Origin of the sequence: Planococcus sp. NCCP-2050, assembly GCF_023708025.1 — a bacterium.
Lineage (GTDB): Bacteria > Bacillota > Bacilli > Bacillales_A > Planococcaceae > Planococcus.
In genome coordinates this window covers 514,462-572,132 of sequence record NZ_BRCX01000001.1, presented here as the reverse complement: position 1 = coordinate 572,132, position 57,671 = coordinate 514,462, and the positions used below count along the sequence as shown (strand labels likewise).

Below are 57,671 nucleotides of genomic sequence, written 5' to 3'. Positions count from 1 at the left end.
TCAGGAAAAGATGCAGCCTTTCCTTAAAGAACATGAGCGTCTGGAAATCATCCATTGTGAAGAAGTGATCGAAGGGACGGATGACCCGGTTCGTGCGGTTCGAAGAAAAAAAGACTCTTCAATGGTGAAGATGGCGCAAGCAGTCAAAGAGCAGCGGGCAGATGCATGTGTCAGCGCAGGAAATACAGGTGCTTTAATGGCCGCTGGATTATTTGTAGTCGGACGCATTGACGGAGTAGACCGGCCGGCATTAGCGCCGACGCTTCCGACGATAGACGGGCAGGGTTTTGTCATGCTGGATATGGGAGCGAATGCGGAAGCGCGTCCGGAACATTTAGTGCAGTATGCTGTCATGGGCAGCATCTACGCTGAAAAAGTGAGAGGAATCCAAAATCCACGGGTCGGCTTGTTGAATATCGGCACGGAAGAGAAAAAAGGAAATGACTTGACGAAAGCGGCATTTCCGCTTCTAAAAGAAGCGCCGATCAATTTCATTGGAAACGTTGAATCGCGCGATTTGCTGAACGGTGCAGCGGACGTGGTGGTGACGGATGGATTTACCGGGAATATGGTATTGAAAACGATTGAAGGCACAGCGATGAACGTCTTCTCGATGATAAAAAAGGTCTTTATGTCATCTGCCAAAACAAAAGTGGCGGCATTTCTCGTAAAAGAAGAAATTGGTGGTCTTAAAGGAATGTTGGACTATAGCGAATACGGCGGTGCCGGTTTGTTTGGCTTGAAAGCACCGGTGATTAAAGCACATGGTTCTTCCAATTCCACGGCATTATTCAACGCGATTCGCCAAACCCGCACTATGGTGGAATTTGATGTAACGGGAACGATATACAGTACACTGAAAAAGGAGAACCAAGATGAGTAAAATTGCATTTATTTTCCCTGGGCAAGGTTCTCAGGCAGTCGGGATGGGCGAAAGCTTCCTCTCGGATGAAACAAGCCGAAGCTTTTTTGATCAAGCAGATGCAGCGTTGAGCGTCAATTTATCGGAATTAATGCTCGAAGGGCCGCAAGAAAATTTAACACTTACATATCATGCACAGCCGGCATTGCTGACAGTCAGCGCAATGATCACCGAGCGTTTGAACCGCGCAGGCATTGTGCCGGATTATACGGCCGGCCATAGCTTAGGTGAATATAGCGCGTTGGTCGCATCCGGAGTATTGCCTTTTGAAGAAGCGGTCGCCATTGTCCATAAACGCGGACTGTTTATGAACGAAGCAGTGCCTGCAGGTGAAGGGGCGATGGCGGCGATTTTAGGGATGGATAGCGAAGAACTGGAAAAAGTGACAAATGAAGTAACGGATACAGACGGAGTTGTGCAATTAGCCAACTTAAACTGTCCCGGGCAAATTGTCATTTCCGGAACGAAAGCGGGCGTTGAAAAAGCTTGCATCGTCGCGAAAGAGCGAGGCGCTAAACGGGCGATTCCTTTAGATGTCAGCGGTCCTTTCCATTCAGAATTGATGCGTCCAGCTTCACAGGATTTGTCTCAAGTGCTTAGCCAAACTTTCCTGAAAGATGCAGAAATCCCGGTCATTACTAACGTTGCAGCAAAAAGCGAAACGCACGCGACGCAATTTCAGGATTTGCTGGTACGCCAATTGTACTCCCCGGTTTTATGGGAACAGTCCGTTCGTGAAATGATCGATCTTGGCGTGACGGTATTCGTTGAAGTCGGGCCAGGAAAAGTATTAAGCGGCTTGGTGAAGAAAATCGATCGATCGGTTGTTACTTTGCCGGTCTATGACCTGGAATCATTTGAAAAAGCGGTAGAGGAGCTGGGAAAATGAGCAAACTTGCAGGCAAAACAGCTATTATCACGGGAGCGTCGAGAGGAATTGGCGCTGAAATCGCCCGCAAATTTTCAGAAGCCGGCGCGAAAGTGGTTGTGAACTATAGCGGAAGCCAAGAAAAAGCGGAAGCGGTTGTAGCCGAGATCCGGGAAAAGGGCGGAGAAGCCATTGCGGTTAAAGCCAATGTTTCCGATTCCGATGCGGTCAAAGCGATGATTGATGAAACAATGAAAGCATTTGGTTCCATTGATATTCTTGTTAACAACGCAGGGATCACGCGTGATAACTTGATGATGCGCATGAAAGACGACGAATGGGATGACGTCATCAATACGAATTTAAAAGGCGTCTTCATTTGCACAAAAGGCGTTACGCGCCAAATGATGAAGCAGCGTTCGGGCAGAATCATTAATATTGCGTCGATTGTCGGCGTCATGGGGAATGCCGGACAGGCAAACTACGTGGCCGCTAAAGCGGGTGTGATCGGTTTGACGAAGACGACGGCACGGGAACTTGCGAGCCGCAATATTACCGCCAATGCTGTAGCGCCAGGATTTATCACGACGGATATGACGGATGCTTTAGGGGACGATATCCAAAAGGCGATGCTTGCTCAAATTCCGTTAGGGCGTTTCGGCAAACCGGAAGAAGTGGCAAAAGCGGCTTTATTCCTGGCGTCTGACGATTCATCTTATATGACGGGCCAAACACTTCATCTTGATGGCGGAATGGTCATGTAGCAGTAAATTTTGTATACTGATTTGAGGGGAGGTGACGACATTGGCAACAGTACTAGAGAGAGTAACGAAAGTAATCGTGGATCGTCTTGGAGTAGAAGAGAACGAAGTGAAACTTGAAGCTTCATTCACAGGTGACCTAGGAGCGGATTCTTTGGACGTGGTTGAATTGGTTATGGAACTTGAAGACGAATTCGACATGGAAATTTCTGACGAAGACGCAGAAGGCATGTCTACAGTAGGCGACGCAGTAGCTTATATTGAGAAAAAACAAGCATAATATTTTTCAAAATATAGAGGGCTGTTAAATGAGCCGAAATATAAAGCCAATGAGGAAAAGGCCATGCTTTTTCTTCATTGGCTTTTTATTGCTTCCGCTGGCAAAAGAACAGAGGCAGCACAGTTTATACATTTTTTGCACAATGTCTGGAAAAAAGGTAAAATTAAACGAAGAACGTCAAAGGAAGGCAGATAAAAGATGGCAATGAAAAGAAAACCTACCCAGCAGAAAAACGGAACGCTAAAAGAAACGGAGCGAGCCGCATTTAACGAGCTGCAAGAACAACTTAATATCCATTTCAAACAACCTGCATTGCTTTACCAAGCATTCACGCATTCATCTTATGTGAATGAGCATCGGAGAAGATATTATACAGACAATGAACGCCTGGAATTTTTAGGCGATGCTGTCTTGGAATTATCGGTATCCCATTACTTATTTTCAAAATACCCACAAATGAGCGAAGGGGAATTGACCAAATTGCGTGCTGCAATCGTTTGTGAGCCTTCTTTGGTTTTATTCGCTAATGAGTTGAACTTCGGCCAATACATTCTTCTTGGAAAAGGGGAGGAATTGACGGGAGGGCGCACTCGCCCAGCGCTTTTAGCGGATGTCTTTGAATCATTTATCGGAGCTCTTTACTTAGATCAAGGGTTGGAGCCGGTAGTGGCATTTTTGGATATCGTATTATTCCCTAAAGTGGAAACCGGTGCTTTTTCGCATGTGATGGATTATAAAAGCCAATTGCAGGAGTTGGTGCAGCAAAAGAACAATGGTGCATTGAGCTACGAAATCATTGAAGAAAAAGGTCCAGCCCATAGCCGTATTTTCGTGACGCGGGTGTCGCTGGCAGAGAAAGAATTAGGAATCGGAAATGGCCGCTCGAAAAAAGAAGCGGAACAACAAGCAGCTAAACTGGCAATCCAAAAATTGCAGGAAGCAGTGGAGGATCAATAATGTTTTTGAAAAGATTAGAAATTATGGGGTTCAAATCCTTTGCTGATCGCATCGGCATCGATTTTGTTCCAGGTGTGACCGCGGTAGTCGGCCCTAACGGCAGCGGAAAAAGCAATGTGACCGATGCCATCCGTTGGGTGCTCGGCGAACAATCCGCCAAATCATTGCGCGGGGCGAAAATGGAGGATGTCATCTTCGGAGGCAGCGATTCAAGAAAAGCCCTGAATTTTGCAGAAGTTACGTTAATACTTGATAATACGGATGGCCGTGTCCCTCTCGATTACAGTGAAATCAGTGTAACTCGGAGGGTTTTTCGAAGTGGCGAAAGTGCGTATCTGCTCAATAAACAAAATTGCCGCTTAAAAGACATTACGGATTTGTTTATGGATTCCGGCCTTGGAAAAGAGGCTTTTTCAATCATTTCCCAAGGGCGCGTCGATCAAATCTTAAACAGCAAAGCAGAAGAACGCCGCTCGATTTTTGAAGAGGCTGCTGGCGTTTTGAAATACAAGCAGCGCAAACGAAAAGCGGAGCTAAAGCTGAATGAAACCGATGAGAACTTGAATCGTGTGCTCGATATCCTGCATGAGCTGGATAGCCGGATGGAGCCGCTTCAAATACAAGCTTCAACAGCGCGCGATTACCTGGATATGAGTGAGCAGCTGAAAGATGCAGATATTGCGCTATTGGCTTTTGATATTAGCCGCCTTGAAGAGGAAATGGCTTCACTGAAGGAAGATACAAAAAACCATTCAGAAAAAGAACAGCAATTGGGCCTGGAAATTGAAGAAAAAGAACGGGCAGTGAAAAAAATCCGCCGTTCATTAGCCCAATTAGATACCGAAATTGACGCTTCCCAAAACCGCTTAGTGCAAGCGAGCGGCGAAACTGAGAAATGGGAAGGCCGCAAATTATTGATGTCGGAAAAGAAGAACAACGCTCACCGGCAAGCGCAGCAGCTACAAGATTCATTAGCCGCTGAACAAGAAGAGAACGGCCAGCTGCAGCAAAAGCATGGCTCTCAATTGCAGCTATTGGAAGAACGCAAAGCCGAACAGCGAAAAGCCCAAATTGCTATCAAGCAATTGCAAGATCAATTAAACCGGACACCTGGGGATATCGAAGAAGACATTGAATCCCAAAAATCGGTTTATATCGAATTGATGAATGAGCAGGCGACGGTCCGGAACGAATTGAAAAACCTGGAACTTCAGGAATTGCAATTATCGGAATCAAGCAGCCGCATTGCGGTGCAGCAAGCGGACTTTTCAAAAGAACTTGCTAAACTGGAAACAGAGAAGGCCAAAGCAGAAAAGAAACACCAAGAAATCCAAAAGCTTCTGGCTGAAAAACGGGCACTATATAAAACGACAGAAAACACTTTTACGGACCTTAAAGCAGCATATGAAAAGAAGCAATCGATGCTTTTCCAGGCCTATCAGTCCCAAAAGCAATTAGGGGCGCGCATTCAGACTTTGCAGGAATTGGAAGCCGATTTCTCCGGGTTCTTCCAAGGCGTTCGTGAAGTGCTCGTTGCACGCGATAAAGGCCTGCTTGAGGGAATCGTTGGAGCTGTAGCGGAAATTGCACAAGTGGACCAAAGCTACGCAAAAGCGATTGAAACCGCTTTAGGGGCATCGAGCCAACATATCATTACTGAAAATGAACAGCATGCCCGTTCAGCGATCGAATTCCTCCGCAATAAGCGGGCTGGACGTTCGACATTCTTGCCGATGACGGTGATGAAATCCCGCAAAATTGCGGAGTCTTCCATTTCGGCAATCAAGCAGCATCCTTCATTCGTCAACATGGCTTACGAGCTCGTCAGCTATGATCCGCATTATCAAATGATTATTGAAAATCTGCTCGGGAACGTCATTGTGGCAAAAGACTTAAAAGGAGCTTCGGCCATTTCTAAACTGACCATGAGCCGTTACCGTGTCGTCACGCTAGAAGGCGATGTGGTCAATGCCGGCGGTTCGATGACCGGTGGCGCCAATAAAACCGGGGCCTCGTTTTTCACGAGAAAAGCGGAGCTTGAGCAATTGATCCTTCAATCGGCTGAGCTTGCGGAAACCATCATCCAGGCAGAGAAGACGGTGAGCCAAGAGCAGTCACAAGTCCATGAAACGGAGCAGCACTTGAACAACCTTCGTTCTGAAGGTGAAAAATACCGTGATTTAGAAGCGGAGCGCGCAATGACTTTGCGTGAAGTGGAAGCCGTATTGAAATCGACGAAAGACCGTTTCCGTCTATTCCAGGCAGAACAAAGCAATAAAGATTTTGATCTGACTGAAGTAGCGAAGCGAAAAGAAACAGCAGCTGAACGCCTCGGCGAAATCGGGGAAGAACTGGTTTCGGTTTCTTCTCAAATTGATGAATTGTCGTATTTCAAGCAGCAAAACGAATCAGCACGGGATGCTGTGATGGCAAAACTCGCTGACCAAAAATCTTTATACGCAGTCGTCAAAGAACGCGTATCCCAATTAGTCCAAAGTGAAGCGGAGCTTCTTGAGCGTAAATTGAAGAGTGACCGCAAACTGCAGGATCTTCAAAAAGAATTGGATTGGATTCAATCGGAAGAAGCCGCTAAGGTTTATTCGGATGAAGAGATCCTGGCAGAGATTTCAAAATGGTCCCAAAAGAAACAAGTGGAGCAAGCGGCTATCGAGGCTTTGAAAGCGGAACGCCTGGCGAGCCAAACGGAAATGAACGGTCTTGAGGAAAGCTTGAAAGAGCTGCAGCGCCTCTATAAAGGTTTTGTCGAAGCGATCCGCATTTGCGAAGTGAAATCGACACGGATAGACGTTCAAATTCAGACTTTCCTTGCCCAATTGGAAAATGTCTATCAACTGTCACTGGATGAAGCGAAGCAGTTTGATTTGAAAGATGAAGAAGAGAACGTCCGCAAGAAAGTGAAATTGCTGAAGCAATCGATCGAAGAATTAGGGCCGGTTAATATTGGAGCCATTGAAGAATTCGATCACGTATCTGAACGCCACACGTTCTTGACCGACCAGCGAAATGATTTGAACGAAGCGAAAGATACGCTGCGTACAGTGATCGGAGAAATGGATGAAGAAATGACAACCCGTTTCGATGAAACGTTCCATGCAATCCGCAAGCAGTTCCAGCGCGTTTTCAAAGAATTGTTCGGCGGCGGCGCAGCAGATCTTGTTTTGACCGATCCGAGTGATTTGTTGATGACCGGCGTGGACATTATTGCACAGCCCCCTGGCAAAAAACTTCAAAACCTGAATTTATTGTCCGGTGGGGAACGGGCGTTGACGGCCATTGCGCTGTTATTTGCGATATTGAAAGTCCGTCCCGTCCCGTTCTGCGTATTGGATGAAGTGGAAGCGGCGCTTGATGAGTCAAACGTTGTCCGCTACAGCCAGTACTTAAAGAAATTCAGCGAAGACACCCAATTCATCGTCATTACGCACCGCAAAGGGACGATGGAAGGCGCAGATGTGCTATACGGCATCACGATGCAGGAGTCCGGGATTTCCAAACTGGTTTCTGTTAAACTGCAGGAAGAAATTTAAAAAGGAGTGGTTTTGTGAGTTTCTTTAAAAAATTAAAAGATAAATTTGCCGGCAACGCGGAAGCGGAAGAGTCGACAGAGAAATATAAAGAGGGGTTAACAAAAACCCGTACTGGATTTACATCAAAAATCAATGATTTAGTGGCTAGATACCGCAAAGTGGATGAGGATTTCTTCGAGGAATTGGAAGAAATCCTGCTTCAGGCGGATGTCGGTTTTGAAACAGTCATGGAATTGATGGATCAGCTGCGCTTTGAAGTAAAGCGCCAAAATGTAAAGGATACGTCGCGCGTCCAATCGGTCATCTCGGAGAAATTAGTGGAGATCTACCAAGGCGGCGAAGAAGAAATCAATGAACTGAAATTTGCTGATGGCTTAACGGTGATCTTATTCGTCGGCGTAAACGGCGTCGGCAAGACGACCACGATCGGGAAATTGGCCCACCGCCTCAAAAATGAAGGGAAATCCGTGCTGCTTGCAGCCGGGGACACGTTCCGTGCAGGGGCAATTGAACAATTGGATATTTGGGGGCAGCGCGTCGGTGTCGATGTCATCAAACAAAGCGAAGGCTCAGATCCGGCTGCTGTAATGTATGACGCAGTCCGTGCAGCAAAATCGCGCGGTGTCGATGTGCTGATCTGCGATACGGCAGGCCGGCTTCAAAACAAAGTCAATTTGATGAATGAACTGGAAAAAGTCCACCGTGTGATTTCGCGTGAAATCCCGGGAGCGCCGCATGAAGTGCTGCTGGCTCTTGATGCAACGACGGGCCAGAACGCTTTGGTGCAAGCACAGACCTTTAAAGAAGTGACGAACGTAACAGGGATTGTCCTGACAAAACTGGACGGCACTGCAAAAGGCGGCATCGTCTTAGCAATTCGCCAAAAGCTGAACATTCCGGTGAAGTTTGTCGGTCTTGGCGAGCAAATGAATGATTTGCAGCCGTTCGACCCGCAAAAATACGTTTACGGCCTATTTGCAGAAGGGCTTGATAAAGAAGAAGAGATGGAAGAGGCAGACAAGTAAAATTACTTGACGGAATATGGAGTTTTCAGTATTGTTGTCAGTAGAGCAGGTGAGGTGAGCAGCGATGATGGGATTGGAAAAAACGACACGCATGAATTATTTGTTTGATTTCTATCAGGAGTTGCTGACGCCCAAGCAACGGAGCTATATGATGCTCTATTATTTGGACGATCATTCATTAGGGGAAATAGCCGAGGCTTACGACATCACCAGGCAAGCGGTCTATGATAATATCCGCCGGACCGAAGCGATGCTTGAAGAGTACGAAGCGAAGCTGCAATTATTCGGGAAGTTCCAAAAGCGCCAGGAATTGGTTGCGGACTTTGAAAAAGAGCCGATTACAGAAGAGCGTGTCCGGGAATTTCTCAATCAATTAAAAGAGTTGGATTAGGAGGCGGAAATAGTGGCATTTGAAGGCTTAGCTGAACGTCTGCAAGGCACCATCCAAAAGATCAAAGGCAAAGGGAAAGTGTCTGAAGCAGATGTAAAAGAAATGATGCGCGAAGTCCGCTTCGCATTAATCGAAGCGGATGTTAACTTAAAAGTAGTCAAGGAATTCGTGAAGAAAGTCAGTGAACGCGCTGTCGGCCAAGATGTTATGCAAAGTTTAACACCGGGCCAGCAGGTCGTTAAAATCGTTAAAGATGAATTGACGGAATTGATGGGCGGAGAACAAAGCAAGATCGAGTTCTCAACCAAACAGCCGACAGTCATCATGATGGTCGGCCTTCAAGGGGCAGGTAAAACGACGACGACCGGCAAACTTGCAAGCCAATTGCGCAAAAAGAACAACCGCAAGCCCCTATTGGTTGCGGCAGACGTCTATCGTCCAGCGGCGATCCAGCAATTGGAAACGATCGGCAAGCAATTGTCATTGCCGGTATTTTCAAAAGGCACAGATATCTCGCCAGTCGAGATTTCGCGCCAGGCAATTGAATATGCAAAACAAGAGCATTTGGATACGGTCATCATCGATACAGCCGGCCGTCTTCACGTTGATGAAGATTTGATGCAGGAGCTGAAGGATATCCGTGCTTTGAAAGAACCGGATGAAATTTTCTTAGTCGTCGATTCCATGACTGGGCAAGATGCGGTCAATGTGGCGCAGAATTTCAACGATTCAATCGGCATAACCGGAGTCGTGTTGACGAAACTCGACGGCGATACGCGAGGCGGTGCTGCACTTTCCATCCGTTCAGTAACCCAGAAACCGATTAAATTTGTCGGTATGGGCGAAAAAATGGATGCGCTTGAACCGTTCCATCCAGAACGCATGGCTTCCCGTATTTTGGGCATGGGCGATATGCTGTCGTTGATTGAAAAAGCACAGTCGAATATTGATGAAGCGAAAGCGAAGGAAATGGAAGAGAAATTCCGGACGTCTTCATTTACATTCGATGATTTCCTTGATCAATTGACGCAAGTCAAACAGATGGGGCCATTGGATGAAATTCTGAAAATGCTTCCAGGGGCCAATAAGATCAAAGGGCTTGAAAACGCGAAAGTGGATGAAAGCCAAATGGGGCGCGTCGAAGCGATTATCCGTTCGATGACCAAGCAGGAGAAAACTTCCCCTGAAATCATCAATGCTAACCGCCGCAAACGGATTGCCCGGGGATCAGGCACAACGATCCAAGACGTCAACCGCCTTTTGAAGCAATTCGAAGACATGAAAAAGATGATGAAACAGATGTCTGGAATGAATCAAAAAGGCAAAAAGAAGATGTCGATGCCTGGTTTGGATTCACTTTTTAAATAAATTTTCAGGTGTTAAGAAAAAATACTTTACAAACTATTTAAAGCTTGCTAATATAATATCTTGTGTGAAACTATTCGGAGGTGCTTTAAGAAATGGCAGTAAAAATTCGTTTGAAACGTATGGGAGCTAAAAAGTCTCCTTTTTACCGTATCGTAGTTGCTGATTCACGTGCTCCACGTGACGGCCGTCAAATCCAGACAGTAGGTACTTACAACCCGCTAACAGTTCCAGCTGAAGTGAAAATCGACGAAGAATTAGCGTTGAAATGGCTTCATGATGGTGCAAAACCATCTGACACTGTACGCAACTTGTTTTCTCAAAACGGCATTATGGAGAAATTCCATAACGAAAAATTAAGCAAGTAAGGGAGTTTTTCTTATGAAGCAGCTGATTGAAACGATTGTGAAACCGTTGGTTGATCATCCGGATGAAGTTCGAGTTGTAACAGACGAAAACGCAAGCCGTATCGTCTACAAGCTTTCCGTGCATCCAGAAGATACAGGGAAAGTGATCGGTAAACAAGGACGTGTTGCGAAAGCGATTCGTTCAGTGGTCTATTCAGCAGCAGGCAATTACCATAAGAAAAAAACTTACGTCGATATTGTGGATTAACAAAAAGGGAGGAGCCTAGGTTCCTTCCTTTTTTGCAGCCAAAACCGAAGTGGAAGGGTGTTTTAGCGTGAAGTGGTTTAATGTAGGGAAAATCGTCAATACGCATGGCATTCGCGGCGAGGTCCGGGTCATGTCCCGAACTGATTTTCCGGAAGAGCGTTTTGCGGTTGGCACAAAGTTAGGCTTGTTCAAGCCAGACGCCAAAAAACCGATCATGGTGAAGATTGCAAGCCATCGCCAGCATAAGAATTTTGAGCTGGTGACTTTTGAAGGGTATCCAAACATCAATGATGTCCAGGAATTCAAAGAATCCTATTTGCGGATCGCTGAACATGATCTGACGGAATTGGAAGATGACGCCTATTACCATCATGAGATTTTGGAATGCACCGTATTTTCAACTGAAGGCGAAGAAATTGGCACCGTAACAGAAATCCTGGAAACAGGAGCAAACGATGTATGGGAAGTCACGCCGAAAACAGGCAAGAAGCATTACATCCCTTATATCGAAGATGTTGTAAAAGAAATCGATATTGATGAAAAGAAAATCATCATTGAAGTATTGGAAGGCTTGTTATCGTGATGAATATACATGTACTTTCTTTATTTCCGCCGATGTTCGAAGGCGTTTTCCAACAATCTATTTTGAAAAAAGCCCAAGAAAAAAGTGCAGTTTCGCTGGAAATCGTCGATATCCGGGAATTTGCGGACAATAAACGCCAAGTGGATGATTATCCGTTTGGCGGAGGAGCCGGAATGGTGTTGAAGCCGGAGCCGATTTTTAATGCGGTGGAAACCGTAGCAAAAGAACGCAAACCCCGCGTTATTCTCATGTGTCCACAAGGCGAGCGCTTTACGCAGGCAAAAGCGGAAGAGCTTTCGAAAGAAGAGGAATTGATTTTCATCTGCGGCCATTATGAAGGATATGATGAACGGATCCGCGAGCATTTGGTGACGGATGAAATTTCAATCGGCGATTTTGTGCTGACTGGCGGGGAACTGGCAGCAATGACTGTGATCGACAGCGTCGTCAGACTTCTTCCAGGGGTGCTGGGGAACTCGGATTCTCCTGTTAAGGATTCTTTCTCTACCGGGATGCTGGAGCATCCGCAATACACCCGTCCGGCAGAATTCCGGGGCTGGAAGGTGCCGGCAGTTTTAACTTCAGGAAATCATGCGAAAGTGGATGAGTGGAGAGAGCAGCAAAGCTTGCTGCGGACGTTGGAGCGGCGACCGGATTTATTGGAAAAACTTGAATTGACGCCGAAGCAAGAAAAGCTTTTAGAAGCATTGAAAAATAAAAAATGATAAGCAGATTTTCTCTTGCAGAACAAAAGATTTGGTGGTACTATGGAGTCTGTACTTTTATGTGAAGTACAGGATCACGGTGTTCCGCTGCAACAATCAATTGTGTGCAAGAGCATCTGTAGAAGGAGAGAAAAAAACATGCAAAACATTATTGCAGACATTACAAAAGAACAACTTCGTACGGATCTTCCAGATTTCCGTCCGGGAGACACTGTTCGTGTACACGTGAAAGTTGTCGAGGGAACTCGCGAACGTATCCAGGTATACGAAGGAGTCGTAATTGGTCGCCGTGGAGGCGGAATCAGTGAATCATTCACTGTCCGTAAAATCTCTTATGGTGTTGGTGTTGAACGTACATTCCCTGTACACACACCAAAAATTGCACAGCTTGAAGTTACTCGCCGTGGTAAAGTACGTCGTGCGAAATTGTACTACTTGCGCAACCTACGCGGTAAAGCAGCACGCATCAAAGAAATTCGATAAGATTGCACTAATGAAAGAGGGCGAATTCGCCCTCTTTCTTTTTGCTTATTAAAAGAAATTGTTGATCGAGAACTATTGGGGTTGGAGGGCGTCTGCGCGGCTGGCAAGGCGTCTCCGCTTTTCTTTGTCTTTGCTAAAAGTTTATTATCCTTGTACAATTAAAACAGAAAGTTTAGGGAGGAACATGGATGGAACGTGAAGCGAAGAAAAAAAACGAGGTTTGGGAATGGTCTAAAGCTTTACTGATCGCGTTCGGTATTGCTGCAATTATCCGCTTTTTCTTTTTCACCCCGATCGTGGTGGACGGAGAGTCCATGATGCCGACTTTGGAACATGGGGACCGGATGATTGTCAATAAGATCGGATACATTGTCGGAGAGCCAGACAGATTCGACATTATCGTCTTCCATGCACCGGAACAAAAAGACTACATTAAACGGATCATCGGGATGCCGGGCGATCACATCGCTTACGAGGAAGATCAGTTATACATCAACGGAGAAGCAGTCGATGAGCCTTACTTAGATGAGTATAAACAAGGTATTACTGGAACTCTGACAGAAGATTTTACTTTAGAAGAAAAGATTAACCAAAGTACGATCCCGGAAGGTTATGTGTTCGTAATGGGCGATAACCGGAGGGCAAGCAAAGACAGCCGCCATATCGGAATTGTTCCGATTGACGAAGTCATTGGCAGCACGAATCTCGTGTTCTGGCCAGTGGCAGAAGCAGGGGTTATTAATTAAGGAGTGTTTTTAATGACGATACAATGGTTTCCTGGGCATATGGCCAAAGCCAGAAGAGAAGTTACGGAAAAACTGAAATTGGTTGATATCATTTTCGAACTTGTGGATGCCCGGTTGCCTTTATCTTCGCGAAATCCAATGATTGATCAAGTGATTCAGCAAAAACCCCGTTTGATCATATTAAACAAAATGGACATGGCAGATGATGTTGAAACCAAAAAATGGATTCGATATTTTGAAGATCAAGGAACAAGAGCCGTTGCCATCAATTCACTTGAAGGCAAAGGACTGCAATTGGTTACAAAAGCCTCAAAAGAAATTCTTGCGGAAAAATGGGATCGGATGATTGCAAAAGGCATTAAGCCCCGCGCCATCCGCGCCATGATCGTTGGAATTCCGAACGTCGGAAAATCGACGCTTATTAACCGCCTTTCCAAAAAAAGCTTAGCGAAAACCGGCAATATGCCTGGAGTCACAAAAGCGCAGCAATGGATCAAAGTAGGCAAAGAAATCGAATTGCTCGATACCCCGGGGATTCTCTGGCCGAAATTTGAAGATCCGGAAATCGGCTTTAAGCTGGCCGTAACCGGTGCGATTAAAGACTCAGTCATCCAAATGCAGGAATTGGCGATTTATTCATTGAACTTCCTGGAGCAGCGCTACCCGGAACGCCTACTAGAAAGATACGGAATTGAGCAGGTAGATGAAGAGATTGTCGATACTTTTGATAAAATCGGCAAAAAAAGAAGATGCTTAACGAATGATGGTGAAGTGGACTATGAAATGACTGCAGAAATCATCGTCCGCGATATCCGGAATCAGCATCTCGGAAAAATCACTTTCGATTATAAAGACGAAATGATTACAGAAGAGGAAGAATGATTCCAAGCATGAAAGGCTGTTCTCAAGCAATTGGGCACAGCCTTTTCTTTTGCCGTTTAATCGGAAGAAACTAAAAAGAAAAGAGTTGAGAACATGCAGAAAATAAATGACATCAAAGAAAAATTGGCGGCATTGGAAGAATGGGATGCGTGGATGGAAGAACTGGCAAAAGATGAGCGAAAAAGCGTTCAAGTTTTATTGAAAACATGGCAGCGGAAAAAAGAAGCCAAACTGAAGCTGATGCAGAATCATGGAGCAAAATTGAATTTTGATGAATCATTCAAACCGCATCCGGAAGCATTGGTTGCCGGAATTGATGAAGCAGGGCGCGGGCCGCTTGCGGGACCAGTCGTAACAGCGGCTGTCATCTTGCCGGAAGATTGTACAGCTCTCGTCGGGCTTGACGATTCCAAAAAATTATCAAAAGCGAAACGCAATCATTTTGCTGAAATTATTAAAGAGATAGCGGTGAGCTATGCGGTTCATAGCCAATCGCCAGAAGCGATCGACCGCCTGAATATTTATCAGGCGACGAAAGAATCCATGACAGCAGCGGCCCGATCCCTCACTCCGCAGCCGCACATTATTTTAGCGGATGCGATGAAGCTGAATACCATTCAGCCTTGCGAATCCATCATCAAAGGCGATGCGAAAAGTTTGGCGATTGCAGCCGCTTCCATATTGGCAAAAACAGGGCGGGACGCCATCATGGACCAATACGCCAAAGACTATCCTGAGTATGGTTTTGAACATCATGCAGGCTACGGCACAAAAGAGCATTTGGCGGCGCTTGCGGAATATGGCGCAACTCCGATCCACCGCAAAACTTTCGAGCCGATCAAATCAATGCTTCTGTAAGATACACGTTAAAAATAAAGATGGATTTTGAATAGTCTAAGTTTTTAGGGCGATAATCATCAACTGTGGACATTCGATGACAACTTTAATACAATGGTAGAGGCAATAAAATTACGAGACAGATGTTTGATTGGAGGATGACAGATGAATATCCATGAATATCAGGGAAAACAAATCCTAAAGCAATATGGAGTATCAGTTCCTGAAGGCCATGTAGCTTTTTCTCCGGAAGAAGCAGTAAAAGCGGCTAAAGAACTTGGTACAGATGTTGTTGTGGTGAAAGCCCAAATCCACGCAGGTGGCCGCGGTAAAGCCGGCGGAGTTAAACTTGCGAAGAACTTGGATGAAGTGCGTACATATGCGAAGGAACTTCTTGGCAAAGTGTTAGTTACGCATCAAACAGGTCCTGAAGGCAAAGAAGTGAAACGCTTGTACATTGAAGCGGGAAGCGATATCCAAAAAGAATACTACCTTGGTTTAGTACTAGACCGCGAAACTTCTCGCGTAACTCTTATGGGTTCTGAAGAAGGCGGAATGGATATCGAGGAAGTGGCAGCAAATACTCCGGAACGCCTTTTCTATGAAGAAATCGATCCGGTTATAGGACTTACTGGTTTCCAAGCGCGCCGCATGGCATTCAACATGAATATCCCGGCTAAATTGGTGAATAAAGCAGCTAAACTTATGCTTGGTTTGTATCAAGCGTACGTGGATACAGATGCAGCCATCGTTGAAATCAACCCGTTAGTGGTGACTGGAGACGGACAAGTAGTAGCATTGGATGCGAAATTCAACTTTGATGCAAACGCTCTTTACCGTCATCAGAACGTTATGGAAATGCGCGACTACGACGAAGAAGATGCAAAAGAAATTGAAGCTTCTAAGTATGACTTAAGCTACATTTCTTTAGATGGGAACATCGGCTGTATGGTTAACGGCGCCGGACTTGCTATGGCAACAATGGATACGATCAACTACTACGGCGGAACACCCGCTAACTTCCTTGACGTTGGGGGCGGTGCCACTGCTGAGAAAGTAACGGAAGCTTTCAAAATCATTCTTTCAGATCAGAATGTAAAAGGAATTTTCGTTAATATTTTCGGCGGTATCATGAAGTGCGACATCATTGCAGAAGGCGTTATCCAAGCAGCTAAAGAAGTTAGCTTGAATGTACCTTTAGTCGTTCGTCTTGAAGGAACAAACGTAGAATTAGGTAAAAAACTGCTGAACGAATCAGGTCTTGATATTGTCGCAGCCGGCACGATGGCAGAAGGCGCTAAAAAGATCGTAGAACTTGTAGGCTAAGAAGGGCAGGGACAAAAATGAGTGTATATATTAACAAAGACACGAAAGTACTTGTGCAGGGAATTACAGGGTCAACTGCCCTTTTCCACACAAAACAAATGCTTGAATACGGAACGAAAATCGTTGCTGGTGTAACACCAGGCAAAGGCGGAACTGAAGTAGAAGGCGTACCTGTCTTCAACACTGTTCAAGATGCCGTTAAAGCTACTGGCGCAAACGTATCTGTAATTTACGTACCAGCTCCTTTTGCTGCTGATGCGATTCTTGAAGCTGTCGACGCTGACCTTGATATGGCGATCTGCATCACTGAGCACATTCCAGTATTGGATATGGTAAAAGTGAAGCGCTATATGGAAGGCAAGAAGACACGTTTAGTTGGACCGAACTGCCCAGGCGTTATCACGCCTGACGAGTGCAAAATCGGTATCATGCCAGGCTATATCCACAAAAAAGGACATGTCGGCGTAGTTTCACGTTCTGGTACTTTAACGTATGAAGCGACTCACCAATTGTCTGAAGAAGGCATCGGCCAGTCTACTGCTGTCGGAATCGGCGGAGACCCAGTAAACGGCACGAACTTCATCGACGTATTGAAAGCTTTCAACGAAGACGAAGATACGTATGCTGTAGTTATGATCGGTGAAATCGGCGGAACAGCTGAAGAAGAAGCTGCTGCGTGGGTGAAAGCCAACATGACGAAGCCTGTAGTCGGCTTTATCGGCGGACAAACTGCTCCAGAAGGAAAACGTATGGGCCATGCCGGTGCGATCATTTCTGGCGGTAAAGGAACAGCTGCAGACAAGATTAAAGCGATGAACGAAGCTGGAATCGAAGTTGCGGACACTCCATCTGTAATTGGCGAAACTTTGATCAAAGTGATCAAAGAAAAAGGCCTTTACGACAAATGTAAAACTCATTAATAAATAGAATAAGGCGCATCTTTTGGATGCGCCTTATTTTTTTACAAAAAAATAGAGGAGGAAGCAAATGACTGAAGAATTTCTGCAGCGATTCTATGCACTTCATTATGTTTATCCAAAACCATTAAACAAGATTTTGCGCCTAATGGAAGATGATCCAGAACTGTGCCGTTTGAAAAACAGGCCGCTGATTGAATGGTCGGTATTGCTTGGAATTTCGATGACCCAAGCCGCTTCATTGAAAAAAATGTACTCGGATTCTTTGCATATTCCTTTTGATGAACTTTATAAAAAACATAAGATAACCCCCATATCTTATTTCCACTCCCATTACCCCGAAAGTTTGCTGGATTTGATCGACCCGCCAGCCATCCTATATGCAAAAGGCGATGCTTCTCTGCTTTTAGCGCCTTTTAAAATAGCCATAATTGGTTCCAGAAAAGCTACTGGCTACTCGCAGGCAGCCATAAAGACCTTACTCCCGCCCTTGATGGCGAAAAAAACCGTGATCGTTAGCGGACTCGCAGTCGGTGCAGATGCGATGGCCCACCAAGCGGTTATCGACAGCGGAGGCCGGACCATTGCAGTGACCGGCAGCGGCTTTTTGAATCCCTATCCAAAAGAAAATCTGCAGCTCAATAATATAATAGAAGAAACCCATTTAGTGATAACGGAATATCCTCCTTATATGCAGCCGCTAAGATGGAATTTCCCGATGAGAAACCGCATCATTAGCGGGTTGTCAAAAGGGATTATTGTGACGGAAGCGAAAGAGAAGAGCGGAACTATGAGTACGGTAGAACATGCACTGGAGCATGGCAGGGACGTTTTTGCGATTCCAGGCGATATTTACTCGCCTTTATCCGCAGGACCCCATAAACTCATCGCAGAAGGCGCTGTACCGCTATGGAACGGGGTGCGAGTACTGGAAGAATACACCCAACTTACAGAGGATTTATAACTAAGCAAAATGAAAAACCTTGCATTCCGACAAAAACTGTTATACATTTTGCATCAGGTAATTCTTTTATTCATTTTAAGAAACCTCTATGAGGAGGAATATTCATGTCGGATTATTTAGTGATTGTAGAATCGCCGGCTAAAGCGAAAACAATCGAACGTTATTTAGGGAAAAAGTATAAAGTCCGGGCTTCACTTGGCCACTTGCGGGATCTTCCCCGCAGCCAGATGGGCGTGGATGTTGAAAATAATTATGAACCGCGTTATATCACCATTAGAGGAAAAGGCCCCATTTTGCAGGATTTGAAAAAAGAAGCAAAAAAAGCGAAGAAAGTCTTTCTCGCAGCTGACCCGGATCGCGAAGGGGAAGCGATTGCATGGCATTTGGCTAATGCGCTCGGAGTAGACCAGACAACGGAATGCCGAGTAGTATTCAATGAAATTACAAAAGATGCCATCAAGGAATCATTCAAACATCCAAGAAAAATCGACATGGATTTGGTGGATGCACAGCAAGCGAGACGGATACTAGACCGTTTAGTAGGTTATAGCATCAGTCCGATCCTGTGGAAAAAAGTGAAAAAAGGCTTATCGGCGGGGCGCGTTCAATCCGTCGCTTTGCGTTTGATCATCGACCGGGAAAATGAAATCAAAAATTTCGAGCCGGAAGAGTACTGGTCCATTACAGGCGAGTTTGAAAAAGCGAAGAAGAAATTCGAAGCGCAGTATTACGGCTCTGCCACTGAAAAAATGAAATTGCAAAACGAAGAAGATGTAAAAGCTGTTATGGCTACGATGAAAGATAAGAAGTTCACTGTGAACCGCGTTGTAAAAAAAGAAAGAAAGAGAAATCCTTCCCCTTCTTTTACAACTTCATCCCTCCAACAGGAAGCTGCCCGCAAATTAAACTTCCGTGCGAAGAAAACGATGATGTTAGCACAGCAATTATATGAAGGCATCGCAGTCGGCAAAGAAGGGATCACGGGTCTGATCACATATATGCGAACCGATTCAACCCGGATTTCCGAAACGGCCAAAAAAGATGCATTGGATTTTATTACGAGCAATTACGGAGACGATTATGTAACCAAAACGACTGCCTCCAAACAATCGGCCAAATCACAGGACGCCCACGAAGCGGTTCGTCCAACCAGTGTGATGCGGACACCGGAATCATTAAAAAGCATTTTATCGCGAGATTTATACCGTTTGTATAAATTGATTTGGGACCGTTTTGTTGCGAGCCAAATGTCACCGGCTATCCTGGATACAGTGATGGCGGAACTACAGAACGGGGAAGCAGTCTTTCGTGCGAACGGATCCCAAGTGAAGTTTCCGGGATTCATGAAACTCTATATCGAAGGCACCGATGATCAGACAGATGACAAAGATAATATTTTGCCGGATATGGCAGAAGGTGATATTGTAGAAGCTGTCACAATTGATCCAAAACAGCATTTTACTCAGCCGCCTCCACGTTATACGGAAGCCCGTTTAGTGCGCACATTGGAAGAATTGGGAATCGGCCGACCTTCGACATATGCTCCGACATTGGATACGATCCAAAAACGGGGATATGTGGCATTGGATGCGAAACGATTTATCCCGACAGAACTAGGGGAAATCGTCCACGGACTAGTCAGTGAATTTTTCCCGGATATCTTGAATATCGAGTTTACCGCGAAAATGGAAAATGACTTGGACAGTGTAGAAGAAGGCGATATCGACTGGCGTGCCATCATCGATGTATTCTTCAAGGATTTTGAAAAAGATCTCGAAGTCGCTGAAAATGAAATGGAGAAAGTCCAGATTAAAGATGAACCTGCAGGTGAAGATTGTGAAGTGTGCGGTTCGGCGATGGTCTTTAAGCTTGGCCGGTACGGCAAATTCATGGCTTGCAGCAATTTCCCGGAATGCCGGAATACAAAAGCGATCGTCAAGCATATCGGCATCACATGTCCGACCTGCAAAGAAGGCGAAATCGTGGAACGCAAAAGCAAGAAACGCCGAATTTTCTATGGCTGCGAACGCTATCCGGAATGCGACTTTGTTTCTTGGGATAAACCAATCGAACGGCCGTGTCCGAAATGCAGTGAGCTGCTTGTCGAAAAGAAAGTCAAAAAAGGCGTGCAGATCAATTGTACAAGCTGTGATTACAAAGAAGAAGTTCAATAATAAACAGAGGTGTTAAACATGACGAAGTATGTAAACGTGATAGGGGCAGGCCTTGCTGGCAGTGAAGCAGCTTGGCAAGTAGCCAAACGAGGAATTAATGTGCGTCTTTATGAGATGCGTCCAGTAAAACAGACGCCTGCGCACCATACAGATAAATTTGCAGAATTGGTATGCAGCAATTCATTGCGTGCGAACTCTCTTACAAATGCAGTCGGAGTGATCAAAGAGGAAATGCGCCACATGGATTCGGTCATCATCGAATCTGCTGACCGTGCTTCAGTCCCTGCAGGTGGAGCATTAGCTGTAGACCGGCACGAGTTTGCTGGGATGGTAACAGACAAAGTCCGCAATCATCCTTTAGTCGAAGTGATCAACGAAGAAGTAACGGAAATACCAGAAGGCATCACAATCATTGCAACAGGTCCGTTAACTTCACCGGCTTTGGCTGAAAAAATCAGAGAATTGACGGGTGAAGAATACCTTTACTTCTACGATGCGGCAGCGCCGATTGTTGAAAAAGACAGCATTGATATGGATAAAGTCTATTTGAAATCCCGGTATGACAAAGGGGAAGCGGCTTATTTAAATTGCCCGATGACGGAAGAAGAATTTAAACGTTTCCATACGGCTTTAGTTGAAGCGGAAGTTGTGCCTTTGAAAGAATTTGAAAAAGAGATTTATTTTGAAGGTTGTATGCCGGTTGAAGTTATGGCGGCACGCGGGGAAAAAACGTTGACGTTCGGACCGATGAAGCCGGTAGGGCTTGAAGATCCGAAAACTGGCAAGCGCCCATATGCAGTCGTACAGCTTCGTCAGGACGATGCTGCCGGAACGCTTTACAATATTGTCGGTTTCCAAACACATTTGAAATGGGGACCTCAAAAAGAAGTGCTTCGTTTGATTCCGGGGCTTGAGAATGTAGAAATCGTCAGATACGGTGTAATGCACCGCAATACATTCATCAACTCGCCGCGGGTATTGAAACCGACTTATCAATTGAAAGCGAATCCGAATATCTTCTTTGCCGGCCAAATGACAGGCGTTGAAGGCTACGTAGAATCAGCGGGAAGCGGATTGCTTGCTGGCGTTAATGCTGCTAAACTTGCACTTGGAGAAGAACAGATCATCTTCCCGGCGGAAACTGCTTTAGGAAGCATGGCCCGCTATATCACGGAAGCTGACAGCAAAAACTTCCAGCCGATGAACATCAACTTCGGATTGTTCCCGGACTTAGGCGAACGCGTAAAATCCAAGCAGGAACGCGCAGAGAAGCACGCTGACCGAGCACTGGCAGCGATTCACAATTTTATGAATACCGTGACTGTTTAATTGAAAAAAGCCTCTAAATGTTGATATAATTTAGAGGCTTTTCTATTTGCACAAAAAAAGGTGGGTCCATCGGATGAATAAAGAAGAGATGCTCAAATCATTTATGACCTACATTCAACTCGAAAAAAATTATTCTGAACACACCGTCCACCATTATGAAAAAGATTTGGAGGATTTTTTTCTGTTTCTAGAAAGGGAAGGGATTCCGGATATTCGGGATGTGGAATATTTGCACGCTAGAAATTATGTCACGAATTTATACGAAATGACGTTGTCGCGTACGACCATTTCAAGAAAAATCTCATCCATCCGTTCCTTTTTCAAATATGGCAACCGTGAATTTGGGCTAAGTGAAGCCGCTTTCCGATCGCTTTACCATCCGAAAAAAGAGGAACGTCTTCCGCAATTTTTCTATGAAGAAGAAATGGAGGCATTATTCCGTTCTGTCCAAGGCGAAGACAATTTGTCTATGCGGAATATGGCGATCCTTGAACTGTTATATGCGACCGGCATGCGGGTCAGCGAATGCGTAAATATCCGGATGCAGGATCTGGACCGCCATATGCAAATTGTCAAAGTCATGGGGAAAGGGCGGAAAGAGCGCTACATCCCTTATGGCCAGTTTGCCTATGAGGCATTGGAACATTACATTGAAGAAGCGCGTCCTAGACTAATGAAGAAAAAAGAGCATCAAGGGCTCTTCGTCAATAATCGGGGCGAACTGCTGACAGACCGAGGCATCCGGCATATCTTGAGCGAGTGCATGAAAAAAGCGTCTGTCAATTCCACAATCTATCCCCATATGATCCGCCATACTTTCGCAACACATTTGCTGAATAACGGAGCCGATATGCGGACGGTGCAGGAATTGCTCGGACATTCACATTTAAGTTCAACGCAAGTTTATACACATGTGACAAAAGAACATTTACGAAAAACATATTTAAATGCTCATCCAAGAGCTTAGAGGGGGACTTACCATGCAGGAATTCCATGCAACTACGATATTTGCAGTGCGGCATAACGGCGAATGTGCGATGTCAGGCGACGGGCAAGTCACTTTCGGCAATGCGGTCGTTATGAAACATACAGCGAGAAAAGTTCGGAGATTATACAACGGCCAGGTACTGACCGGGTTTGCCGGTTCAGTAGCGGATGCTTTTACACTTTTTGAAATGTTCGAAGGCAAGCTGACTGAATACAATGGCAATCTTCAACGCGCTGCTGTTGAACTGGCAAAACAATGGCGTGGAGATAAAATTCTTCGCCAGTTAGAAGCGATGTTGATCGTTATGAACAAAAGTGAACTGCTTCTCGTAGCCGGAACAGGTGAAGTGATCGAACCGGATGATGGCATACTCGCTATCGGTTCAGGCGGAAATTACGCATTAGCTGCAGGGCGTGCATTGAAAAAATATGCCGGCGATCAAATGACTGCTAAAGAAATTGCACAGTCCGCACTCGAAACGGCAGCGGATATTTGTGTTTATACGAACCATGAAATCATCGTAGAGGAGTTGGGGAAATGAAAACACAACAAGATTTAACTCCTAGACAAATTACCGACCATTTGGACCGTTACATCGTCGGGCAAAAAGACGCAAAACGTTCAATTGCAATTGCACTCAGAAACCGTTACCGCAGAAGCCGGTTGGATGAAGAGCTGAGAGATGAAGTAATTCCAAAAAACATTTTAATGATCGGGCCGACGGGAGTAGGAAAAACGGAAATTGCCCGTCGCATAGCAAAACTGACGGGTGCTCCTTTTGTAAAAGTAGAAGCGACGAAATTTACAGAAGTGGGTTATGTCGGACGAGATGTGGAATCAATGGTCCGCGATCTTGTGGAAGCGGCTGTCCGCATCGTCAAAGAAGAAAAATTCGAAGCTGTTAAATTCCAAGCTGAATCTGCAGCCAATGAACGGATAGTGAAATTGCTAGCACCGTCCCGCAAGAAAAAAGCGAATGGCCAAAATCCATTGGAAATGCTTTTCGGTCAGAAAATGGAGCAGCAAGAAGAGGAAGATCCGACAGCTGAAGTGGAAGTCCGCGTAAAACGCCGGGAAATTGCTGCAGACTTGAAGGCCGGAAAATTGGAAGACGAATGGGTCATGGTGGAAGTGACCGAAAATATGCCGTCCATGTTTGATGCTTTGCAAGGTTCGGGAATGGAACAAATGGGAGCAAATATGCAAGATGCTTTGTCTTCATTGATGCCGAAGAAAAAGAAAAAGCGCCGTTTGCAAGTGAAAGAAGCTCGCCGGATATTAACGGCTGAAGAAGCTGCGAAATTGGTGGATGACGAAGAAGTGGCCTTAGAAGCCATCCAACGCGCTGAACAGCACGGCATTATCTTTATTGATGAAATGGATAAGATTGCAAGCAAAAACAACTCTTCATCAGCGGATGTTTCTCGGGAAGGGGTGCAGCGCGATATCTTGCCGATTGTTGAAGGGTCGACAGTATCGACGAAATATGGTGCTGTGAAAACGGATTATATGCTGTTTGTGGCAGCCGGAGCGTTCCATATGTCAAAACCTTCTGATTTGATCCCGGAATTGCAGGGTCGATTCCCGATTCGTGTTGAACTTCAGAAGCTTGAAGTCGAAGATTTTGTCAAAATTCTTACAGAACCAAAACATTCTTTGATAAATCAATACAAAGCGCTTCTCGAAACAGAAGGAGTTATGGTACACTTCAATGATGCGTCAATTACCAGACTAGCGGAAATAGCGTATGAAGTGAATCAGGATACGGATAATATCGGTGCTAGAAGACTTCATACGATTTTAGAGCGCTTATTGGAGGATCTGTCATTTGAAGCTTCGGAGATTTCACCGGCTCAAATCGATATCACTCCTCAATATGTGAACGAAAAGCTTGAAAATGTGGCTAAAAATAAAGATTTGTCACAATTTATTCTGTAATTTCATGCAAAATAGTTTCAATAAGTAGTAAAAACCTTTAGAATATTAAATAAATACTGTTCGTAAATTAGTAGGAGGTTCATTTAAATGAATTTATTGGAAAAAACACGTCGTATTAACTCAATGCTGCAAGCTGCTGCAGGGAAACCTGTAAACTTCAAGGACATGGCTGAAACTTTAAGCGAAGTAATCGAATGCAACGCTTTCGTCGTAAGCCGCAAAGGTAAAGTTCTTGGGTATGCAATCAACCAGCAAATTGAAAACGAGCGTATGATCGGAATGCTTGAAGAGCGTCAATTCCCGACTGAGTATACTCAAAATCTATCAAACATCCACGAAACAACTGAAAACTTGGATGTAAACAGCGAACACACAATCTTCCCAGTGGAAGAGCGTGAATTGTTCAAAGAAGCTTTAACAACAATCGTACCGATCATCGGCGGCGGAGAACGTTTAGGTACACTTCTTTTAGGTCGCGTCAACGGAGAATTCCACGATGATGATTTAATTCTTGGCGAATACGGTGCTACGGTAGTTGGGATGGAAATCCTTCGCGAAAAAGGCGACCGCATCGAAGAAGAAGCACGCAGCAAAGCTGTCGTACAAATGGCGATTTCTTCACTTTCATACAGTGAACTTGAAGCCATCGAACATATTTTTGAAGAACTTGACGGCAACGAAGGTTTGCTAGTCGCTTCGAAAATCGCTGACCGTGTCGGCATCACTCGTTCAGTTATCGTTAACGCACTTCGCAAACTTGAAAGTGCTGGCGTAATCGAATCACGCTCTCTAGGAATGAAAGGGACATACATTAAAGTATTGAACACGAAATTCCTAGCTGAACTTGAACAATTAAAAATGAACTAATGTAAATGAAGAGGCGCCGGTTAAATTCCGGCGCCTTTTTTTATTGTGAAAACTCAAAGGCCATTTAGCATTGCAAAAGCTGACGGAAGTTTTCGCTGGATCTAGCTTCTGTATTTTTAAATTTAATTATGAAGTTCTTGTAGCTGCAAGCACCTGCAGGGAAAATTCAACCGTTTCTCAATTAATAAGAGAAACTTGTTGCGGAATAAGAACGGGCCATGGTATAATTTCAAATGGTGTTAAATACACACGCATTTTGATCTGTTCCGCAGGTGCTTGCAAAAGTAACGGTTCAGAGAAGAAAAATGCGGAGGGACAAATAACCTATCAGGAGGAAACAAACATGTCAGTAATTTCTATGAAACAATTGCTTGAAGCTGGTGTACACTTCGGTCACCAGACTCGCCGTTGGAACCCGAAAATGAAAAAATATATTTTCGTCGAGCGTAACGGTATCTACATTATCGATCTTCAAAAAACAGTCCGCAAATTGGAGGAAGCTTATAGCTTCATGAAACAAGTGGGCGAAGAAGGCGGTAAAGTACTATTCGTTGGTACGAAAAAACAAGCTCAGGACGCAATCAAAGAAGAAGCAGAACGTTCTGGCAACTACTACATCAACCAGCGTTGGTTGGGTGGAACACTTACTAACTTCGGTACAATCCAAAAACGTGTAAATCGTTTGAAACAAATCGAGCGCATGGAAGAAGATGGAACTTTCGAAGTTCTACCGAAAAAAGAAGTAGTTCAATTGAAAAAACAACACGAACGTCTTGTTAAATTCCTTGGCGGTATCCGTGATATGAGTTCACTTCCGGACGTAATGTTCGTAGTTGACCCACGTAAAGAACGCATTGCAGTAGCAGAAGCAATCAAATTGAACATTCCTATCGTTGGTATCGTTGATACAAACTGTGATCCGGATGAAATCGATTATGTAATCCCTGCAAACGATGATGCAATCCGCGCGGTTAAACTTTTGACTGGTAAAATGGCTGATGCTTTGCTTGAGTCAAAACCTGAAGAAGACGAAGAAGTAGCAGCAGAATCTGCTGAGTAATTCACAAGTATGACAGGTGATAAGCGGCCAAACCCACTTATCACCTTTTTTTGAGAAATCGTACACATCTTAAGGAGGAATTTAATCATGGCAGTTACAGCTCAAATGGTAAAAGAATTGCGTGAAAAAACAGGCGCAGGTATGATGGATTGCAAAAAAGCATTAGTTCAAACAGATGGCGACATCGACGCAGCAATGGATTTCTTGCGTGAAAAAGGTCTTTCAAGCGCTTCTAAAAAAGCGGACAGAATCGCTGCTGAAGGGATCACTTCAATCCTTGTTCAAGGCAACGATGCAGTCATCTTCGAAGTTAACGCTGAAACAGATTTCGTAGCGAAAAACGAAGGTTTCCAAACACTTGTTAAAGAACTTGGTGAGCATTTGATCACAACGAAACCAGCTACAATTGAAGAAGCTACTGCTTCAACAATGTCTAACGGTTCTACTGTTGCCGACCACATCTCAAATGCAATCGCTAAAATCGGTGAAAAAATCACTTTGCGCCGTTTTGAAATCCGTACAAAAACAGACGCAGATGCTTTTGGTCCTTACCTGCACATGGGTGGCCGCATTTCCGTACTAGTTGTTCTTGAAAACTCAACTGACGATAGCGCTGCACGCGATATCGCAATGCACATTGCTGCATTGAACCCTAAATATGTATCACGCGACGAAGTTTCTGCTGAAGAAGTAGAACATGAGCGCAAAATCTTGACTGAACAAGCTTTAAACGAAGGCAAACCTGAAAACATCGTTGCGAAGATGGTAGAAGGCCGCCTTGGTAAATACTTCGAAGACGTTTGCTTGCTTGACCAAGCTTTCGTTAAAAACTCAGATCAAAAAGTGCGCGATTTCGCAGCTTCAACTGGCGGATCTGTAAAAGAATTCATCCGTTATGAAGTTGGAGAAGGAATCGAAAAACGCGAAGATAACTTTGCTGATGAAGTTATGAGCCAAGTCAACAAAAAATAATCATTCAATATGTTTTAACTGGGGAACACGTCCAAGTGTTCCCTATTTTTCAATAAAAGTGTAATGGAGGGTACCGATGAGTGTTCAACAATATAAACGCATTGTACTAAAACTAAGTGGAGAAGCGATGGCAGGCGGACAAGGTTTCGGTTTGTCTCCTGAAATCATCAAAACGGTAGCCAGCCAAGTTAAAGAAGTAGTAGAGCTGGGTGTAGAAGTTGCTGTAGTTGTAGGCGGCGGCAACATTTGGAGAGGCAAAATCGGCTCAGAAATGGGAATGGACCGTGCCACTGCAGATTATATGGGGATGCTTGCAACCGTTATGAATTCATTGGCATTGCAAGATTCACTGGAAAAGCAAGGCATCGAAACACGTGTGCTTTCTTCTATTGAAATGCGCCAAGTTGCAGAACCTTATATCCGCAGAAGAGCGATCCGCCATTTAGAGAAAAAACGCGTAGTCATTTTTGCTGCAGGTACAGGAAATCCTTACTTCTCGACGGATACGACAGCTGCACTCCGTGCTGCCGAAATTGAAGCAGATGTGATTTTAATGGCGAAGAACAATGTGGACGGCGTTTATTCAGCTGATCCGAAAACAGATTCAACTGCCGTTAAATATGAAGAGCTTTCCTATTTCGATGTAATCCAGCAAGGGCTGCAAGTGATGGATTCTACTGCTTCTACACTTTGTATGGACAATGACATTCCACTCGTAGTATTCTCAATTATGGAAAATGGAAATATAAAACGGGCTGTTCTCGGTGAAAAAATCGGGACAGTAGTGAGGAGAACAATATAATGCCGAAAACTGTATTGAACGATACGAAAACAAAAATGGAAAACGCCATTCAAGCTTTTTCACGTGAACTTTCTTCTATCCGCGCAGGACGTGCCAACCCTTCAATTCTGAATAAGCTGACAGTTGAATATTACGGAGCTCCAACACCGATCAACCAAGTAGCTGGAATTTCAGTTCCGGAAGCACGTTTGATCGTGATCCAGCCGTATGATAAAACAGTCATGGGCGATATTGAAAAAGCCATCATGAAATCCGATTTAGGTCTAAGCCCATCAAATGACGGAACGGTCATTCGCTTGGCGATCCCTGCACTAACAGAAGAACGGCGCAAAGATTTAGTGAAGCAAGTGAAAAAAGAAGCGGAAGAAGCGAAAGTGGGTATCCGCAATATTCGCCGTGATGCCAACGACGATTTGAAAAAACTCGAGAAAAAGAGTGAAATCACGGAAGATGACTTGCGCAGCTATTCAGATGACGTCCAAAAATTGACGGATTCTTATATTGCTAAAATTGACGAAGTCGCTAAAGACAAAGAAAAAGAAATTTTAGAAGTCTAATCGAACTTTCACTCGTTATTAAGCGTCCTGTTTTACAGGACGCTTTTTTATGCCAAAAAATACAAGTGCTTCGTGAAAGAAAGCGCACGAAGGCGATTTTTTTGATATGATAAGCATTAGACATGCCGATTTGTAATAGGTGGAGGATTAGATAATGTTCAATAAACTACTAAAAAGAATGGCCGATACCGCGCCGGAAAACGAAAGCCGTGCCTTAGCCGTGGCGAATGAAGAAGTGCCTGCGCATATCGCCATTATTATGGATGGGAATGGACGCTGGGCAAAAAAGCGTTCACTACCTAGAATAGCTGGCCACCATGAAGGAATGAAGACGGTCCGCAAAATAACAAAACTTGCCAATCATTTAGGGGTAAGTGTTTTAACGCTTTATGCGTTTTCAACAGAAAACTGGAAACGTCCAAAAATGGAAGTGGATTTTTTGATGCGTTTGCCTGAAGAATTTTTATCGACTTTTCTTCCTGAATTAATTGAAGAAAATGTACGTGTAGAAATGATGGGTTATCACCATAATTTGCCGTCGCACACCATTGAAGCGATTCGTAAAGCAAAAGAGGCCACAAAAGACAACACGGGCCTTATTTTGAATTTCGCTTTGAACTATGGAAGCCGGGCGGAAATTGTGGATGCTGTTAAAGACATTGCATCACAAGTCCAGGCAGGGAAATTAGCCATTGAGGATATTACAGAAGATCACATTACAAACGGGTTGATGACAAATCAGCTTCCTGAACCTGATTTATTGATCCGTACGAGCGGCGAAGTCCGTTTAAGCAATTTTATGCTTTGGCAGCTGGCTTATACAGAGTTTTGGTTTACTGAAACCTTATGGCCTGATTTTGGCGAAGAGTCATTGCTTGAAGCCATCGAGAACTATCAGCAGCGAAACCGCCGTTTTGGAGGATTGAAGGGAGAAGAAGCGAATTGAAACAACGGATTATTACCGGGATTGTAGCGGCTGCCCTCTTCATCCCTTTCGTCATCATTGGCGGAATCCCGTTTATCTTGCTTACTTACGCACTTGCGACGATCGGGCTGCAAGAGCTCTTGAAAATGAAAGGCAGAACTTTGTGGAGCATTCCGGGACTCATATCCCTTATTGCGCTCTATGCATTCATGCTTCCGGATAAATGGGCAATCGGTTTAACGGAAATGACAGGCTATGTCAAAGTCGAAATTGCATTTTTAGCAGTCATTCTCTTACTGATCCATACAGTAGTCGTAAAAAACAGTTTTACTTTTGACGATGCCGCTTTTGCGATTCTGGGAACTTTATACGTAGGGATCGGATTCTATTACTTGATCGAAACTCGGGTGGAAGGGCTGGCGTTTGTCGTCTTTGCACTCCTAGTGGTTTGGTTCACGGATTCCGGCGCTTATTTTACAGGGCGCAAAATAGGAAAACGCAAGCTTTGGCCGGAAATTTCACCAAATAAGACCATTGAGGGTTTTTTAGGCGGGATTGTCTGGGCTATTGCTATTGGATTGATCTTCAACTTTTTCGTAGACCTTGAAAAACCGGTGCTTCTGATTATTGGCGTGTCCATCATCGCTTCCGTTTTCGGACAAATGGGCGATTTGGTCGAATCTGCATTGAAGCGCCATTTTAATGTAAAAGATTCCGGAACTATTCTACCTGGGCACGGCGGCATATTAGATCGCTTCGACAGTATTCTATTTGTGATGCCTTTGCTTCACTTTTTGCATTTCATCTAAGAAAGGAATTAATTGAATGGGAAAAAATATCATATTGCTGGGAGCGACCGGCTCGATCGGTATGCAAACAGCCGACATAATTAGAGAGCACCATACAGAATTCACACTGCGCGGTTTTTCTGCCGGCAAAAATATTAACGTGGTCAAAAACCTCATTCAAGAATTTCAACCTGAAATTGTTTGTGTACAGAGAGAAGAAGATGCAAATGAACTTAGAAGAGAATTTCCTGGCGTCTCATTTGTCTTTGGCCATGCGGGATTAATCGAGACGGCTACATACGATGCGGATGTACTGGTCAATGCAGTTATTGGCAGTGTTGGATTAGAACCGACATTGGAAGCCATTAAACTGGGGCGTACCATTGCAATCGCCAATAAAGAAACATTGGTCACTGCCGGACATCTCGTCTTGGACAGTGCAAGAAAATACGGAGCTGACGTATTGCCGGTGGATAGTGAGCATTCTGCATTATTCCAGGCATTAAACGGGGAAAAAAGAGAACAGGCCAGCCGATTGATTTTAACGGCTTCCGGTGGAAGTTTCCGTGATTCGACTCGTGAAGAGCTGAAAAATGTCACGGTCAAAGAAGCGCTAAATCATCCGAACTGGTCAATGGGTGCAAAAATCACCATCGATTCAGCGACGATGATCAATAAAGGGCTGGAAGTAATCGAAGCCCACGTATTATTCGATTTTCCGTACGAAGATATTGACGTTTTGCTGCACCGGGAAAGCATCATCCATTCCATGGTGGAGTTTCAAGATACGAGCGTCATCGCACAATTAGGGACACCGGATATGAGAGTGCCCATCCAATATGCCTTATCCTACCCGGATCGATTGCCTCGTCCAGAAGCAAAGCGCTTGAATCTTGCAGAACTTGGGAAATTGCATTTCCGTGAAATGGACTATGAGCGTTTCCACGCCTTAAAGCTTGCTTTTGAAGCAGGAAAAATAGGCGGCACGATGACCACTGTATTGAATGCGGCGAATGAACAAGCAGTGGCTATGTTCTTGAATGAAGAAATCAAGTTTCTTCAAATCGAAGAATTGATTGAACGCGCGATGGACAAGCATGAAGTAATTTCTGTACCTGATTTGGAAACGATCCTGCACGTCGATGCTGAAACAAGAAAATCCGTTAAAAACATGCTAAAATAGCTAAAGATTAAAACCGAATACGGTTTATAAGGATGGGTTTATATGGAGACAGTATTAGCGTTTATCATAATTTTCGGTGCTTTAGTATTTTTTCACGAATTGGGGCATTTCCTTTTTGCGAAACGTGCAGGAATACTAGTACGGGAATTTGCGATTGGCATGGGTCCTAAAATTCTTGGCATCACTAAAGGCGAAACCATTTATACGGTTCGGCTGCTGCCGATAGGCGGCTACGTCCGTATGGCTGGCGAAGACCTGGATACGATTCAAATTCAGGCAGGACACCGGATTGGGGTTTTGCTCAATTCAGACGGCAAAGCCGAAAAAGTCATCATGAATCAAAAGACGATGTACCCGGATATTTTATTGCTGGAAGTCGAAGAAGCAGATCTGGAAAAAGACCTTTATATTAAAGGGTACGATGAAGAAGAAAAATTCGTCCGTATTGAAGTTGCCCGGGATGCGGTAGTCGAAGAAAATGGCAAAGAAACCATTTTGGCGCCATATGACCGCCAATTCGATTCAAAGAGCATCGGACATCGCTTTATGACAATCTTTGCAGGTCCGTTATTTAACTTTATCTTGGCATTCTTTATTTTTTCGGCACTCGGGATGATGCAGGGCATTCCAACGAATGAACCAATCATCACGGAAGTGACTGAAGACAGCCCAGCTGCTGAAGCGGGCATGCAAAACGGTGATTTAGTGACGAATATCGACGGAAAAGCGATTGCGAATTGGGATGAATTAGTAGCAATTGTCCAAGACAATGCTGGTAATCCATTGCCATTCCAAGTAGAGCGCGGCGAAGAAATGCTGAATTTTACAATCACGCCTAAAGTTTCCGAGGAATCTCCGGAAAAAATCGGTGTGATCGGCGTTCTATACCAAAGCCCGTTCGAGAAAGACTTTTTAGGCTCCTTCGTTTATGGAGCGGAGCGTACCGTGTTCTGGTTCCAGGAGATTTTCCGTTTGCTTGGGATGCTTGTAACCGGACAATTCACGATTGATGCACTATCAGGGCCAGTCGGCATTTACAAGACGACAGAAGAAGTAGCGAAATACGGTATTTTCACATTGATGAGCTGGGCAGGGATGCTCAGCATAAACTTAGGGATCATGAACTTGCTTCCGCTACCGGCATTAGATGGTGGCCGATTGATGTTCTTTATCCTTGAAGCATTGAGAGGAAAGCCGGTAGACCGCCAGAAAGAAGGGATGGTCCATTTTGTCGGGATCATGCTCCTCATGCTATTGATGATCGTGGTTACCTGGAATGATATTCAGAAGTTCTTCTTTTAAAGAGTAAAATTCATAGTCAGTTGAGGTGTATTTTGGAATGAAACAATCAGCAACTTTTATCCCCACATTAAGAGAAACGCCAGCAGATGCCGATGTAAAATCGCATCAATTACTATTAAGAGCAGGCTTTATCCGCCAAAACACAAGCGGGATCTACTCATTCTTGCCGATGGGCAAGCGAGTTCTGCAAAAAGTGGAAACGATTATCCGCGAAGAGATGGAAGCAGCGAACAGTGTGGAAGTCTTTCTTCCAGCTTTGCAGCAAGCTGAACTTTGGCAGGAAACAGGCCGCTGGTATTCATACGGCGACGAGTTGATGAGATTGACCGATCGCAATAATCGTGAATTTGCACTGGGGGCAACCCACGAAGAAGTCATCACAAGTTTATTGCGCGACGAAATCAAGTCTTATAAAAAATTGCCATTGAACCTTTTCCAGATCCAATCAAAATTCCGCGACGAAAAGCGTCCGCGTTTCGGTCTGCTCCGCGGCCGTGAGTTCTTGATGAAAGATGCGTATTCGTTCCATGCAACGAAAGAAAGCCTTGATGAGACGTATGACGTAATGATGCAGGCCTATACAAATATCTTTACGCGCCTTGGTTTGAATTTCCGTGCAGTGATTGCGGATTCAGGTGCAATCGGCGGGAAAGACAACCATGAATTCATGGTTCTTTCAGAAATCGGAGAAGATACGATTGCGTATTCGGATTCGTCATCTTATGCAGCGAATATTGAAATGGCTGCAGTAAACATGGACTATCCGAAATCGGAAGAAGCTCCGAATGAAATGGAAAAAGTGCCGACTCCAGACCAGAAAACGATTGCGGAAGTATCAGCTTTCTTAAATACCTCTCCAGAAAAATGCATCAAAACTTTGGTTTTCAAAGCAGATGAAGATTTTGTTGTTGTGCTGTCACGCGGCGATCACGAAATCAATGATGTGAAAGTAAAACATGCAACAGGTGCAACGGTTGTCGAAATGGCGACGCCAGAAGAAGTGAAAGAATTGTTGAACTGTGAAATCGGTTCTCTCGGACCAATCCAATTGCCGGCTTCGGTTCGTGTGTTTGCAGACCAGGCAGTGAAATCGATTGTAAACGGGATAACGGGAGCGAACGAAGAAGGCTTCCATTACATCAATGTAAATCCGGAAAAAGATTTTGCTGTTGAAGCATATGCAGATCTTCGCTTTGTCCAAGAAGGCGATTTGTCGCCCGACGGCCAAGGCACGATCCGTTTTGCAAAAGGTATTGAAGTCGGTCATATCTTCAAACTGGGAACGCGATACAGTGAAGACATGAAAGCGACATTCTTGAATGATCAAGGCAGAGCGACGCCTTATATTATGGGATGCTACGGCATCGGCGTATCTCGAGTAGTGGCTGCAATTGCTGAACAATTCCAAGACGACAACGGCTTTACTTGGCCGGATGCGGTAGCACCGTATGAAGTCCACCTTGTCCCTGTCAATATGAAGGATGAAACGCAGCGTACGCTTGGAGAAGAATTGCATGAACTGCTGAAGTCGAATCGCTATGAAGTGTTGCTGGATGACCGCAATGAGCGTGCCGGTGTGAAATTTGCAGATGCTGATCTAATCGGTGTACCTCTTCGTGTAACGATCGGCAAGAAAGCGGCAGAAGGAATTTTAGAAGTGAAGGATCGCCGTACTGGTGAGACATTCGAGTGGAAACGCGAAGAATTATTGGAACAAGTGCAGCAATTCTTTAAAAAATAATTGCTAAATCTGATATGATTAAAGGAAAGTACAATTGTACTTTCCTTTCTTTATTTTTATCCTAAATAATGAAATTTCAGTTTCTTGAGCGCTTTTTTCGCTAACCGCCTCAAGACTGAGGTTACCAATTAACTTAGCAACAACAAGGATTCGGTAAGAACACGATACTGGCAGACGTTTCTGAACGCAGAGGTTTTCCAGGAAATCAGCACTTATAAAAGTCTCACCTTATAGATCATGGGAATACATTTTGACGAAGGGGATAGTTATGACAAACCAGCAAGATTCAAAGATGCGCTTCAAGCTACTTCTTCAGCATCTCGACTTAATAGAAGATGTACATATGCCATATTTTGAGGAGGCGGAATTGACTCGGATGACCGTCCATAAGAAAGAGCGGACATGGCGGTTTTTGATCAAAGTCAAACAAGTATTGCCGCTTGAATTATTCTTATTATTGAAAGAGCGACTGCATACAACGTTTTCAAGCATTGCCCGTATCCAATTAACCATTGAAAGTGAAACCGCTAATGCAGACGGTGATTTGGTAATGGAGTATTGGAGATATGTCGTTGAAGAATTTTCCGACATGGCACCGCCTTTACGAGATCAGCTATTGTCTCAAGTTCCGGAATGGAGCGGTTCAAAGCTGATGCTTTGCTGCAGCCATGAGCATGAAATGATGGCATTGAAATCCAAATACACCGAAAAATTGGTTTCCGTATACCAGCAATTCGGTTTTCCACGCATCGGCATCGATTTCCAATTGGCAGAAGGCGATCAGGAAGCTGCTCATCTTGCCTTTATGGAACAGCGTAAAATCGAAGAAGAAGAAATGGCGAAAAAAGCACTAGCCGATATGAAGAAAAGAGAAACGGATCGGGTGGATAACGGAGTACCTACGGGGCCATTCCAAATGGGTACGGCGATCAAACCGGATGAAACCATTTCAGAGATCCAGTCAATTGTTGATGAAGAACGCCGAGTTACCATCGAAGGCTACGTCTTTGATGTGGAAGTCCGTGAACTTCGAAGCGGCCGTTCGCTATTGACAGTCAAAATGACCGATTACACCGATTCAATTCTTGTGAAGATGTTCTCACGCGACAAGGAAGATGCAGCGTTAATGGCCAGCCTGAAAAAGGGCATGTGGCTGAGAGCGCGCGGTTCGATCCAAATGGATACATTCGTCCGTGATTTGGTCATGATGGCACAGGATATGGCAGAAATCAAACCGGATTTCCGGAAAGATACTGCTGAAGAAAAACGCGTGGAATTGCACCTGCATACGCCGATGAGTGCAATGGATGCCGTTTCATCTGTTGATTCCCTGGTGGCTCAAGCGGCTAAATGGGGGCACCCTGCGATTGCCATCACCGACCATGCGGGTGTCCAATCTTTCCCGGATGCATACGCAGCAAGTAAAAAGCATGGCATTAAGGCGATTTTTGGGCTGGAGGCCAATCTGGTCGACGATGGTGTGCCAATTGCCTATGAAGAACGCCATGCGCTTTTAGAAGACGAAACCTTTGTCGTTTTTGACTTGGAAACAACAGGGCTCTCTGCCGTTTACGATACAATCATTGAACTCGCGGCTGTGAAGATCAAAGGCGGACAGATCATCGATAAATTCGAGAGCTTCGCCAATCCGCATCATGAATTGTCAGCAACAACCATTGACTTGACGGGCATCACGGACGATATGGTGAAAAATGCACCTGAAGTCGAAGAAGTCATCCGCAATTACCACGAATGGGCCGGCGATCATATCATGGTTGCCCACAACGCTTCATTTGATATGGGTTTCCTTTACGTCAGCTATAAAAAATACGGCATTGATACAAAGCATGCCACAATCGATACATTGGAACTTGCCCGTATGCTGCATCCCGAATTGAAAAATCACCGGTTGAATACGCTGGCGAAAAAATTCGGCATCGAGTTAACCCAGCATCACCGGGCAATCTACGATACGGAAGCGACGTCTTATCTATTAACGCATCTGTTGAAAGAAGCTCATCAAAAAGGGATTCTTTATCACGATGAGCTCAATGATTATGTAGGCGGCGGGGATTCTTATAAACGCTCCCGGCCGACGCATTGCACTTTGCTTGCCCAAAATGATGAAGGCTTGAAAAACCTGTTTAAATTAGTATCCGCTTCACATATCGATTATTTCTACCGCGTACCGCGCATCCCGCGTTCTTTGCTGCAGCGCCACCGAAAAGGCCTGCTCGTCGGGTCAGGCTGCGACAAAGGCGAAGTGTTTGAAGCGGTTATGCAGAAATCCATGGAAGAAGTAGAGCAGACAGCGAAGTTCTATGATTATTTGGAAGTCCATCCAAAAGAAGTCTACTCACATCTGATCGAACGTGAATTGATCCGGGATGAGTGGAATTTGGAAGACGTCATCCGCAAATTGGTGAAGGTCAGCAAAAAGCTGGAAATTCCGCTCGTTGCAACAGGCAATGTCCATTATTTAAATGAAAACGATGCGATTTTCAGACAAGTACTGATCGGTTCCCAAGGCGGGGCCAATCCGTTGAATCGCCATAAATTGCCGAAAGTCCATTTCCGTACAACCAATGAAATGCTGGATGCTTTCGAATTTCTTGGCGCAGAAACCGCCCATGAAATCGTCGTGAGTAATTCGAATAAAATTGCTGATATGATTGATACGGTCAAACCGATCAAAGATGATTTGTATACACCAAAAATCGAGGGGGCAGATGAAGAAGTCCGTGAATTGAGCTATAATATGGCGCATAAAATCTACGGCGAGAAGCTGCCTGAAATTGTGGAAGCCCGAATTGAAAAAGAGTTGAAATCCATCATCGGGCACGGTTTCGCGGTTATCTATTTGATCTCGCATAAACTGGTGAAAAAATCTTTGGATGACGGTTATTTGGTAGGTTCTCGCGGGTCGGTTGGATCGTCGCTAGTTGCAACACTCACGGAAATTACGGAAGTTAATCCATTGCCGCCTCATTATATTTGTTCGAAATGCCAGAAATCGGAATTCTTTGATGACGGTTCCGTCGGATCTGGCTTTGATTTGCCGGACAAACTTTGCCCGGATTGCAACATCCCTTTCCAAAAAGAAGGCCAGGATATCCCGTTTGAAACTTTCCTTGGATTTAAAGGGGATAAAGTTCCCGATATCGATTTGAACTTTAGTGGTGACTACCAGGCAAGAGCCCACAACTACACAAAAGAATTGTTCGGGGAAGACAATGTATTCCGTGCGGGTACGATTGGCACGGTCGCAGAAAAAACAGCTTACGGCTATGTCCGTGGTTATGCAAATGACCGGGACATGACGCTTCGTGGAGCAGAAATCGATCGGCTCGTCCAAGGGTGTTCAGGCGTTAAGCGAAGTACAGGACAGCATCCAGGCGGGATTATTGTTGTTCCGGACTATATGGATATATACGATTTCTCACCGATTCAGTTTCCAGCGGATGCACAGGATTCCGAATGGAAAACGACGCATTTCGACTTCCATTCCATCCATGACAATTTGCTGAAGCTTGATATTCTGGGACACGATGATCCGACTGTTATCCGGATGCTGCAAGATTTGTCGGGGATTGATCCAAAAACGATTCCGACAGATGATCCCGAAGTGATGAAAATCTTTTCGGGTGTGGAATCACTCGGTGTTACCGAAAAGCAAATCGGCTGTAAAACCGGGACGCTCGGCATTCCGGAATTTGGTACGCGTTTCGTCCGCCAGATGCTCGAAGAAACAAAGCCGACGACGTTTTCGGAATTGGTTCAGATTTCCGGTCTATCGCATGGGACAGATGTTTGGCTCAGCAACGCACAAGAGCTGATTCAAAACGGGACTTGCCAATTGTCGGATGTAATTGGCTGCCGGGATGATATTATGGTGTATTTGATTTATCAAGGGCTTGAATCTTCGCTTGCTTTTAAAATTATGGAATCGGTCCGTAAAGGTAAAGGGCTGACACCGGAAATGGAAGAAGCGATGAAAAAAGAAGGCGTGCCGAACTGGTATATTGAATCATGCAAAAAGATCAAATACATGTTCCCGAAAGCCCATGCGGCAGCTTATGTTTTAATGGCTGTCCGGATCGCTTATTTCAAAGTGCATTTCCCGATCCTTTATTACGCAGCGTACTTCACGGTGCGTGCTGAAGATTTTGATGTCAACGCCATGGCGAAAGGTTCCTCGTCCATCCGTGCGCGGGTAGAGGAAATCAATTCTAAAGGCTTAGAGGCATCGACGAAAGAGAAGAACTTGATGACGGTAATGGAACTCGCGCTCGAAATGGTGGAACGCGGATTTACCTTCCAGAAAGTCGATTTGTATAAATCGAAAGCGGATGAATTCATCATCGACGGAACTTCTTTGATTCCACCGTTCAATGCCATTCCTGGACTTGGAACCAATGCGGCCAAATCGATTGTTGCCGCTCGGGAACATGGGACATTCTTGTCAAAAGAGGATCTTCAACAGCGCGGGCGTGTGTCGAAAACCATCATTGAATACATGGATGACCACGGGTGCCTTGAAGGAATGCCTGATGCGAACCAGTTGTCGCTCTTCTAGGCGTTTGCACCATTCCGATAATTATGGTATTATTGTAATAACATTTATTGATAGCTCTGTCGCAGAAGAGTGGGATCTCCCGCTCTTTTCTGTTGTTATGGCATAAATTTGGCAGGAGGCACGTATGAGCAAAATTACAGAACAAATTGAACAACTAGCTTTACCCATCATCGAAGAACTGAATTTGGAACTCGTTGATGTAGAATTTGTAAAAGAAGGCCGCAGCTGGTTTTTACGGGTGTTTGTAGATAACCCGGAAGCACCGATTGATATTGAACAATGTGCAGTGGTCAGCGAAAAATTGAGTGAAATCTTAGATGAAATCGATCCGATCGAGCAAAATTATTTCTTGGAAGTTTCTTCTCCAGGAGCTGAACGTCCTTTGAAAAAAGACAAGGACTTCGATAATGCCCGCGGGAAATTCATCTACATCAAGACCTATGAACCGATTGAAGATGCGAAAGAATTCGAAGGATATTTGCTATCGTATAATGAGGAACAAGTAGAAATTGAAATTAAAATCAAAACACGCAGAAAAACAATTGCGATTCCACGGGAGAAAATTGCAGTAATCCGTTTGGCGATTGACTTTTCTGTGAAACCTGATTGAAGAAACTTGGGAGTGAATTGACTAATGGCTAAGAGCAAGAAAACAAGCAAGAACAGCAGCAATGAGCTGCTAGAAGCATTGGATGCTTTGGAAAAGCAAAAAGGGATTTCAAGAGAAGTGCTGATTGAAGCGATTGAAGCTGCTTTAGTGACAGCCTATAAGCGCAATTTCAACCAAGCGCAAAATGTTCGTGTAGATTTGAATTTGGGCACCGGTACGATGCTCGTCTACTCGCGCAAAGATGTTATGGAAGAAGTGGAAGATGACCGTCTTCACATTTCGCTTGAAGATGCGAAAGCGATCAACCCGGCTTATGAGCTTGGCGATGTTGTAGAGGAAGAAGTGACGCCTCGTGATTTTGGCCGCATTGCTGCCCAAACAGCGAAGCAAGTTGTGACGCAGCGCGTACGCGAAGCTGAACGCGGTTTGATTTTCGAAGAATTCGTTGACCGTGCTGATGATATCGTCAACGGAATTGTAGAACGGATGGACGCACGCAATCTTTATGTGGGTCTTGGAAAAGTGGAAGCGGTGCTTCCTCAAACTGAACAAATGCCGAATGAATCTTACCAGCCCCATGACCGCATCAAAGTTTACATCACAAAAGTCGAGCGCACTACACGCGGACCGCAAGTGTTCGTTTCACGTACACATCCAGGCCTTCTTCGCCGTTTGTTTGAAAACGAAGTTCCGGAAATTTTCGAAGGAATTGTCGAAATCAAATCGATCGCACGCGAAGCGGGTGACCGTTCGAAAATCTCTGTTGTCGCACACCGTGAAGACATCGATCCTGTAGGTTCATGTGTCGGAGCAAAAGGCGCACGCGTTCAAACCATTGTCAATGAACTGAGCGGAGAAAAGATCGATATCGTGGAATGGTCGGAAGAGCCAGTTGTATTTGTCGCGAATGCGCTAAGCCCTTCAAAAGTTCTAGATGTCCAAGTCAATGAAGATGAAAAATCGACAACAGTTGTCGTGCCGGATTACCAACTATCACTAGCAATTGGTAAACGCGGTCAAAACGCACGTTTAGCTGCAAAATTGACGGGTTGGAAAATTGATATCAAGAGTGAAACGGATGCCCGTGAATTGGGAATTTATCCGAATGAAAACTCATCAATCGAGTTGGTCGAATCTGGAGAAGAATTGGACGATTTCGATTTCTACAACGAAGAAGAATAAGAAAGAAAAGGTGATGTCGGTTGGCTCTGCAAAAGAAAATTCCACTTCGGAAGTGTGTAGCTACAGGCGAGATGCATCCTAAAAAAGAAATGATCCGAGTTGTCCGTACAAAAGAAGGCGAAGTGTTTGTCGACTTGACGGGCAAGAAATCAGGCCGGGGCGCATATGTTTCCAAATCGGAAGATGCAATCGCCTTGGCGCAAAAAAAGAAAGTCTTGGACAATCAACTGGAAGTTAAAGTTCCAGCTGAAATTTACGACGAATTAATTCGCGTTGTCCTCAGAGAGCAGTTGAAGAAATAATGAATGATCAAAAAATCCTGCAATTATTAGGATTGGCGACTCGTGCGCGCATGACCACCACTGGTGAGGAAATGGCTGTAAACGAAGTTCGCAATGGAAACGCAAAATTAATCATATTATCTGAAGATGCTTCAGATAATACGAGCAAGAAATTGCATGACAAATGCAAATCGTATGATGTCGAGATTCGAGTATTCGGAACACGTTTCGAACTTGGACATGCAATCGGCAAAGAAGAACGAGTTGTGATTGCGATCACTGATTCAGGATTTGCTAAAAAACTGATAAGCTTGTTCGATGAAAAAAACCGGGGGTGAGCAGATGACCAAAATTCGAGTACATGAATACGCTAAAAAAGTAGATAAACCGACAAAAGAGATTATTGACCAGTTATCAAAGCTAAATATTGAGGTTGCCAATCATATGGCTACATTAGAGGACAATGCTGTTTCAAAATTAGACGGCATTTATAAGAAATCTGTGCAAGGGCAGCAAACCCAAATGCGCCAACAGCACGCTCAAAAAAGTCCGCAAGGCGGACAAGGTTCTCGTCCACAAGGTGGACAAAACAGTTCACGTCCATCTGGACAGGGGCAATCCCGTCCGGCTGGCCAAGGACAAAACCGTCCATCTGGGCAAGGGCAATCTCGACCAGCTTCACCAAGCCAAGGCCAGTCCCGTTCACAAGGAAATGGCCAACGTCCAGCAGCTCCAGCTAAATCCGGTTCGAACTTTACGCCGAAAGCTGCAAAACCGACTGCCGGGCCAGGACAGCGCAATTCAAACCGTCCAGGCGGCGGTGGAAACCGCAACCGCAATAAAGGAAAGCAGCAGCGTCCAGCAAATCCGATGCCGCCTATGCCTAAAAAAGAAAAAGAATTACCAGCTAAAATTACGTTCTCTGAATCATTGACAGTTGGTGAATTAGCGAAAAAATTAGGCCGTGAGCCTTCTGAAATCATTAAAAAATTATTCATGCTTGGGGTTATGGCAACCATCAACCAAGAGCTGGATAAAGATGCGATCGAATTGATCTGTGCAGAATATGAAGTGGAAGTGGAAGAAGAAATCATCGTTGATAAATCTGACTTGGAAGTTTACTTCGAAGCAGAAGATGAAACGCTTAATGAAGAGCGTCCGCCAGTTGTAACGATCATGGGCCACGTTGACCATGGTAAAACAACTTTGCTGGATTCAATCCGCCATACAAAAGTGACTGCAGGCGAAGCCGGCGGGATCACACAGCATATTGGTGCATACCAAGTCGTAGAAAACGGCAAGAAAATCACGTTCCTTGATACTCCAGGGCACGCAGCGTTTACAACGATGCGGGCACGCGGAGCGAAAGTAACCGATCTTGCAATTATCGTAGTAGCTGCAGATGATGGTGTAATGCCGCAGACTGTAGAAGCGATCAACCACGCAAAAGCTGCAGAAGTGCCAATCATCATTGCCGTCAATAAAATGGATAAGCCAAGCGCTAACCCTGACCGCGTCATGCAAGAATTGACAGAGCATGGTCTAGTCCCTGAAGCTTGGGGCGGAGATACAATTTTTGTACCGATTTCTGCTTTGAAAGGCGAAGGAATCGATACACTTTTAGAAATGATCTTGCTTGTATCTGAAGTAGGAGAATTAAAAGCCAATCCAGCCCGCCGCGCTATCGGTACGGTAATTGAAGCGGAACTTGATAAAGGCCGCGGGTCTGTTGCTACCTTGCTCGTCCAAGATGGTACGTTGAACGTAGGAGATCCGATTGTTGTCGGAAATACTTATGGACGCGTCCGTGCAATGGTCAATGATATTGGCCGCCGTGTGAAAGATGCCGGTCCGTCAACTCCAGTTGAAATTACGGGATTGAACGATGTGCCTCAAGCAGGAGATCGTTTTGTCGTGTTTGAAGATGAAAAAACGGCTCGCCAAGTCGGTGAAACTCGTGCAACTTCTGCGCTTCAAGTACAGCGTTCTGAAAAAACACGTGTTACTCTCGACAATTTGTTTGACCAGTTGAAACAAGGGGAAATGAAAGAATTGAACCTAATTGTTAAAGCTGATGTTCAAGGTGCAGTTGAAGCGATGGCTGCTTCTCTTATGAAAATCGATGTTGAAGGCGTAAATGTGAAAATCATTCATACAGGCGCTGGTGCTATTACCGAATCCGATATTTCACTCGCAGCTGCTTCGAACGCAATCGTGATCGGATTTAACGTCCGTCCAGATGTGAACGCAAAACGTGCGGCAGAAGCAGAAGGCGTAGATATCCGCTTGCACCGTATCATTTATAAAGTAATTGAAGAAATTGAATTTGCTATGAAAGGCTTGCTTGATCCTGAGTTTGAAGAAAAAGTCATCGGCCAAGCAGAAGTCCGCAGCACGTTCAAAGTTTCTAAAGTCGGAACGATTGCCGGAAGCTATGTAATTGAAGGCAAGATTACGCGTGATAGCGGTGTTCGCGTCATTCGTGAAGGAATTGTCGTTTTCGAAGGTGAAATCGATACATTGAAACGATTCAAAGACGATGCTAAAGAAGTAGCAAAAGGCTACGAATGCGGGATCACGATTAAAAACTTTAATGACGTAAAAGAAAATGACATTATTGAAGCCTTCGTAATGGAAGAAATCGAACGCAAATGATCCTCTACATGGAATGTGAATTCTTCATTCCTGTTGCGCATTCATTGAAAGAAAAACGGGCAGTATTAAAAAGTATGCTGACCCGTTCCAAGCAGAAATTCAACGTTTCAGCGGCAGAGATTGACCACCAGAATGTATGGCAGCGCACGCGTCTGGCCTTTGTCACAGTCGCTTCATCGAAAGAAGTGGCGGATAAAGAAATGGCGCAGGTGCTCTATTATTTGGAAAGCAATCCTGCATGGGAATGTCTTGAAGTTCATCAAGAATATTTGTGAGAACGAGGTGAATAATCAATGACAATGCGCTCAAATCGTGTAGGCGAGCAAATGAAAAAAGAGCTTAGCGATATTATCGGCCGCAAACTGAAAGACCCAAGAATCGGATTTGTTACTGTAACCGATGTTGAAGTAACGGGAGACTTGCAGCAAGCGACGGTTTATATCAGTGTGCTAGGTGATGAAAAAACAAAAGAACAGACTTTGCTGGGGCTGTCTAAGTCAAAAGGGTTTATTCGGTCGGAAATTGGCCAACGGATCCGTTTGCGCAAAACGCCTGAGCTAGCTTTTGAATTCGATACATCTGTTGCTTACGGAAATCGGATCGATTCACTTTTGCGTGATATTAAAGAACCAAAAGAAGACCAATAAGGATTTCATTGATTTCCATTGCATTGCAGTAAATCAGTGCAAGTTCAACTTTGCCGGCGGCCGCTCCTTCCATAGAAGATATGGAAGGGTTTGACCGCCTAAGCTTAGTAAAAGCCTGCTGTCTACTATAGATAAGCAGGCTTTTTTTATACATATTAAAAAAGGGGTTGGCAAGTAATGGCTATAAACGGAGTGCTTCCATTATGGAAAGAAAAAGGCATGACGTCGCACGATTGTGTTTTCAAATTAAGAAAAATCTTGAAAACAAAAAAAGTAGGACATACCGGAACATTAGATCCTGAAGTCGATGGAGTCTTGCCGATCTGCATCGGCAGAGCCACTAAAGTGGCTGAATATATTACGGATCAAGGCAAAACATATGAAGCGGAAGTGACAATCGGCTTTTCGACAGAAACAGAAGATGCTACCGGAGCGCTCGTAGAATCCGATCCTTCAGAAAAGATTTTAACACGGAAGCAATTACTTGAAGCGCTAGAATCCTTAACAGGAGAAATTACACAAATTCCGCCGATGTATTCTGCTGTGAAAGTGAATGGCAAAAAACTCTATGAATACGCGCGGCAAGGCATCCCTGTCGAGCGGCCAAAACGCATCGTCCGCATTGACTCTATCGAACTGCTCGATGAAGATGAGCAGTGGAGCGGCCAAGAGCTGAAATTCTCTATTCGCATCCAATGCGGAAAAGGAACATATATCCGGACACTGGCCGTTCAGATAGGGGAAAAGCTAGGGTATCCGGCACATATGTCGAAACTCACACGAACGGCTTCCGGGAAATTTGATGCGAGAGACTGCAAAACACTTGCCGAAGTGGAGGAACTTGCTCAAAATGGAGCTATCGGCACAATTTTGAAACCGTTAAGTTACGGACTTAGCAACTTTCCATTTTTTGAAATAGATCCTAAAGATCTTTTTGCGGTTAAAAATGGGCAAGTTCTAAACCGCCATCCGTTAATGGAAGAACATGAATTCCTTGTTTTCACTGTAGGCGGCGAGCCGCTGGCACTTTATAAGCGGCACCCGGAAAAAGCGGACAAAATGAAGCCTGAAAAAATGTTCGGTAATCCGAAGATGGATGAGGTGTAAGATGGAAATAATTCATTTAAGTTATCCAAATCATATTGAACCGGATGCGCCATTCGGTCCTATATCGCTCGCGCTTGGATTTTTTGACGGCGTACATAGAGGGCATCAGCGTGTAATTGGGGAAGCGATAGCCCAAGCGAAAAAATTGAATATCAAGTCTGCGGTTATGACATTCGATCCGCATCCTTCGGTGGTTCTCGGCGGCAGAAAAGAAGAAGTTTTTTATATCACGCCGCTGCAAAAGAAAATGGAAATTCTTGAGTCGATGAACGTGGATATTTGCTTCATTGTCCGGTTTACATCGGATTTTGCACAGTTAAGCCCTGATGAATTTATTGAGCATTTCATTAAAGGTTTGAATGTGGTCCATGTCACTGCAGGGTTTGATTATTCTTTCGGCAGCAAAGGAAAAGGCAATATGGAGACGATGCAACAAAAAGGCGAAGGTTTTTTTGCTGTTACGACGATCGAAAAGCAAGTGGAAGCTGAAGAAAAGATCAGTTCCACCCGCATCCGCAGCTTGTTGAAAACAGGAGATGTTAAAGAAGTGAGCGGTCTCCTCGGCCGGCCGTACCGAATTTCCGGAACGGTTGTGAACGGGGATAAGCGCGGAAGAACAATCGGATTTCCGACGGCCAACGTGGAACCGGAAATCGGTACTTTTGTGCCTGGCCGCGGCGTATATGCAGTAAGGATCCAAGTACAGGGCCAATTTTACAACGGTGTATGCAATGTAGGCTATAAACCGACTTTCAATAATCCAGAGATTAAGAAAAATACCATTGAGGTTTACATCATCGATTTCGATAAGAATATTTATGGCGAGATGGTAGATGTAGATTGGCTGCTGCGCATCCGCGATGAACAGAAATTCTCGGGCATCGACGAACTGAAGGCGCAAATCCAGAAAGACAAAGAAACGGCGATTGCATACTTTGCCGAGGAGAAATAAGACGCAGAGTTGATTTTGGAAATGTCTTATGCTATCATTTAAAAGTACTGAAAACGTACGAACCGTTGCTTGGCAAATCGAATCACCAACGTTTGCTCAGTAATTGGGGATATTAGAAATTAGGAGGTGGAAACAGTATGGCAATCACTCAAGAACGTAAAAATGAATTGATCAATGAATACAAAGTGCATGACACTGATACTGGGTCTGCAGAAATTCAAATCGCCATTCTTACAGAAGACATCAACAACTTGAACGAGCACTTACGTACTCACAAGAAAGATCATCACTCACGTCGTGGTCTATTCAAAATGGTAGGTCGCCGTCGTAACTTGCTTAAATACTTGCGCGAGAACGATGTAGCACGCTACCGCGAGTTAATCTCAAAATTAGGCTTACGCCGATAATAGCAATTAGTAAAAGCGGGATTCGTCCCGCTTTTTCTTTATGGATAAAATTTATCTCATTCAATCGCACTCCGAATGGATTTTTGATACACTAGATACACGACTATTGGATACATATAGTGAAACATTGTAAGAGAGAGGAGCTCGATTATGGAGCAAACGAAAAAAGTCTATTCATTCGATTGGGCCGGCCGCGAATTGCAAGTTGAAGTTGGCCAATTGGCAAAACAAGCAAACGGAGCTGCTTTAATCCGTTACGGCGATACAGCAGTGCTTTCTACTGCAACGGCATCAAAAACGCCAAAACCGTTAGATTTCTTCCCATTGACTGTAAACTATGAAGAGCGTTTATACGCAGTCGGCAAAATACCGGGTGGATTCATTAAACGTGAAGGGCGTCCTTCTGAAAAAGCGACCTTGACAAGCCGTTTAATCGACCGTCCAATCCGTCCGCTATTCCCAGATGGTTTCCGTAACGAAGTCCAAGTGATTTCGATGGTGATGTCAGTTGATCAGGACTGCCCGTCAGAAATGGCTGCTATGTTCGGTTCTTCGCTGTCATTGATGATCTCGGATATTCCGTTCGATGGACCGATTGCAGGTGTCATCGTCGGTTTAATCGATGGCGAATACATCATCAACCCGACAAACGAACAGCTTGAGCAAAGCTCGATCAACTTGACTGTTGCTGGTACGAAAGATGCCATTAATATGGTAGAAGCTGGAGCGAAAGAAGTTTCAGAAGACGTTATTCTAGAAGCTATCATGTTCGGCCATGAAGAAATCAAGAAATTGATCGCTTTCCAAGAACAGATTGCTGCAGAAGTCGGCAAAGAAAAAACGGAAATCCAGCTTTATGAATTGGACGCAGAATTGACGGCTACACTTAAAGAAGCGGTGGAAGCTGAAATGAATGCAGCAGTCCAAATCAATGAAAAACAAGCGCGCAATGAAGCGATTGATGAAGTGAAAGCTCGCGCTTTAGCTGCTTATGAAGAATCGGATGAGGCTGTTAAGAAACAAGCCGGCCAAATTCTTGATAAAATGGTCAAAGACGAAGTGCGCCGCCTGATCACGGACGAAAAAATCCGTCCGGATGGCCGTACACCTTCTGAAATCCGCCCATTATCTTCTGAAGTGGGCATCTTGAACCGTACACACGGTTCTGGATTATTCACACGTGGACAAACTCAAGCAATGAGCATTTGTACGTTAGGCGCTTTAGGCGATGTTCAAATCATCGACGGCCTTGGCATTGAAGATACAAAACGCTTTATGCACCATTACAATTTCCCGTTGTTCTCAGTAGGTGAAACTGGATTCCTTCGCGGGCCGGGACGCCGTGAAATCGGACACGGGGCACTTGGCGAACGTGCGCTTGAAGCGGTCATTCCAAACGAAAAAGATTTCCCATACACAATCCGCCTTGTTGCGGAAGTATTGGAATCAAACGGTTCTACTTCCCAGGCAAGTATTTGTGCATCAACGCTTGCGATGATGGATGCGGGTGTACCTTTGAAAGCTCCGGTTGCAGGTATCGCAATGGGCCTTGTGAAAAAAGGCGACAACTATACAGTTCTTTCAGATATCCAAGGGATGGAAGACCATCTTGGCGATATGGACTTTAAAGTGGCCGGCACTGCAAAAGGGATCACAGCGCTTCAAATGGATATTAAAATTGACGGCTTATCCCGTGAAATTTTGGAAGAAGCGTTGACACAAGCGCAAATCGGACGGATTCACATCCTGGAATCGATGCTTGCGACGATTGCTGAACCAAGAACGACTCTTTCCAAGTACGCGCCGAAAATTATCATGGTTAAGATCAATCCAGATAAGATCCGCGATGTTATCGGACCTGGCGGTAAAGTCATCAATAAAATTATTGATGAAACTGGCGTTAAGATCGATACGGAGCAAGACGGCACAATCTTCATTTCTTCTGTAGATGAAGAAATGAACGCAAAAGCCAAAGCGATGATCGAAAATATTGTACGTGAAGCGAAAGTCGGAGAATACTATGAAGGCAAAGTGAAGCGCATTGAGAAATTCGGTGCTTTTGTCGAACTATTCCCTGGCAAAGACGGACTTCTTCACATTTCTGAAATTCAGGAAGAACGGACGAAGGAAGTTGAAGATGTCCTCAAAATGGACCAAGTCGTCAAAGTGAAGGTCATTGAAATTGACCGTCAAGGACGCGTCAACCTTTCACGCAAAGTGGTCTTGAAAGAAGAAAAAGAAGCAGCTGAAAAAGAAAATCAATAAGTACTCAAAAGAAATTGCCAACATATGTTGGCAATTTTTTTCAAATGACAGCATAGTTAAGAATGGAATCATTCGAGGATGCACCCAAGCATCAGCGCTCAGGATTTTAAAGCTGCAAGTTTAATCTTAAGCTTTAAAGTATAAAGAGCGCTGGCGCTTTTCTTAACTGAGGGGGAAATTAAATTTGGTAAATACACATGTATGCGGAAACGGGCTTCGGATCGTTTATGAAAAGATTCCGCATTTCCGTTCAGTGGCCGTCGGGGTTTTTGTGAATGCGGGTTCGAGAGATGAACTGCCGGAAGAAAATGGATTGACGCATTTCATTGAACATATGCTGTTCAAAGGAACTGAAACACGGTCTGCAAAGCAGATTGCCCGGGAATTTGACCGCATTGGCGGTGACATGAACGCCTATACATCAAAAGAATACACCTGCTATTATGCAAAAGTGCTTGACCATCATGCAGAACTTGCGGTGACGGTGCTCGCGGATATGTTTTTCAATTCGAAAATGGATCCGGTTGAGATTGATAAAGAGCGGCAAGTTGTCTTGGAAGAAATCAGCATGACCGAAGATATGCCGGATGACGATGTCCATGAACAATTGTGGAAAGTCATGTATCCGCGCCATTCGATCGGTGCGCCGATTCTCGGTACTGTCCAGACGCTGCAAAGTTTCACAAAAGAAAAGATCGAAGATTTCATGGAGCGCCATTACACTCCTCAAAATACGGTGATTTCGGTAGCAGGGAACATTACGCCGGAATTGATCCGGTTGATTGAGAAGCTTTTTGGTGCATTTAACAGAACGAATCTGCCAAAAAACTACTTGCTGCCTGATTTTACTGCAGGCCACTCGTTTAAAAATAAAGAGACCGAGCAAGGCCATCTTTGTCTAGGATACCCGGGGTTATCGATGCAGCATCCTGATATTTTTAACTTAGCGGTATTGAATAATGTCATTGGCGGTTCCATGTCCTCGCGCCTATTCCAGGAAATTCGGGAAGAGCGAGGGCTTGCGTATTCAATCTATAGCTACCATTCCGCTTATTCAGACCATGGGGCCTTAGCAATTTACGGAGGCACATCAAATGAACAGATGCCGGAATTGCAGGAAGTGATTTTAGATACACTGGCGGCCATTAAAACGGACGGCCTGACTCGTGAAGAAGTCGAAGATACAAAAGAGCAGTTGAAAGGCAATGTCATTCTTAGTTTGGAAAGCACGTCCTCCCGGATGAGCCGCAACGGAAAAAACGAATTATTATTGCAAAGACATCAATCACATGAAGAAATTACCCAATTGATTGAACAAGTGTCTACAGATAAAGTTCAAAACTTGATGAGTTTATTGACTGAGAATCCTGCCATTTCGATTATACAGTCAAAAAATGCTTCCTTAACTTAAGGAAGCATTTTTTTGTATGGAATTCACTGCTTTATCAGGGTGAATTATGGTACAATAACGCCAATCAACAAATAAGGAGCGAATTTTGTGAAAACGTATAATGTAGCAATTATGGGAGCCTCAGGAGCAGTTGGACAGCAGATGAAAGAACAGCTGGAAAAAAGGAATTTCCCGGTAAAAGAGATTGTATTTTTAGCATCTAGTCGTTCAGCAGGCCAAGAAATCGAATTTAATGGAAAAACACATATTATCCAGGAAGCGGTTCCGGAATCTTTCGAAGGAATCGATATTGCGCTTTTCAGTGCCGGCGGAAGCATTTCTGAAAAATTTGCACCGGAAGCAGTGAAACGCGGAGCAGTCGTCATCGATAATACAAGCGCTTTTCGTATGGAAAAAGAAGTGCCGCTTGTTGTGCCAGAAGTGAATAAGGAAGATTTAACTTTACATAAAGGCATTATTGCGAATCCGAACTGTTCAACCATTCAGATGGTCTGCGCGCTGCAGCCATTAAAAGAACAATACGGTCTGTCAAAAGTGGTCGTGTCCACGTATCAAGCTGTTTCAGGTGCGGGTCTTGCAGCAATCAATGAGTTGAAAGGCCAAGCTGCAGACTTTGAAAATGCGCCGAATGCAGAAGCGAAGGTCTTGCCTGTAAAATCAGCCGAACGGCATTTCCCGATCGCTTTCAATGCGATTCCGCAGATCGATCAGTTTACAGACAATGGCTATACGTTTGAAGAAATGAAAATGATCAACGAAACGAAAAAGATCATGCATGACGCTCACTTATCAGTAGCTGCTACATGCGTTCGTTTACCGGTTGTGACAGGGCACTCCGAATCAGTATACGTCGAACTGGCCGGCGCACCGACAGTTGACGAAGTGAAAAAAGCTTTGGCCAATGCGCCTGGCGTAGTATTGTTAGACGATCCTTCCAACCAGGTTTACCCGATGCCGCTAATGGCTGCCGGCAAAGACGAAGTATTTGTGGGAAGAGTGCGCCAAGACTTGGATAACCCGTGCGGATTCCATTTATGGGTAGTTGCTGATAACTTGATTAAAGGCGCAGCCTTGAACTCGGTTCAAATCGCCGAATCGATGATTGAACAAGAAATCATCTAAGGTTACTTTAGAAAAATAGGGGGAATATAAACCGGACAGCCGTTCGGTTTATTTTTTTTCTTTGGACTGTTACCAGTGATTCCCGTATAATAAAGTCTATGGATGTGTACGGGTGAATTTTAGGAGGAAATAATTTGAGTAAAGTTAAAAATGAAGTAATCAGAGTTATTCCGCTCGGCGGAGTCAGTGAAATCGGAAAAGCAATGTATGTCATTGAAATTGATGAAGATCTATTTGTCGTAGACAGCGGATTGATGTTCCCGGAAGATGAAATGCTGGGCATCGATATCGTTATCCCGGATATTACGTTTTTAGAAGAAAACAAAGACCGCGTAAAAGGGATTTTCCTGACACACGGGCATGAAGATGCCATCGGTTCAATCGCGTACTTGCTGAAAAAAGTACAGGCTCCTGTCTATGGATCAAAATTGACGATCGCTTTGGCAAAAGAGCATGTGAAAGAGCAGGGTTCATTAAAACAAGTGAAGTTCTTCGAAGTAACGAACAAGAGCCGGATGAATTTCGATAAAACCCATGTGACGTTTTTCCATACGACGCACAGTATCCCGGATGCTTTAGGTATTGTCTTCCATACATCTGAAGGTGCTATCGTCCATACAGGGGAATTCAAATTTGATCAGTCGGCTAAAGGCAGCTACAAGCCAGATATCGCGAAAATGGCGAAACTTGGTGAAGACGGCGTCTTGATGCTGCTTTCTGATTCAACAGAAGCGGAACGCCCAGGCTATACGACTTCTGAAACAGTCATTGCAGACCATTTGCTGTCTGCGTTTATCGCAGCTCAAGGGCGCATTCTCGTTTCCTTGTATTCATCGAACTTCATACGGATCCAACAAGTTTTCGATACAGCCTTTGCAACCGGCAAAAAAGTCGCAGTTGCTGGGAAAAGCTTGGAGAGCAGCTATGAAGTAGGATTGCGTTTAGGCTATTTGACAGTCCATGAAGATACGGTCATTTCATTGAAAGACCTTGAAAACTACAATGATGAAGAAGTGGTCATCATTGTAACAGGGAATCAAGGCGAGCCTCTAGAGGCGTTGGATAAAATGGTCCGCAAACAGCATAAAGATGTGAAGATCAAAGAAACGGATACCGTTTTAATTACGTTCACACCGTCCCCGGGCATGGAAGTGCCGATGTTCCAAACAATGAATAAATTGGCGAAAGCCGGAGCAAATGTTTTAACGTCCAGCAAGAAAGTCCATGTATCCGGACACGGCAGCCAAGAAGATTTAAAAATGATGCTTAACATGATGAAACCAAAATATTTCATCCCCATCCAAGGCGAATACAAAATGTTAATTGCACATTCTAAATTGGCACAGCAAGTCGGCATGCACAAATCGGACATTTTCATTGCAGATAAAGGCGATATCGTCGAATACAAAGACGGTAAAGTCCGGATGAGCGGACGCGTCACTGCCGGCAATGTTCTGATTGACGGCATTGGAATCGGAGACGTTGGCAATATTGTCCTTCGCGACCGCAAATTATTATCGCAAGACGGGATTTTCATTGTCGTTGTGACCTTGAACCGCAAAGAAAAGAAAATTGCATCAGGTCCTGAGATGATTTCAAGAGGATTCGTCTATGTCCGTGAATCGGAACAATTAATGGAAGAATCTACACAGTTAGTACGGAAAGTAGTCGAGAAATACGTCATTAAAGATGCTTTTGAATGGAATAATATTAAACAGGAAATTCGCGACACATTGAATTCTTATTTATTCCAACAGACAAAGCGCCGCCCAATGATCATTCCGATTATTATGGAATATTAAGAAAGTAAAAGTGAAAGGATTTCCAAACCGTCTGACACGGTGGAAATCCTTTTTCCATGTTTACGGAATTAGCTTTAGCGCAGGTTAATTTTACGGCTCTCAGTCGGATTTAAACCTCCGATAAGGAGTTTGCGCTTTTTTCAAAAATGAAGGAAATGAGGGATCAAAATGCCGCGGACTCCAGCAAGAAACAAGAAAAAGAAAAAACCGGCATCGAAGAAAAAACAGCAGTTTCCTCCTATTGGCTATGAAGTCATCGGTTTGCTATTGATTGTACTTGCGGTACTGATGGCGTTCCAATTAGGGATTATCGGGAAAATGCTATTAAATACGGCAGAACTCTTAATGGGCAACTTAGCGTTTCTTATACCGCTAGCTTTGCTCTTCACAGCAATCCACGTCATGGTGCGGCGGAGATGGCCAAAGCCAAGGCTAAAGACGGCAGTTAGTTCGCTGTTCATTTTGACGGGGATAGCGTTGATTTGCCACCTGGTCTTTGCAGCAGGTTTCATTTTGCCGCTCACGTCCAATAATGTGATATCCGAGACGATTAAATCCACCCAATTGACGGGTTCGATTTGGCAAAGCTATAATGCCAGCGGCGCCGGTTTGTTCGGCGGTTTCTTATATGCGCTGTTCCATGTGCTGTTCGATACAGCCGGAACATGGATTATTGCCATCCTTCTGCTTTCGATCGGGGCGATCATTTTAACAGGGAAAACAGCTGCGCCTTATATTGCAGAAAAAATTCCGAGCATGCGCCCGGTAATTGATGGCTTATTGGTTCGCTTGAAACAGCCAAAAACGAAGCGCATCGCAGCGCCGCGGAAAAAAGCGGCCAAACTGGAAGAAACAGAACAGGCGGAACAGGTCATTGAAGTCGATGACGCGCTTGAATACGACGAAGAAGAAACGGTTTACCCGGATGTGCATGAAGAACCGATCATTTCAGCATTTACTGAAAATGTAAAGCCGAAAAAAGTTGAAGCGGCTCCGATTGAAGCGGAACTTGAAAGTTCAGATGACGGTGAAGTTAAACTCATGTCCACGCATGAAGAAATGGAAAATGAGGAATACCAGCTTCCGCCGATCGATTTATTGACCTTGCCGCCGCACAGCGACCAAAGCGGCGAATATGCAGGGATCCAGAAAAACGCCAAGAAGCTTGAAAAAACTTTCCAAAGCTTTGGGGTGCGTGCAAAAGTGACGCAAGTCCATTTAGGGCCAGCAGTGACGAAATATGAAGTGCTTCCGGACACAGGTGTAAAAGTAAGCAAGATTGTCAGTTTGCACGATGATTTGGCACTTGCTCTGGCAGCCCGGGATATCCGTATTGAAGCGCCAATCCCTGGGAAATCGGCCATCGGCATCGAAGTGCCGAATTCGGAAGTGGCCATTGTCAGCCTGCGTGAAGTGCTGGAATCAGAAGAAAATAACAAGCCGGATGCGAAATTGCTCTTCGGCCTCGGCCGCGATGTAACCGGACAAGCCGTAATGACGCAATTGAACAAAATGCCCCATTTATTAGTAGCAGGTTCTACAGGGAGCGGTAAGTCTGTCTGCATCAACGGCATCATTACAAGCATCATTATGCGTGCAAAGCCGCATGAAGTGAAAATGATGATGATTGACCCGAAAATGGTGGAGCTGAATGTCTATAACGGCATTCCCCATCTATTGGCGCCGGTTGTGACGGATCCCCGTAAAGCGGCTCAAGCGTTGAAAAAAATCGTTTCAGAAATGGAGCGGCGCTATGAATTATTCTCTCATACCGGAACGCGCAATATTGAAGGCTATAACGATTATGTACGCATTTTCAATGAGGAGAACGAAGAGAAGCATCCGAAACTTCCTTTCATTGTCGTTATTGTCGACGAGTTAGCGGATTTGATGATGGTCGCTTCCAATGAGGTAGAAGACGCAATCACTCGTTTGGCGCAGATGGCACGTGCAGCAGGAATCCATTTGATTATTGCCACACAGCGTCCAAGCGTCAACGTTATTACAGGTGTCATTAAAGCAAATATCCCCTCTCGAATTGCTTTTGCGGTTTCTTCTGCGATAGATTCCCGCACTATTTTGGATATGGGCGGAGCGGAGAAATTGCTGGGACGAGGAGATATGCTGTTCCTAGGAGCTGGTCAATCAAAACCGGTTCGGGTGCAAGGCGCGTTCTTATCGGATTCGGAAGTCGAAAAAGTGGTGGACTTTGCCATTGAACAGCAAAAAGCCCAATATCAGGAAGATATGATTCCGTCCGAAGTGGAAGAAACGGCAATTGACGACGAGACAGATGAAATTTATGACGAAGCCGTCCAATTGGTTTCAGAAATGCAGACGGCTTCGGTTTCTATGCTGCAGCGGCGATTCCGAGTCGGCTACTCAAGAGCGGCTCGAATCATTGACCAGATGGAACAGCGCGGGGTTGTCGGACCTTATGAAGGCAGCAAACCGCGAACTGTTTTAGTTCCAAAGCAGGAGGAATATTAAGGAAATGTCAGAACTTTTGTGACAATCTGATTACATTGAATGAAATATTTGCAATGAAAATTCGCGAAATTCGACAAAAGACTATTTATTTCGTTTAGAATAAGTGTTATAGTAATTTTGATTAGTAGGAATGTTTTACATCAGATGTCTGATCTCTGTCATTGGTGGTGAGTCTTATGACAATTAAATCGGATCATCGCGCGTTGTATCTCCAAGTGATCGATCGAATGAAGCAAGATATTGCGGCCGGGTTGTACAAAGAGAAAGAGAAGTTGCCATCCGAATTCGAACTTGCAAAATCACTTGGCGTCAGCCGTGCGACTTTAAGAGAAGCACTGCGTTTATTGGAAGAAGATAATATTATCGTAAGGCGGCATGGCGTCGGGACTTTTGTCAATCCAAAACCTGTATTTTCTTCAGGCATCGAACAATTGACAAGCGTCTCCGACATGATTCGCCAAGCGGGCATGGAACCAGGTGTTATTTATTTAAGCACTGGGAAAAGCTTGTCGTCCGAAGAGGATATAAAACGCTTTCATTGCGATGCCGATGAATCCATAATAACTATTGAACGCGTCCGAACAGCAAATGGTGAACCTGTCGTCTATTGCATCGACAAAGTGCCAGCGGCATACCTGCCGGCTGATTTTCTCGGGCGCAAAGAAAGCTCGATCTTCTCAGCGATAGAAGAGTCCGGAGAAACCCGCATTGCCTATGCGGTCACATTCATCGATCCAATCGGGTATCATGAAGATGCATCCCCGATTCTTGAATGCGATCCGGAAACAGCATTATTGGTGTTAAAACAGCTCCATTACGATGAGGACGATCGTGTGGTGCTTTACTCAAAGAATTACTTCAGAGCTGATAAGTTTAGTTTTCATGTAGTTCGAAAACGTGTGTAAAACGGCAAATTCCTGCTAATATCAAACATACCTCAGGGGGTTATTACATTGACGAAACGTAAATTTGGTCTAGGTCTATCTTTAATGCTTGCAGCGGGAACGATACTTGCCGCGTGTGGCAGCGACGAAGATACTTCAAACGGTGACGCTGGATCTGGCGACGGCGGAAGTTCAGAAGAAACAAGCGACTTCTCAGTAGCTATGGTTACAGATGTCGGCGGTGTGGATGATAAATCATTCAACCAATCAGCTTGGGAAGGTATCCAAGAATTTGGTGAAGAAAACGGCCTTGAAAAAGGAGACGGCGGATTTGACTATCTTCAGTCGGCTTCTGATGCAGACTATAATACGAACTTAAACAACTTGATCCGTCGTGACTTCGACGTCGTTTATGGAATTGGGTTCTTGATGGAAGGCGCTGTAAAAGAAATTGCTGAA

Annotated in this window: 53 protein-coding genes (2 of these 53 only partly in view); all 53 read left to right on the top strand. The window is 44.6% G+C overall.

Features of this window, described 5'->3' with window-relative positions; all coding sequences use genetic code 11:
* Window positions 1-883 carry the 3' portion of a phosphate acyltransferase PlsX gene (plsX, locus tag NFU07_RS02930; RefSeq protein ID WP_251474416.1) on the top strand. 113 nt of this gene lie to the left of the window's left edge, so 883 of the gene's 996 nt are visible here — the last part of the coding sequence; the start codon falls outside the window, past its left edge; it ends in the stop codon at window positions 881-883.
* The gene (fabD, locus tag NFU07_RS02925) at window positions 876-1,811 is read left to right on the top strand and encodes an ACP S-malonyltransferase (RefSeq protein WP_251474413.1); all 936 of its coding nucleotides are present in this window, start codon (window positions 876-878) and stop codon (window positions 1,809-1,811) included. The genes plsX and fabD overlap by 8 nt, the downstream gene beginning before the upstream one ends.
* Window positions 1,808-2,554, top strand: a complete 747-nt coding sequence (fabG, locus tag NFU07_RS02920; protein WP_251474410.1) for a 3-oxoacyl-[acyl-carrier-protein] reductase — start codon at window positions 1,808-1,810, stop codon at window positions 2,552-2,554. The genes fabD and fabG overlap by 4 nt, the downstream gene beginning before the upstream one ends.
* 40 nt (window positions 2,555-2,594) lie before the next feature.
* Window positions 2,595-2,831, top strand: a complete 237-nt coding sequence (locus NFU07_RS02915) for an acyl carrier protein (RefSeq protein WP_052651208.1) — start codon at window positions 2,595-2,597, stop codon at window positions 2,829-2,831.
* Between the two features lie 198 nt (window positions 2,832-3,029).
* A complete protein-coding gene (gene rnc / locus NFU07_RS02910; protein WP_251474407.1) occupies window positions 3,030-3,788 on the top strand; it encodes a ribonuclease III in 759 nt (252 codons plus the stop codon).
* Window positions 3,788-7,336: a chromosome segregation protein SMC gene (smc, locus tag NFU07_RS02905; protein WP_251474404.1), complete on the top strand. Its 3,549-nt coding sequence runs from the start codon at window positions 3,788-3,790 to the stop codon at window positions 7,334-7,336. The genes rnc and smc overlap by 1 nt, the downstream gene beginning before the upstream one ends.
* A gap of 14 nt (window positions 7,337-7,350) precedes the next feature.
* Window positions 7,351-8,361: a signal recognition particle-docking protein FtsY gene (gene ftsY / locus NFU07_RS02900; RefSeq protein WP_251474402.1), complete on the top strand. Its 1,011-nt coding sequence runs from the start codon at window positions 7,351-7,353 to the stop codon at window positions 8,359-8,361.
* 67 nt (window positions 8,362-8,428) lie between these two features.
* A complete protein-coding gene (locus NFU07_RS02895; RefSeq protein ID WP_251474399.1) occupies window positions 8,429-8,752 on the top strand; it encodes a putative DNA-binding protein in 324 nt (107 codons plus the stop codon).
* A gap of 12 nt (window positions 8,753-8,764) precedes the next feature.
* Window positions 8,765-10,120, top strand: coding sequence for a signal recognition particle protein (ffh, locus tag NFU07_RS02890; RefSeq protein ID WP_251474396.1), 1,356 nt, complete (start codon window positions 8,765-8,767; stop codon window positions 10,118-10,120).
* A gap of 92 nt (window positions 10,121-10,212) precedes the next feature.
* Window positions 10,213-10,485, top strand: a complete 273-nt coding sequence (rpsP, locus tag NFU07_RS02885; protein ID WP_052651220.1) for a 30S ribosomal protein S16 — start codon at window positions 10,213-10,215, stop codon at window positions 10,483-10,485.
* A 13-nt stretch (window positions 10,486-10,498) separates the two neighbouring features.
* Complete coding sequence (locus NFU07_RS02880; protein ID WP_235196584.1) at window positions 10,499-10,732, top strand: KH domain-containing protein; 234 nt, start codon at window positions 10,499-10,501, stop codon at window positions 10,730-10,732.
* A gap of 67 nt (window positions 10,733-10,799) precedes the next feature.
* Window positions 10,800-11,315, top strand: a complete 516-nt coding sequence (rimM, locus tag NFU07_RS02875; RefSeq protein WP_251474393.1) for a ribosome maturation factor RimM — start codon at window positions 10,800-10,802, stop codon at window positions 11,313-11,315.
* A complete protein-coding gene (trmD, locus tag NFU07_RS02870; RefSeq protein ID WP_251477060.1) occupies window positions 11,315-12,040 on the top strand; it encodes a tRNA (guanosine(37)-N1)-methyltransferase TrmD in 726 nt (241 codons plus the stop codon). The genes rimM and trmD overlap by 1 nt, the downstream gene beginning before the upstream one ends.
* Before the next feature lie 138 nt (window positions 12,041-12,178).
* On the top strand, window positions 12,179-12,523 hold the full coding sequence (gene rplS / locus NFU07_RS02865) for a 50S ribosomal protein L19 (RefSeq protein ID WP_204892511.1): 345 nt from the start codon (window positions 12,179-12,181) through the stop codon (window positions 12,521-12,523).
* Window positions 12,524-12,711: 188 nt separating this feature from the next.
* Window positions 12,712-13,269, top strand: coding sequence for a signal peptidase I (gene lepB / locus NFU07_RS02860; RefSeq protein WP_251474390.1), 558 nt, complete (start codon window positions 12,712-12,714; stop codon window positions 13,267-13,269).
* A 12-nt stretch (window positions 13,270-13,281) separates the two neighbouring features.
* Window positions 13,282-14,151, top strand: a complete 870-nt coding sequence (gene ylqF / locus NFU07_RS02855; protein WP_235196581.1) for a ribosome biogenesis GTPase YlqF — start codon at window positions 13,282-13,284, stop codon at window positions 14,149-14,151.
* 93 nt (window positions 14,152-14,244) lie between these two features.
* Window positions 14,245-15,009, top strand: a complete 765-nt coding sequence (locus NFU07_RS02850) for a ribonuclease HII (RefSeq protein WP_251474387.1) — start codon at window positions 14,245-14,247, stop codon at window positions 15,007-15,009.
* A gap of 144 nt (window positions 15,010-15,153) precedes the next feature.
* The gene (gene sucC / locus NFU07_RS02845) at window positions 15,154-16,314 is read left to right on the top strand and encodes an ADP-forming succinate--CoA ligase subunit beta (protein WP_251474383.1); all 1,161 of its coding nucleotides are present in this window, start codon (window positions 15,154-15,156) and stop codon (window positions 16,312-16,314) included.
* A gap of 17 nt (window positions 16,315-16,331) precedes the next feature.
* Window positions 16,332-17,234, top strand: coding sequence for a succinate--CoA ligase subunit alpha (sucD, locus tag NFU07_RS02840; RefSeq protein WP_052651236.1), 903 nt, complete (start codon window positions 16,332-16,334; stop codon window positions 17,232-17,234).
* Between the two features lie 67 nt (window positions 17,235-17,301).
* Complete coding sequence (gene dprA / locus NFU07_RS02835) at window positions 17,302-18,195, top strand: DNA-processing protein DprA (protein WP_251474381.1); 894 nt, start codon at window positions 17,302-17,304, stop codon at window positions 18,193-18,195.
* A 104-nt stretch (window positions 18,196-18,299) separates the two neighbouring features.
* Window positions 18,300-20,369, top strand: coding sequence for a type I DNA topoisomerase (topA, locus tag NFU07_RS02830; protein ID WP_251474378.1), 2,070 nt, complete (start codon window positions 18,300-18,302; stop codon window positions 20,367-20,369).
* Window positions 20,370-20,387: 18 nt separating this feature from the next.
* Entirely contained in the window at window positions 20,388-21,698 is a 1,311-nt protein-coding gene (gene trmFO / locus NFU07_RS02825) for an FADH(2)-oxidizing methylenetetrahydrofolate--tRNA-(uracil(54)-C(5))-methyltransferase TrmFO (protein WP_251474374.1), read from the top strand.
* A gap of 73 nt (window positions 21,699-21,771) precedes the next feature.
* Complete coding sequence (xerC, locus tag NFU07_RS02820) at window positions 21,772-22,665, top strand: tyrosine recombinase XerC (protein ID WP_251474369.1); 894 nt, start codon at window positions 21,772-21,774, stop codon at window positions 22,663-22,665.
* Window positions 22,666-22,678: 13 nt separating this feature from the next.
* Window positions 22,679-23,227 (top strand): ATP-dependent protease subunit HslV, encoded by a 549-nt coding sequence (hslV, locus tag NFU07_RS02815; protein WP_251474366.1) that lies wholly within the window; start codon window positions 22,679-22,681, stop codon window positions 23,225-23,227.
* Complete coding sequence (gene hslU / locus NFU07_RS02810) at window positions 23,224-24,624, top strand: ATP-dependent protease ATPase subunit HslU (protein WP_251474363.1); 1,401 nt, start codon at window positions 23,224-23,226, stop codon at window positions 24,622-24,624. Before hslV ends, hslU begins: the two co-directional genes overlap by 4 nt.
* Before the next feature lie 87 nt (window positions 24,625-24,711).
* Window positions 24,712-25,491 (top strand): GTP-sensing pleiotropic transcriptional regulator CodY, encoded by a 780-nt coding sequence (gene codY, locus NFU07_RS02805; RefSeq protein WP_052651250.1) that lies wholly within the window; start codon window positions 24,712-24,714, stop codon window positions 25,489-25,491.
* A gap of 343 nt (window positions 25,492-25,834) precedes the next feature.
* The gene (gene rpsB, locus NFU07_RS02800; protein WP_235196572.1) at window positions 25,835-26,551 is read left to right on the top strand and encodes a 30S ribosomal protein S2; all 717 of its coding nucleotides are present in this window, start codon (window positions 25,835-25,837) and stop codon (window positions 26,549-26,551) included.
* Window positions 26,552-26,638: 87 nt separating this feature from the next.
* Window positions 26,639-27,523 (top strand): translation elongation factor Ts, encoded by an 885-nt coding sequence (gene tsf, locus NFU07_RS02795; RefSeq protein WP_235196571.1) that lies wholly within the window; start codon window positions 26,639-26,641, stop codon window positions 27,521-27,523.
* 76 nt (window positions 27,524-27,599) lie between these two features.
* On the top strand, window positions 27,600-28,325 hold the full coding sequence (gene pyrH, locus NFU07_RS02790) for a UMP kinase (RefSeq protein ID WP_235196570.1): 726 nt from the start codon (window positions 27,600-27,602) through the stop codon (window positions 28,323-28,325).
* A complete protein-coding gene (frr, locus tag NFU07_RS02785; protein WP_235196569.1) occupies window positions 28,325-28,882 on the top strand; it encodes a ribosome recycling factor in 558 nt (185 codons plus the stop codon). Before pyrH ends, frr begins: the two co-directional genes overlap by 1 nt.
* 154 nt (window positions 28,883-29,036) lie before the next feature.
* Window positions 29,037-29,828 (top strand): undecaprenyl pyrophosphate synthase, encoded by a 792-nt coding sequence (locus tag NFU07_RS02780; protein ID WP_285835929.1) that lies wholly within the window; start codon window positions 29,037-29,039, stop codon window positions 29,826-29,828.
* Complete coding sequence (locus NFU07_RS02775; RefSeq protein WP_251474359.1) at window positions 29,825-30,616, top strand: phosphatidate cytidylyltransferase; 792 nt, start codon at window positions 29,825-29,827, stop codon at window positions 30,614-30,616. Before NFU07_RS02780 ends, NFU07_RS02775 begins: the two co-directional genes overlap by 4 nt.
* Window positions 30,617-30,632: 16 nt before the next feature.
* The gene (gene dxr, locus NFU07_RS02770) at window positions 30,633-31,778 is read left to right on the top strand and encodes a 1-deoxy-D-xylulose-5-phosphate reductoisomerase (RefSeq protein ID WP_251474356.1); all 1,146 of its coding nucleotides are present in this window, start codon (window positions 30,633-30,635) and stop codon (window positions 31,776-31,778) included.
* Window positions 31,779-31,820: 42 nt separating this feature from the next.
* On the top strand, window positions 31,821-33,080 hold the full coding sequence (rseP, locus tag NFU07_RS02765; protein WP_251474353.1) for an RIP metalloprotease RseP: 1,260 nt from the start codon (window positions 31,821-31,823) through the stop codon (window positions 33,078-33,080).
* A 37-nt stretch (window positions 33,081-33,117) separates the two neighbouring features.
* The gene (locus NFU07_RS02760; RefSeq protein WP_251474350.1) at window positions 33,118-34,821 is read left to right on the top strand and encodes a proline--tRNA ligase; all 1,704 of its coding nucleotides are present in this window, start codon (window positions 33,118-33,120) and stop codon (window positions 34,819-34,821) included.
* A gap of 268 nt (window positions 34,822-35,089) precedes the next feature.
* On the top strand, window positions 35,090-39,397 hold the full coding sequence (locus tag NFU07_RS02755) for a PolC-type DNA polymerase III (RefSeq protein ID WP_251474348.1): 4,308 nt from the start codon (window positions 35,090-35,092) through the stop codon (window positions 39,395-39,397).
* A 124-nt stretch (window positions 39,398-39,521) separates the two neighbouring features.
* The gene (rimP, locus tag NFU07_RS02750) at window positions 39,522-40,007 is read left to right on the top strand and encodes a ribosome maturation factor RimP (RefSeq protein WP_251474345.1); all 486 of its coding nucleotides are present in this window, start codon (window positions 39,522-39,524) and stop codon (window positions 40,005-40,007) included.
* 24 nt (window positions 40,008-40,031) lie between these two features.
* Window positions 40,032-41,189, top strand: coding sequence for a transcription termination factor NusA (gene nusA, locus NFU07_RS02745; protein WP_251474343.1), 1,158 nt, complete (start codon window positions 40,032-40,034; stop codon window positions 41,187-41,189).
* Between the two features lie 20 nt (window positions 41,190-41,209).
* The gene (rnpM, locus tag NFU07_RS02740) at window positions 41,210-41,491 is read left to right on the top strand and encodes an RNase P modulator RnpM (RefSeq protein WP_235196562.1); all 282 of its coding nucleotides are present in this window, start codon (window positions 41,210-41,212) and stop codon (window positions 41,489-41,491) included.
* On the top strand, window positions 41,491-41,808 hold the full coding sequence (locus NFU07_RS02735) for a YlxQ family RNA-binding protein (protein WP_235196561.1): 318 nt from the start codon (window positions 41,491-41,493) through the stop codon (window positions 41,806-41,808). Before rnpM ends, NFU07_RS02735 begins: the two co-directional genes overlap by 1 nt.
* 4 nt (window positions 41,809-41,812) lie before the next feature.
* The gene (gene infB / locus NFU07_RS02730) at window positions 41,813-44,125 is read left to right on the top strand and encodes a translation initiation factor IF-2 (RefSeq protein WP_251474341.1); all 2,313 of its coding nucleotides are present in this window, start codon (window positions 41,813-41,815) and stop codon (window positions 44,123-44,125) included.
* Entirely contained in the window at window positions 44,122-44,400 is a 279-nt protein-coding gene (locus tag NFU07_RS02725) for a DUF503 domain-containing protein (RefSeq protein ID WP_052651282.1), read from the top strand. Before infB ends, NFU07_RS02725 begins: the two co-directional genes overlap by 4 nt.
* 18 nt (window positions 44,401-44,418) lie before the next feature.
* Window positions 44,419-44,772, top strand: coding sequence for a 30S ribosome-binding factor RbfA (gene rbfA / locus NFU07_RS02720; RefSeq protein ID WP_235196559.1), 354 nt, complete (start codon window positions 44,419-44,421; stop codon window positions 44,770-44,772).
* A 177-nt stretch (window positions 44,773-44,949) separates the two neighbouring features.
* On the top strand, window positions 44,950-45,879 hold the full coding sequence (gene truB, locus NFU07_RS02715; RefSeq protein WP_285835928.1) for a tRNA pseudouridine(55) synthase TruB: 930 nt from the start codon (window positions 44,950-44,952) through the stop codon (window positions 45,877-45,879).
* Window position 45,880: 1 nt separating this feature from the next.
* Entirely contained in the window at window positions 45,881-46,831 is a 951-nt protein-coding gene (gene ribF, locus NFU07_RS02710) for a riboflavin biosynthesis protein RibF (protein WP_251474331.1), read from the top strand.
* A gap of 137 nt (window positions 46,832-46,968) precedes the next feature.
* Window positions 46,969-47,238 (top strand): 30S ribosomal protein S15, encoded by a 270-nt coding sequence (gene rpsO, locus NFU07_RS02705; RefSeq protein ID WP_052651293.1) that lies wholly within the window; start codon window positions 46,969-46,971, stop codon window positions 47,236-47,238.
* 150 nt (window positions 47,239-47,388) lie between these two features.
* The gene (pnp, locus tag NFU07_RS02700) at window positions 47,389-49,503 is read left to right on the top strand and encodes a polyribonucleotide nucleotidyltransferase (RefSeq protein WP_251474329.1); all 2,115 of its coding nucleotides are present in this window, start codon (window positions 47,389-47,391) and stop codon (window positions 49,501-49,503) included.
* A gap of 184 nt (window positions 49,504-49,687) precedes the next feature.
* Entirely contained in the window at window positions 49,688-50,914 is a 1,227-nt protein-coding gene (locus NFU07_RS02695) for a M16 family metallopeptidase (protein ID WP_251474325.1), read from the top strand.
* 87 nt (window positions 50,915-51,001) lie between these two features.
* Window positions 51,002-52,036, top strand: coding sequence for an aspartate-semialdehyde dehydrogenase (locus NFU07_RS02690; protein ID WP_285835927.1), 1,035 nt, complete (start codon window positions 51,002-51,004; stop codon window positions 52,034-52,036).
* A 134-nt stretch (window positions 52,037-52,170) separates the two neighbouring features.
* Complete coding sequence (locus tag NFU07_RS02685) at window positions 52,171-53,838, top strand: ribonuclease J (protein WP_251474320.1); 1,668 nt, start codon at window positions 52,171-52,173, stop codon at window positions 53,836-53,838.
* 168 nt (window positions 53,839-54,006) lie between these two features.
* Window positions 54,007-56,328: a DNA translocase FtsK gene (locus NFU07_RS02680; RefSeq protein WP_251474318.1), complete on the top strand. Its 2,322-nt coding sequence runs from the start codon at window positions 54,007-54,009 to the stop codon at window positions 56,326-56,328.
* Window positions 56,329-56,504: 176 nt separating this feature from the next.
* Window positions 56,505-57,233 carry a GntR family transcriptional regulator gene (locus NFU07_RS02675; protein ID WP_251474316.1) on the top strand — a complete coding sequence of 243 codons (729 nt, stop codon included), beginning with the start codon at window positions 56,505-56,507 and terminating at the stop codon, window positions 57,231-57,233.
* A 48-nt stretch (window positions 57,234-57,281) separates the two neighbouring features.
* Window positions 57,282-57,671: the beginning of a BMP family lipoprotein gene (locus NFU07_RS02670; protein ID WP_251474313.1), read on the top strand. It continues 693 nt past the right edge of the window; the window shows 390 of its 1,083 coding nt (coding positions 1-390); the start codon lies at window positions 57,282-57,284; the stop codon falls past the right edge of the window.

Excerpts from the sequence above, each read along its gene's own strand:
- fabD (WP_251474413.1), top strand. The coding sequence starts at position 876 with ATGAGTAAAATTGCATTTATTTTCCCTGGGCAAGGTTCTCAGGCAGTC.
- NFU07_RS02895 (WP_251474399.1), top strand. The coding sequence starts at position 8,429 with ATGGGATTGGAAAAAACGACACGCATGAATTATTTGTTTGATTTCTAT.
- NFU07_RS02755 (WP_251474348.1), top strand. The coding sequence starts at position 35,090 with ATGACAAACCAGCAAGATTCAAAGATGCGCTTCAAGCTACTTCTTCAG.
- rpsP (WP_052651220.1), top strand. The coding sequence starts at position 10,213 with ATGGCAGTAAAAATTCGTTTGAAACGTATGGGAGCTAAAAAGTCTCCT.
- trmFO (WP_251474374.1), top strand. The coding sequence starts at position 20,388 with ATGACGAAGTATGTAAACGTGATAGGGGCAGGCCTTGCTGGCAGTGAA.
- NFU07_RS02850 (WP_251474387.1), top strand. The coding sequence starts at position 14,245 with ATGCAGAAAATAAATGACATCAAAGAAAAATTGGCGGCATTGGAAGAA.
- codY (WP_052651250.1), top strand. The coding sequence starts at position 24,712 with ATGAATTTATTGGAAAAAACACGTCGTATTAACTCAATGCTGCAAGCT.
- sucC (WP_251474383.1), top strand. The coding sequence starts at position 15,154 with ATGAATATCCATGAATATCAGGGAAAACAAATCCTAAAGCAATATGGA.
- ylqF (WP_235196581.1), top strand. The coding sequence starts at position 13,282 with ATGACGATACAATGGTTTCCTGGGCATATGGCCAAAGCCAGAAGAGAA.
- fabG (WP_251474410.1), top strand. The coding sequence starts at position 1,808 with ATGAGCAAACTTGCAGGCAAAACAGCTATTATCACGGGAGCGTCGAGA.
- NFU07_RS02675 (WP_251474316.1), top strand. The coding sequence starts at position 56,505 with ATGACAATTAAATCGGATCATCGCGCGTTGTATCTCCAAGTGATCGAT.
- topA (WP_251474378.1), top strand. The coding sequence starts at position 18,300 with ATGTCGGATTATTTAGTGATTGTAGAATCGCCGGCTAAAGCGAAAACA.
- lepB (WP_251474390.1), top strand. The coding sequence starts at position 12,712 with ATGGAACGTGAAGCGAAGAAAAAAAACGAGGTTTGGGAATGGTCTAAA.
- pyrH (WP_235196570.1), top strand. The coding sequence starts at position 27,600 with ATGAGTGTTCAACAATATAAACGCATTGTACTAAAACTAAGTGGAGAA.
- frr (WP_235196569.1), top strand. The coding sequence starts at position 28,325 with ATGCCGAAAACTGTATTGAACGATACGAAAACAAAAATGGAAAACGCC.
- NFU07_RS02760 (WP_251474350.1), top strand. The coding sequence starts at position 33,118 with ATGAAACAATCAGCAACTTTTATCCCCACATTAAGAGAAACGCCAGCA.
- dxr (WP_251474356.1), top strand. The coding sequence starts at position 30,633 with ATGGGAAAAAATATCATATTGCTGGGAGCGACCGGCTCGATCGGTATG.
- ribF (WP_251474331.1), top strand. The coding sequence starts at position 45,881 with ATGGAAATAATTCATTTAAGTTATCCAAATCATATTGAACCGGATGCG.
- rplS (WP_204892511.1), top strand. The coding sequence starts at position 12,179 with ATGCAAAACATTATTGCAGACATTACAAAAGAACAACTTCGTACGGAT.
- smc (WP_251474404.1), top strand. The coding sequence starts at position 3,788 with ATGTTTTTGAAAAGATTAGAAATTATGGGGTTCAAATCCTTTGCTGAT.
- NFU07_RS02780 (WP_285835929.1), top strand. The coding sequence starts at position 29,037 with ATGTTCAATAAACTACTAAAAAGAATGGCCGATACCGCGCCGGAAAAC.
- hslV (WP_251474366.1), top strand. The coding sequence starts at position 22,679 with ATGCAGGAATTCCATGCAACTACGATATTTGCAGTGCGGCATAACGGC.
- nusA (WP_251474343.1), top strand. The coding sequence starts at position 40,032 with ATGGCTAAGAGCAAGAAAACAAGCAAGAACAGCAGCAATGAGCTGCTA.
- rpsO (WP_052651293.1), top strand. The coding sequence starts at position 46,969 with ATGGCAATCACTCAAGAACGTAAAAATGAATTGATCAATGAATACAAA.
- NFU07_RS02735 (WP_235196561.1), top strand. The coding sequence starts at position 41,491 with ATGAATGATCAAAAAATCCTGCAATTATTAGGATTGGCGACTCGTGCG.
- truB (WP_285835928.1), top strand. The coding sequence starts at position 44,950 with ATGGCTATAAACGGAGTGCTTCCATTATGGAAAGAAAAAGGCATGACG.
- NFU07_RS02680 (WP_251474318.1), top strand. The coding sequence starts at position 54,007 with ATGCCGCGGACTCCAGCAAGAAACAAGAAAAAGAAAAAACCGGCATCG.
- rimP (WP_251474345.1), top strand. The coding sequence starts at position 39,522 with ATGAGCAAAATTACAGAACAAATTGAACAACTAGCTTTACCCATCATC.
- dprA (WP_251474381.1), top strand. The coding sequence starts at position 17,302 with ATGACTGAAGAATTTCTGCAGCGATTCTATGCACTTCATTATGTTTAT.
- NFU07_RS02880 (WP_235196584.1), top strand. The coding sequence starts at position 10,499 with ATGAAGCAGCTGATTGAAACGATTGTGAAACCGTTGGTTGATCATCCG.
- xerC (WP_251474369.1), top strand. The coding sequence starts at position 21,772 with ATGAATAAAGAAGAGATGCTCAAATCATTTATGACCTACATTCAACTC.
- trmD (WP_251477060.1), top strand. The coding sequence starts at position 11,315 with ATGAATATACATGTACTTTCTTTATTTCCGCCGATGTTCGAAGGCGTT.
- rpsB (WP_235196572.1), top strand. The coding sequence starts at position 25,835 with ATGTCAGTAATTTCTATGAAACAATTGCTTGAAGCTGGTGTACACTTC.
- hslU (WP_251474363.1), top strand. The coding sequence starts at position 23,224 with ATGAAAACACAACAAGATTTAACTCCTAGACAAATTACCGACCATTTG.
- infB (WP_251474341.1), top strand. The coding sequence starts at position 41,813 with ATGACCAAAATTCGAGTACATGAATACGCTAAAAAAGTAGATAAACCG.
- rseP (WP_251474353.1), top strand. The coding sequence starts at position 31,821 with ATGGAGACAGTATTAGCGTTTATCATAATTTTCGGTGCTTTAGTATTT.
- NFU07_RS02725 (WP_052651282.1), top strand. The coding sequence starts at position 44,122 with ATGATCCTCTACATGGAATGTGAATTCTTCATTCCTGTTGCGCATTCA.
- pnp (WP_251474329.1), top strand. The coding sequence starts at position 47,389 with ATGGAGCAAACGAAAAAAGTCTATTCATTCGATTGGGCCGGCCGCGAA.
- rbfA (WP_235196559.1), top strand. The coding sequence starts at position 44,419 with ATGACAATGCGCTCAAATCGTGTAGGCGAGCAAATGAAAAAAGAGCTT.
- tsf (WP_235196571.1), top strand. The coding sequence starts at position 26,639 with ATGGCAGTTACAGCTCAAATGGTAAAAGAATTGCGTGAAAAAACAGGC.
- rnc (WP_251474407.1), top strand. The coding sequence starts at position 3,030 with ATGGCAATGAAAAGAAAACCTACCCAGCAGAAAAACGGAACGCTAAAA.
- sucD (WP_052651236.1), top strand. The coding sequence starts at position 16,332 with ATGAGTGTATATATTAACAAAGACACGAAAGTACTTGTGCAGGGAATT.